This is a genomic window from Lysinibacillus zambalensis (assembly GCF_040183165.1).
Lineage (GTDB): Bacteria > Bacillota > Bacilli > Bacillales_A > Planococcaceae > Lysinibacillus > Lysinibacillus zambalensis.
Map to the genome: position 1 here is coordinate 167,025 of NZ_JBEGDG010000007.1, position 43,607 is coordinate 210,631.

A 43,607-nucleotide genomic window follows, 5' to 3' on the forward strand; every position below is an offset into this window, starting at 1 on the left:
TCAACCTATTCACTATCCCCATCCTCGTGGATTCAGTAATAAATACATATTGGCAGGTATCCTGGCTTAGGTTCATCATCTATACGCCTTCCCATAGCGTGGCTACAGTGGCATCTTGTATAGACTCCCCATTTACAGTTGCGGGACAGCATCGGATTTGCACCGATTTCCCTTTTAAGCAAATAACAAAGGTCATTTACACCAATACGTCATTTTTATTTTGTTATATATAGATTGACTAGTAGATTCGCAATCATACATATATTAACACTATTGCGACATAAACACTATATGAAATATTTTTTATACCAATTCTGTTACAATGTTGTTAAATGAATGAATAGAAACGAGGATCTTTTTATGCATGTAACAATTGGAGTACTTGCTCACGTGGATGCCGGTAAAACAACATTTTCTGAGCAGTTACTATTTCATACAAACAGTATTCAAGCTCGTGGACGAGTGGATCACCAGGACACATTTTTAGATAGTCATGAGCTGGAGCGTCAGCGAGGCATTACGATTTTTGCGGAGCAAGGCCGCATGACGCTTGGGGATGATACATATACATTAATCGATACACCAGGGCACGTCGATTTCTCTCCAGAGATGGAGCGTGCCATTCGGGTTATGGATTATGCCATCATTATTGTTAGTGCTGTCGAAGGAATACAGGGTCATACTGAAACAGTGTGGCAACTTTTACGCCAATATCATGTTCCAACCTTCTTTTTTATTAACAAAATTGATCGTGAAGGAGCAGATGTTGAAGCTGTAATGGCTGCGCTTCAAAAGGATTGCTCTGCAGATGTTTTATTCGTAGACGAACCGCTCCGTTCCGACTATGTTTCAAACGACATAATGGAGTGGCTTGCTGAACGTGATGAACACCTTCTCGATGCTTTTCTCAATGAAACATTGGATAGCTCTAGCTGCCTTACTCATTTATCTAGGATGATTAAACAGGAAAAGGCCTTTCTATGTTTTACTGGGTCTGCCTTAAAAGATAGTGGAATAAAGGAATTCCTAACACAGCTCCCCCTCCTTACAGAGACACAATTTAATAACAACGCTCCGTTTCAAGGTGAGGTGTTTAAAATTCGTCATGATGGACATCAACGCTTAACTTTTATCAAATCTTTGCAAGGAACGTTACATGTCCGTGATGAACTTTCATTTGGAGACGTGACTGAAAAAGTGACGGAGATTCGACTATACAATGGCAACCGGTATGAAACTTCTCAAAAGATAGAGGCCGGGGAGATTTTCGCAGTAAAAGGGATTAGTCTAGCAAACATCGGCGATATTATTGGTTCTTCGAATAATTCTCAGCCCTTTGAGTTAGTACCGACTTTACAGGCAAAAGTACATTATGAAGGCACTCAGCATATAAAGGACGTGTTAAAAACTTTCCGTATTCTTGAAGCAGAAGAACCTTCATTACGTGTGCTATGGCATGAAAAATTTCAAGAAATTCATGTTCATATTATGGGTGTCATCCAACTCGAGGTTCTTATCGAAGTGCTTCATGAACGGTTCTCGTTAGACATTTCATTTAGCGAACCACAGATTTTGTATATGGAAACGATCACCACAACGGTGACAGGTTACGGTCATTTCGAGCCATTAAAGCATTACGCAGAGGTCCATTTATTGATGGAGCCAAATACACGCGGCACCGGCAATACATTTGTCAATGCATGCCACGCAGATGATTTATCAGTTGGACATCAACGACTCATTGAAAAACATTTATTCGAGCGCGATCATCATGGGCTGTTAACCGGTTTTCCGGTTACAGATATTCGCTTCACACTCTTAACAGGACGCGCACATAATAAACATACTGAAGGTGGCGATTTCCGTGAAGCAACATTCCGTGCATTACGGCAAGGGCTCGAACAAGCAGAAAATATATTACTAGAGCCGTACTACCGCTTTAAACTTAAAGCTCCTAGTGATTTCATCGGCCGCATGATGACGGACATTCAGCAAGCTGCTGGTACATTTGACGCACCAATCATAACTGAATATGACGCGATTGTAACCGGCCGGGCCCCCGTCTCAACATTTATGAGCTACAGTACAACCTTTGCCGCCTACACCAATGGGAAAGGCGTACTTTCCCTACAATTTGATGGCTACGATACATGTCACAATACAGAAGAAATTATTGCGCAAATCAGCTACGATAAGAACGCCGATCCCGACTATACATCCTCTAGTATTTTTTGCGCAAAAGGCAAGGGCTACTCTGTTCCATGGCACGAAGCACAAGCAGCAATGCATTGTATTGACTAAATTCATAAAAACAGGACATGATTTGTTAGATCAATGTCCTGTTTTCTTATGTTTCGTGGAGAATTTCTATACTTTTGTGGGTAATCTTGCTTCGCGAGGGTATTTACCTTCTCTCCGCGGGTATTCCCTTTCCTTCCGCGGGTATTCTTGCTTCGCGCGGGTATTTACCTTCTCTCCGCGGGTATTTACCTTCTCTCCGCGGGTATTCCCTTTCCTTCCGCGGGTATTCTTGCTTCGCGCGGGTATCTACCCTATACTGACAACTCCATTCTCTACCTTGTCAGGCATATACCTTCACCTCGGGGAATTGAAATTCATCCCGCACATTTTTAATTTACTAAGCTTGTATCGTTTTCTGTCCCTGTTTATTAATAAGATATGAAGATTCCACCACAACGTAGCTTTGGGATTGTGAGAAATCCATTAAAACTTTGCCAGGTCGACTTTTCAAAAGTTGTAAATTATCAATCAGTTCAAGCAATAGTTCATGACCTTTTCCACGTGGGTGCCAGTTGAAATGATTATCATTTAGTTCCTTCACAGCTTTTAGAAATTGATGATACTCTCGCTCTATAAAATTGATTAGTTGATTATTTTTATAAACTACTCGTGATAAATCCTCTACATATACTTCATAAAAGCGCATCACTATCGAGCACAATAAATCATTGACCCGAGCAGCACTTAGTATTGGCTTAGGGGCTTGGGAAAGTCGCTCTAGATTTGGTTTTGCACGCGTCGAATCGATACGTGTAATTAAATGAAAATGTTCACCATTAACATCGTACACAATTGGATTTGTCGGCATATACATCATAAAATCATTTGTTTTTGTTTTAAGTTGATCTGTAATAATTGCTTTTGCAAAAAGGTGGCCATTAAAACTTTCATTTTGAATCCAAATAATATCTTTGTTATATAAAATTTGATCAAACAATCGTTCATTACTAATAAGATTGCTAGCTATTAATTGATCGACAAGGGATTCTACAACCATTCTTGTTGTAGCTTTCTTGGCAACTTCAGTGCGTGGCTGCTTACAAATTTTCATTTCTGCATATTGCGATTCCTGTGCTGTACTTACATGAATATTCGTCATCATTGCATCCTCTTTTCGTACATATTATTCAAAACGGAAGTCTTCTTTTACATAAAAAAAGGATTTCCTACAACTAGAGGAAATCCTTCATTCTATCTTTTTCATTCATCACAAAAAGTCAAATTATACCCAAGCATAAAAGAATTGCCTTGAAAGCGATTACCGTCTTTTATTTTGGGCGTTTGACGTACGGCGACGAACAGAGCATTCTGTTTTGTCAACATGCCACCTCCTATTCCTCGTAGGGTTATGGTGTGTACTCATAATAGGCAGGTATCCTGACTCATGGTCATCACTACTTTTCGCCTTCCCGTCGTTAAACAGTGGTATATGAAAAGTCGCTCACATTTACAGTTGCGGGACAGTGTCGGAGTTGCACCGACTTCCCTTTTAAGTAAATTGCACGCAATTTACACCTATTAATTATTAATATTAAATTGTAATTTAACACACTAATTCATGTAGAGTAGATATTCCTTTTATATTTCTGGTTTAAATTGTAATATGTATTCTAGTATTTGTCAAAAGACAAAAAAAGTTTATCCCAAATTTAAAATGTACCCTATAAGATAGACACTTTCAAAAAGGTCATCTTATAGGGTATTTTTGTTTATAATGAAGAAAAAAACGAGCGGTGGTAAATAGGATGACTAAAAATTTATTTTCGAAACAACAACAGGCACAATTAAAATTAAATCCATACGTCAAAACGGTAAGTGCGAAAGCCATTACTTATACGGAAGAACTTAGCACCTTTCGGAACATCAGTATAAAAGAGTTAGAAAGCAATCTATATAATAAATTCAGTCGTATCAAGGGTTTGGAGTATATTTGTGAAAATACATAATTAATAATGCTAGATATATTAGTTCTAAGCAAATTATAGTGAGTGAAGTCTATTTAGATTTTTTATGTTCATTGTTCGAGATATGAGTTATTATATAAACAATGTTTTCTATTAATTAGGAGTTGTTTTGTGTGAAAGATAATCTTAAGAAATATGTTATTTTAACCCTAATCATAGTATTTTCGGTATTTACGGCACTGTATTTATATGATAAATATCAAGAATATCAATTTGATAAGGGCATTGCAGATGAAAATGAAAAAAAATTAGAGCAAGAAAGGGAAAGATTTCTGAATAAAGTGAAGGTTGAATTTAAAAGGGATACTTCTTTTGATACATTTGCTGTTGAAATTACAAATTTTAATGACAGAACTATTCATGGATATATAGAAGTCACAATTCTCGATAAAAATGAAGAAGTATTATGGGAAGAATCAGTTTTCATTCCAGAAGATGGAATAAAAAGTGGGGATACGTATAGATACGTAAAGGATTATGATTCAGTTGAAAATGCTGATTCAGTTAAATTTGAAAAATCGGTTTATTAGTTAATTGCACTTCATACATATCAAACACGCTACCTATTAGGGTTTGCGTGTTTTTTGTTTTGTATAGACAATACTAATTTAAATGTTAACGTTTATTAATAATATTTATTATATAAAGGTTAACTTCAACATATACTTTCTTAGACATAGAGACTGTCTCCTGTTTACGATTTTTACCAAACACTGTGAGGTAAGTATCGTTTATATCAGACCATCGAAGCCCCTACATTTCTCCCAAGCGTATACCTGTTCCAAGCAAGATTTTAATTACTGTAGTGTTCCTGTATGCGGTGAACTCATGGTCTTTACGTTTTATACGTCTCAAGTATCGGAGCATCATACGAATGTAGAAATCATTAAAAACTTCTATTCGTTCATCTGTCTGTTGTCTCTATAGTTTTGAACATGGATTATTTTCAATAAATTCATTTTCAATAAGATGATTGAAGAATGCCCTTGAGATTTTTGACTTTCGTATTAGTTGTATTTGAGCCGTTTCCTAGTTCATTTTTACAATATGATAAATATAATCGTAGTGTATTCGTAGAGACCTCTTCTATATCTTGAATGTTATTCTCCCTCAACCATTCTAACCATCCCTTAAAGAAACTTCTGTAATTTACGAGAGTGTGTTTACTAACATTCATCAATTCTCTTTAATCCATAAAATCATTGTACAGCAAATTTAACCAATGTCATAGCGATTCCTCCTAATGTGGAATCTACTACTACATATTCCTATAAGTGATTCAAACCGTTGGTATATCTGAGGTACTTAGTAAGCACTTTAGGTGATTCCTCGTAGGGTTATGGTGTGTACTCATAATAGGCAGGTATCCTGACTTATGGTCATCGCTACTTTTCGCCTTCCCATCGTTAAACAGTGGTCTATGAAAAGTCGCTCACATTTACAGTTGCGGGACAGTGTCGGATTTGCACCGACTTCCCTTTTAAGTAAATTGCACGCAATTTACACCTATTACTCCACGCTATTCAGTAGTAAAAGGAATCTAGTAAATTCTACATTCCTTATTGATTATTAAAATTAATTGTAAATGAGCGCATTTCAAAAGTAAATATATTCCAGTTTCTTGTTCTTTTCTTCTAGTCTTTTCCATAATACATTTTTTGAACTTAGTTCCTGAGCTCCCTTTCACCTTCCCGTATTTAATCAGTGGTATGGACAGTTTCATATGTGCCCAGAGAATCTTAATACAACTCCGGCGCTTTTCGTAATTTACTTGCTTGTTCATATGAAAATGCAAGTTTTATTAATACATCCTCACTAAATGCAGTGCCTGCCAAAGTTACGCCAAACGGTCTGCCATTTTTCATATAGCCTGCTGGGACAGCAATAGACGGATATCCGGCTTTCGCGCTAATTGTCGAGCCTATATATGATGGAAACATTATCGCATCTAAGTTATATTTTTTTAATGTATAATCGATTCCTTGTTCTTGAGAAAAATACAAGTCCTCTAGTTTTGCATTTAGATAGTCAGGATCTCTTAACGTGTTCGGTAATTTATCTCTCAATTCCAATTTGTCCTGCCCATATTTCAACGTTTTTTCTTGTGAACATTTATTAAATTGGATTAAATCAGCTAGAGAATGTACAGGCATGTGAGAAGGTAGATTTACAAGGAAATTATTTAAACTATGCTTTAATTCATATTGCGGTACTCCCCATTTCCAGTCTCTATGAAAAGAAGGAATTTCGATGTCTTCTATTATAACGGCTCCTTGCTCTCTTAAAACTTGAATTACGTTATTAAAAAGGGTTTCGTCATATTCCTCTGACTCATAAAAAGTTTTAGAGGCATTCGTATAAACACCGATTCTAGCACCCTTTAATCCTGTAGCATCTAAAAAGATTGAGTAGTCTTGGTGGATCCTTCTTTCACTTTTATATGTAGCTATGTCATCTTTATCTACTCCTGTTAATGCGCCCAATAAGATAGCTGCATCTGTAACCGTTCTTGCCATTGGCCCTGCTGTGTCTTGACTGTATGTAAAAGGGATGAGACCTCTACGGCTAATTAACCCTACAGTCGGTTTAATGCCGACTACTGAATTTTGAATAGCTGGACTTAAAATCGAAGCGTCTGTTTCAGTTCCAATTGATAAAACAGCAAAATTCGATGCCACTGCTACTGCCGACCCCGAACTGGATCCCCCTACATAAAGTTCTGGATCTCCATAAGGATTAAGTGTTTGTCCACCTCGAGAACTATAACCTGCCCACATTGTACTCGACATACCGTTCGCTAATTCAGTCATATTTGCTTTCCCTAAAATAACAGCCCCCGCTTCACGGAGTTTTTTTACTAAAAATGCATCCTGCTCAGCTACATAGTTTTCTAATGCTATTACGCCTGCACTAGTATGCATAAAATCTTTCGTTTCGATATTGTCTTTTAAAACAACTGGAATTCCGTGTAGAGGCCCTCTAGCCCCTTTTACTTGTCTTTCTTCATCTAATGCTTCAGCAATAAATATCGCTTCAGGATTAATTTCAAGCATGGAATTAATCCTCTGTCCATCTTGATCATACTTAGCAATTCTGTGTAAATAATACATAGTTAATTCTTTTGATGTGATTTCACCATGTTCCATAGCTATCTGAATATCAATTACTGACAATTCTTCTCTAAGAAAACTATTAAACTTCATCCCCATTTAAATTCCCCACCCTTTCTTTCAAAATTATACCAATAAAATCAAATTATCCTCAAAATATTTTTCCTACTTTAGTATTTTCAACAATATCCTCTCATCTGTTCGCATTTAACTAATAATAAGTAGGTCCATTTGTTCCCTATTATCCAATTAACTACCAAATAATTATTTACTGTGCTACACTCTGTATACAGATACAATTTTCAGTTATTTTACAATAGGACAGGATGGGGATCATAGAATATGCTTAGATGCATTTGGGGTGTCTTAATGTGTATATTTGGTATGTCTTTATATATCAAATATTTCCACAAACTTAGTGAGGGCTGGAATATTATCCTTCATTTTTTAACAGGCAGTCTATGTATTATAGGAATTTCATTAATTATCCAGGCAAGAAGAATGCATAAATACTCCTGCGCTACTATAGCCTAGCAATAACACATTAGTCTAAGGGCATGTACCTCTTATACAAGGCCATCACATAAGTTCTTTTTAGTTTCATACATGCCTTTGTAACATGACATCGCTCACATACTTATGTAGAAATAATTTCATTTAGTTAAGAAAAATATTATAGATGAATTTTAAAACGCAGAGAAATGTAGATTTTCAATCGGAGCTTCATGGAGAATTTTATACTATTATGAAATGAAACCATCAATTTAATATACTTGGATATAGTAAATACATGAATCAAAATGAATTACGAGTACTAATTGAACGTTCTCTTCAAGCTTAAATGAATTGATTTAGAGTATGATAGACAGTTTGAGAGAATACAAACTATTGAATCCATTACAACTTATAAACAAAACTAAGTAGCAACACTATTCCCTTACACAACATTATTGAAGACCTAATTCAAAAAATTAGGCTACCTTTCTTTGAGAGAATTCATAAGAAAGATAGTCTAATGATGATGATTTATAGGTGCACCTAAACACTATGGCTATTTTTAGATAAAAAGAATTGTGAACTATTCACTGCTTTCTTTACGTATCGCAGGATTTAAAACCATAAGCAAAACAATAATACCTCCAAATATTGAGATTCCTAAAAATAGATTACTAATTGAAAAATGCGCTAAAAGGGTTCCGGTTAACAATAAAGAAATTGGTTTACTTGATTCTAGTAATACACGCATCGTACTTTGTGATCTACCAAGGACTTCGCTAGGCACTTTAATCATAAATAGTGTTTGTAAGATAATACTTGCAAAAATACTTCCTAGACCTGCAATTGATACCATTATTGCTACTACCACAATATTGTCTACAAAAGCAAGAGTAGCAAATGCACCTAATAATAAAGTTAAACCCAGTATCATTGGTATTATTTTTTTTGTTTTACTAAAGAAGTTTATAGTTAAAGAACCGATTAGAATTCCTATCGCGAAAGCAATTTGTACAATGGCTAACTCAGAGGCGTTTTTTACAAACATAGGGAAAAGTATTGAGACTGGGGCTAACATAAAATTAATTAATACTAAGTAAACGATCATGCCTCTTAATATAGGAACAGCAATAATTGTTTTTAGTCCTGTTTTTAAATCAACAGAAAAGTTCTTGAAATTTAATTTTGTTTCAGATTTTTCTGTTAAGGATTTTTGCTTAATGAAAGCAATACAAATCAAAGAAATAAAAAATGTTGCTGCGTTAAATATAAATGCAGTTGGAAGACTATAAACTATTAGAATTCCTGCTATAGCTGGAGCTAACAATCCAACTATTGTTTGAATTGTTGCAGAAAGGCTTTGAGCACGAGCCATCAAATGCTCTGGAACAATTTTTCTAATTGCAACTGTTTTAGCAGGAGAGAACAAGGCATTAAATGAAGAAGTTATGATTGTTGCAACAATTAACATCCATGGACTTAAATAACCCCCGATTAATAGTAAAGCTATCGATAATATTACAAGTCCACGAAAAATATCTGCTATAAGCATGTATTTTTTTTGATTTCCTCTATCCACCAATACTCCAGCGAATATGCCAAAAATTATAGTAGGTATGATCTCTGCTGCTAATACGATAGACATTAGTACAGCAGAGCCTGTTAAAACTTTCATTGTCCATATTAATGTTAAAGCATATACACCATCTCCAATTGCAGAAACAAGCTGACCAACTATTAACAAACTATAATTTTTAATCGCAAAAAGGGCTTTATAACTGTCTTTTTTATCATCATTTTCAACGATGTCTTTACTTAAATTAGATTCAAGTACTGCTTTAGACATTATTTACCCCCTTATAAAGTTGTAAAAATCATTATCTACCTAAAAGATTCACATAAATAAAAGTCCAGACGTCTTGTTTTAAAATATTTTAATTTCACATCTTATGTTGTCTCTTCTAATTTTTTATTCTTGTCAACAATGATTCGTATCTCGTTAAAAATATGTTCACCAATCGGGCTTAATTTAGCTGATTGAGAAATAACTGCTATCCCTTGTTCTAACTGCTGCAGAACTAGTTCTAGTCTTTCTGAAATACTCGCTACGGGATACACCTTGTATAGTCTCTCTAACCACATAGCTATTCGTGTAAATGCAAAAACACCGTGATATACTCCCTTCATTGGTCGAAGATCTTCACGCCATGGAGAGATGAATTTTTCTGTAGGTTCATTTAATACAATTGGATCAATTACAAAGAGTTGTTCTAATCTAGAATGGGCACATTCATGTATAATATTTTCGGTAACCCATAAAAAATCATTAGGATGATGAGACAGGAAAATAGCATCTGGAAGTAGATTTGCAGTGAAACCACCAAAAGCATCTGTATCCATAATAGCTATTAATTTGATGTAACTAGTTATCTCCTTATAATACTCTGGCCAAATTTCTGCAATTAATTCTAGACATGATTTATAATACAAATGATCATTTATAGTCATTTCAATATTACTTAACAAATTATTTTCATTGCTTTTTCTTACATTTAAATTTCTAAAATTATTTGTTAAGCATTTACTAATTAAAGGATCAGAAAAGGTTAACGAAATGTCGCCTATTGTATTAATACCGTTTTTTTCAATAGAAAATTCTGCATTCTTAAAATAAGGAGAATTATCATTATTGATTGGAATTTCTGCAACGATTTCTGTACCTATGTTCAAAGTAATTTTATTTTCATGGGTTGAAATAAGGTGATAAGTACTTTTTTCTGGTGTATTTATTACGTAGTTTAATCCTGGAATTTCGATTACACCTTCAGAAGAACTTAGAATAACTGTCTTCATTTCTATTCCATTTTTTGCACATGGCAAAATAAAGTAGCTAATAAATTTTTGAATATTTTCAGAAGTCATTAACTTGTTAATTAGTTCTGATTCATTTAATTTATAACTCAAACCATTTGAAACATATGTTGTTAGGTCAATAGCAAAATAGTTTAAACCAGGGCTATAGATAGACTTCAAAAATACTTGATTATTTAAACTTTCTTTTAAAGTTGTTAGAACATCTACTGATACTTCCCCCGTTTTTTCTATTGCATTAATTATTATATTAAGTCTTTTATAAAAAGGTCTTAAACTTAACATATATATTTGATCATTTTCCATTTGAGAAGGTTGTAAAAAAGTTAGCATTTTCCTCACCTCAATTTTTAATTTTGAAACAATGCTACTGTAAAAGTATATGGAGCATCTTCAATTTCTTGATGTGAATCAATTTCAGCTTCAAGTTCACGGAGCTTCAGTATATATTCTTTTACTTTTGATCTAGGAATTCTAGCTTTAACTAATGAAAACTCAGCTGGTGCTTGATCTGTAACTGCATTTACCATTCCGTTTTGTACTTCATCAATCATATAATTAATCATTTTTATTTTTTCCATCTCATCCGAATTCTTACTACTCAATCGGATGCTAAAAGAATTAACATCAGCTTTATAAGCATTTTCTACAAAGTCTTCTTTTGAATTAGTACGATCAACAAAAACCAAATCATTCTTTTCCAACATTTTTATAATATAATTTACTTTCGCCAAAGGTATGCCTGTTTGTTTTGAAACTTCCGTTGCTGTTTTTGAAACGATAGACAGGATGCTTAAAACTTCCATTCCCCCAGCATGTAATATAGTATCAAGAAAATCCGTTTGATCATTCCCGAAATCTGCCGAATTTAACATAGCTTCACCTCTTTCTAAAGTAAGGAAATTAATGACTCAGAATTTGTGCCTACTGCAGATAATGCCATGTTGGATTCGTCACACATTTCATTAGCAATTTCACGCACATCTTCTTCAGTTATACTCATAAGCTCAAAGACTTCATTATCTACAAAAAAATCTTTATTATATAATGCATATCTTCCTGTAGTATTAAGATGTCTAACGGAATCATTCGGAATTTGTAACGTTGATGTAATACGTGAAGCTCGTGCCCGCTCTAGCTCCTCACTAGTTACTCCTTTTCCTTGAATATCTTTAACTATCTCCATTACTACATTGAAACATTCATCTAATTTTTCCTTCTGACAATTAAGATCAATTGCCAAATAACCACCCAGACCGTAACTCAGTGAGTAAGAGTATATTGAATAAACAAGCTCTCTTTTTTCTCTTAGTTCTAAAAACAATCGCGATTTTAATCCATCGCCTAAAATGTCGGATAAAATTGCCATTGCATATTTTTTACGTGATCGAAAGGATGGGCCAACAAATGAAATTGTTAAATTAACTCTATTAGAATTCCCAATTCCTGTAACACTAGGTGATACTTCAAGCATCGGTAGTGGGTTACTAACTTTATTATTTCTCCAAAAATCAAATTCTGTAGCGATATTATTTATTATTTCATCTGGATCCACATTGCCTTGAATCACCATAAGGGTGTTACTCGGAGTATAGTATTTTTGAAATCTACTCTCGATGTCCTCTTTAGTAAATCGAGATATATTTTCTTGATTTCCGATAACGAATAAACCTAATGAGCGCTCTCCCCATAATGTACGCTCTGAAAGCTCTGTTTTAACTTTAGATGAAGCAAAATATGTATCGGCTTCTTGTAAAATAATAGCTCTTTCATGTTTTATTCGTTCTTCTGGAATATCTCTAAATTTCACAATATTTGATAATGCTTTAATTATATCTTTACTATAGCTAGTTTGAGATGTAATACAACATCTTGTCATCTCTTTTCCCGTATAAGCTTCATATCTTGCACCATTATCCAATAAATCTCCAACCATCTGTTTAGCAGCAACATTCATATTTTCATGACTAAAAGCCATGTGCTCAATAAAATGAGATATCCCATTATTATGAATAGTCTCGTCTTTAGAGCCGTGATTTACAAACATGCCAATTGACAAATTTCGTGATTGGTTAGTTTTTCTAACAACTACCTTCATACAATTTTCAAGCATGGCTTTAGAAATGGACTCGTAATACAAGATACCCCTCCTATTTAATTAATGTTATTTAAATTCAAGAAAGGAAACTAGCTCCCTTTCTTGAATCTAAATATGTAGTGCTTAGACGCTTACTGAGATAGAAATTACAACACCCTGTTCTCCTGCTGCAATTTCATCAGTAGCTCTTTCAATTTCCTCAACTAATTGAGAATTGTTAATAATCACTTCACCATCATTATTAACTTTAAAAACATCTGGTGTTAACATAATTTGTTTTTTTTCTGTCATGATAAACTCACCTCCTTTCAATTAAATACAACTTCTTTAGAAGCGTCTTTACGCTTATTTTCATTCCATTCTTTAATTCTAATAAGAGAAGCTTTTTTAGGACTGTAAATATTTGTATTCAAAACAATGTTAATCAGTTTTCCATCTTCCTCTAAAACAATCCCTTTATTTGTAAAATCAAGAAGTATACTATTTAAATCCTCAATTGTAACTGAATAGCCAGCACTGACCACTTCTTTATGAACACGATTTAGAGTAGATATTCCATCTAATGCTATTAACATTTGACGCTGTTCATCTTTAAGTACATAAGTTTGAATATTGTTTTTATCTCTAAGGTCCATGATTATTAAATGGTTACCATTATCAACATAAAACAAATCACTATATGGATGGGCTTCTCTCCAATTTAATACCGCTTTTCTCATACCGATTGTATACTCTTCTGGATTACAAGGTTCTGAATAGTCAAAATCAAAATGGTAAGCTAAATTGTCAAGTCCAGATTGATCTATTTGACTATAAATATATTTATATGGCCACATTGCCCTGACATTTGTTATTCCATTTTCTTTTGAGTTGTTAAAATATGGACTAAATCGATCCAATCTAATTTTCGCTACACCACCAGGAGGAGTTAAATGCTGGATTTTCTCGATAACTTTATGAATACGCTTATATTCCTCCGGGTTCTCCCCAGGAAAACCATACAATATATTCCATATCGGAAAAATACCAAATTCTTTAGACCATTTTAAAAGTTGAATATTCTGTAACATCGAAATGCCTTTGTTCATAAGCTTTAATACTGATGTTTGCAGACTTTCAATTCCAGGTTGAATAGTTTTAAAATTTGCATCTCTAAAAAGTTCGATTTGACTTTTCTTTAGATTAGCCTTAGTCTCATAAAACATATCTAAATTGATATCCTCTTCTTTTAATGACGGTAATAAACTTTTGAAATAGTTCATATCGATTATATTATCTACTGCCGTTGCTTTAGATGTATATTTCTTATACTTATTACTTTGTAGCATTATTTCTTCTAAGACTCTCTCTGCAGATTTACTTCTAAAATTTAAATTCGTTCCATTTAGACCACAAAAAACACAGTGGTGTTTTTGCCCCCACCAACACCCTCTTGATGATTCAAATAGAAAACGAGAATGGTGTACTTGATCTTTATAACTACACGAGACAAATTGTTCGAAATAATCAGAATATTCAGGTATCGGTAATTGGTCTAAATTCATTACAGATGGTGAACTTGGGCGTTTTTTATTTTTCATAATATATTCTTTATCTTTTTGCAAATAAATACCATCAATATCATTTGAGATTACTCCATTTTCATTCCATTCTGAGATAAAGTTCACAAATGAATAATCTCCTTCGCCTGAGCAAATTGCATCGATAAAAGAAAATTGTTTAAGAAGCTCCATACCCATTGTTTCTTCACAATTTGCCCCACCAAACATAATAAATTTATCAGGATATTTTACCTTTAATCTCTTAGCAAAGCTCAGTGAAGCTACATTCTGTTCAAACACACTAGTAAAACCTATGATATTGTATTCATCCCAATCTAGTTCTTCTAAACAAGAAAGAAGAAAACCTTCTACATAGGATCTAACAGTTCTAATTAATTCAAAATCTTCATTTTTATTTTGCTTAAATTTAACTTTTGCTTCTTCAATATATAAGTCTAAAGTATCCTCACCAAATAATGACTCTGAAAAAACAATTTCTCCTGCTAATGCATTGCTAGAAAATACATTTCCTTCAGAAATAGAATTATATAATTCGGTAGAAATTAAATCTGCAAACTTCAAATTTAAGTAGTGTATATCACAATTAATGTTTTTTCTCTCTAATCCTGCTTTAAGCAAACTTAAACCGATTGATGGTCTATATAACGAAGCGAATGGCATGTTAATAAGCGCTACTTTCATAATATTCCTCCTTATATACATTGAATTTTACGGAATTTATACTATAAATTTTAATTTTCTTAATCCTGTGGGAAATAGTTCTACAAAGAAAAACTTTAATGAACTATATTAAATCCACAATAAAACCGCACTTAATTACCACTATAAATACATTTTATTCCACTATTGGTAAAAATATTATATATTCTGACTTTTTCTTTTGCAATACTTATTTTAAGAAAAAAGTATTTTAAATATTTTCTAAAGCCTGTATATCTAGTTCCTTTTAAATAAGCTTTTTATTTCTCTAACAGTAAAAATAATAAACTATGTAAATCAAAACCTACTATATACCATAATATGTAATTCAATTGGTAAATATTCACGACTGATTACTCTCTAGTAATTATTTTTTTATCACTGCAATCAAATCAACACGTCATGCTGTACACTTAATTCCTTCTTTATTCTTTTTTTCAAGAAAACCAATTGATAACAAACGGTATCTATTGTTCTGATAGCTGATTATCGAATGTTGATTGAATACTTGAAGACTCTATCAGAACCAATATGATAATGTTTTATAGATCAGCAATAGAACTAGCATCCGAAATATTACATTATGGAATGGTAATTCGCGAAAAATATAAGAGATGATGTTTATGATTTACATAATTATTTTGACGATAAAAACTGAGTTTTCCGGCTCCTTTAGTATTTAATTCCGATGCTATCAAGCGGAGAAAGCTGTTCGTACACAGGATAGACAGTAGATCGTAAAATTTAGAAAAAAATCAAAAGGCTATTTCGCAGTAAATTCCCTCTGCAAAATAGCCTTTTTAAAATTTCTTTCAATACATACTATTATCCACTAAATCTCTGTGTAAGCTTTTGTAAATCTTCTGCTTGTACACATAGGTCTTGTGACACTACTGTGTTGATTGCTTGCATTGAGGCACTTTGTTCATCAACGGAGTGTAAAATAACTTCTGTGGAATTAGTTAAACTATCCATTCCATTTGCGATTGTCGAAACTAATTTTGTAACTTCATTCGCACTACTTGAAAGCTCTTCAGCTGTTGCGGAAATATCCTCTAGCTGATTCGTCATTTTGCTAACATGCTGAGAGATCGTACCAAATGACTTTGTAGCCTCATCAATGACGTGAACGCCCTGCTGAACGTTTTTCAAGTCTTCTTCTACAGAGGTTGCTACTTGTTTTGTATCGCTTTCAATGCCAACTACTAGATCGACAATTTGAATAGCCGAATGCTTAGATTGCTCCGCTAATTTTCGAACTTCTTCCGCTACTACTGCAAAGCCTTTACCATGCTCTCCCGCACGCGCCGCTTCTATCGCTGCATTTAATGCAAGTAAATTCGTTTGATCTGTAATGGCCGTAATCATGTCTGTCATAGATTTTATATCTGTCATTTTTCCTGATAATTGTTGCATTAAGTTACTTGTTTTTTCAGTAGAATCTGAAATGAATTCCATTTGATTTTTAGCTACATGTAAAATTTCCGCACCATTGCCTGCAATGTCATTTGCTTCTTTCGCATGATCAAATACATCTTGTGTAGCCACGGTAATACGTTCAATGCCATCAGCAGTTTCTTGCATTGCTATAGCGCTTTCATTTGCAGACTGTGCTGCTTTTTTAAGACCCTCAGTCGTATTCTCCATTTGTGAATCTACTTCGTTTACTGCATCTGCAATTTCATTTGTACTTGCTGATAGCTCCTCTATACTCGCAGATAAATCGGTAGAACTACTAGCAATTTTTTGTGTCATCATATGTAATTGTTCTTTCATCTCAATAAACGCTTTACCTAACGCCGCAACCTCATCATTGGATTTTATCTCGATAGGAGAAGTGTTCAAATTTCCTTCAGCTATAGCTTGAGCGGATACTGCTAATTGTTTAATTGGATTAATAATTTTGAATTTCACATAGAAAATACACGATATAGTCGTAGTAAATCCTAATATCGTTAATAAAGTGGACATCCCCTCTAATGACTTTAAATTTGCTAAGTCAATAATCAAAATAAGACCCATGATTACATTTAAAAAAGAAAAGCCAATAATACTTTTTTGTCGTAAGCTCATACAAATTTCCCCTAACTATAATATTATTCCCATAAATAATTATAGTTTAAAATCCCTAAAATTGATAGAAAAAAACACCAACTTTTGTAAGAAAATAGAATTATAAAACAGGAAATTTTTTCGTATTGTTCGAAACTTTTGTGTCGAAGTTGTGATATAAAAGTTCGACTCTTCGTTTAGGGTGATTCCGTAAAGATCGGCGTTTTCTAGAGGGGGTGTCGGGCGAAAAATATATTTTGCGCGAAAGTGAAGCGCCAACAAACACTCGCAAACAGGCATGTAAACGAAACGGTAATCATCACTATTAACCCGCACAACATTCATAAAGATTTCTCTTGACCATTAGTTTTTAAAAAAGCACTTTGCCCTAGGCAAAGTGCTTTCAAACATAAATTATTTTAATTTCATAATACTTGATCCGGCAATACCTGGATGAGTCATCTCATATGGATCTAGAATTAAATCTAATTGTTCTTTCGTTAGTACACCCTCTTCAAGGCAAAGCTCACGAATTGAACGACCAGATAGAATTGCTTCGCGTGCAAGACGTGCAGCTACTTCATAGCCAATATGAGGGTTCACTGCTGTTAATACGCCAACACTTTTCTCCACATATTCTTTCATGCGGTCTTCGTTTGCTTCAATATCCTTCAAGCAATTTTGTGTAAATGCTCGGAACACGTTATTCATAATACTAATAGATTGAATTAAGTTAAAGACAAGTACAGGCTCCATTACGTTTAATTCTAATTGTCCTGCTTCAGATGCTAAAGAAATCGTATGGTCATTACCAATTACTTGGAATGCTACTTGGTTAAGTACCTCTGGCATAACAGGATTTACTTTACCTGGCATAATAGACGATCCAGGTTGACGCGCTGGTAAAATGATTTCCCCTAATCCAGCACGTGGACCAGAAGCCATTAAACGAAGGTCATTAGCAATTTTCGACATATTAATCATACAGATTTTTAATGCGCCTGATACTTCTGTATAAGCATCAGTATTTTGTGTTGCATCTACCAAATGTGTAGCGCCTTTAAGCGGTAATCCTGAAATTTCAGCAAGGTGAAGATCAACTGCTTGAATATAGTCAGGGAATGCATTTAAGCCTGTTCCAACAGCTGTTGCTCCCATATTTACATCATATAAATTTGGGCGAGTTTGGCGAATGCGCGCAATATCACGAGTGATTACACGGCAATATGCTTCAAATTCTTGCCCTAATCGAATCGGTACAGCGTCTTGTAAATGCGTACGACCCATTTTAATTACATGTGCAAATTGCTCCGCTTTTTGGTGGAACACTGCTTGCATGTTTTCCATTGTAAGAAGTAGTTCATCTATCAAATTCAACACAGCAATATGAATAGCTGTAGGGAAAGCATCATTTGTTGATTGAGACATATTTACATGGCTGTTAGGGCTAATTGTATGATAATCCCCTTTTTCTTTGCCTAAAATCTCTAAAGCACGGTTAGCAATAACTTCGTTGGCATTCATATTAATCGATGTGCCAGCACCACCTTGGATTGGGTCTACGATAAACTCAGCATCCCACTCACCATCAATAACTTCTTGTGAAGCTTCGACAATTGCATCTCCGATTTCTTTTGAAAGTAGGTGTACCTCCATATTACTCAAAGCAGCTGCTTTTTTAACAATACCCATTGCTTTAATAAGTGCAGAATGAATTGTATACCCTGTAATCGGGAAATTTTCAGTTGCACGAAGCGTTTGGATTCCGTAATAAGCATTGCTTGGTAAGGCGCGTTCACCTAAAAAGTCTTTTTCTATACGTTGTGTGGACATAATTGTCGTCTCCTTTTATGTAATCCTCACACTTGATAGTAGCTAATAACTGTCGTATTGTAAACAGCCAATTGTCTGTAAAGTGAAAAATAATCATTTTTAGCTTTACGTTATTGTTTCCAGAGGCTTTATTTTCATTCATTCCATCACCTTTAGCTGCTTCGCTTTCGCACAAAGATAAAAACCGAGCGCATTTTTTACGCTCGGTTTATCATTATTTATTTGAAGTCACTGTAAAACGACTGTTTACATGCTTTGGATTTTCAATTTCATCCAACACCGCAACGGCAAAATCTGCATAGCTAACATAACTTTCGCCAGAAGCATTCACTAATAAATGATCTTCCCCAGCAGTATAGCTACCTGTACGTGGCCCTTCTGGATCAAAGAAAGCAGATGGACTTAAAAATGTCCAAGTAATAGTAGATTGTTGTAAGTCGTGTAAATTTTCACCTTGATTTTTAGCTGTTGCATAAAACATTTCTGGAAAATCAGGTGTATCCATTACGCGTACGTTTTTCTCTGGGTCTACAAACAGACTACCTGCTCCACCGACAACAAATAATTTTGTATCAATACCCTTGAATATATCTATTAAATGACGACCAGCTTTCACATGCAATTCTTCCTGACCAGCAGGAGCACCAAACGCATTTACGACTACGTCAAACCCTTTCACATCTTCTTGAGATAATGCAAAAACATCCTTTTCAATTACCGAAATATTTCCTGTTACTTTGGAAGCTGAACGTACAATCGCAGTTACATCATGACCACGTTGCAGTCCCTCCTCTACTATCTTTTGTCCTGCTTTCCCTGTTGCACCAATTACTGCGATTTTCATCATTATAATTCCTCCTATGTTTTGATTGTAACCTTTTTAGTTACAGGTTAGATACAAAAGATCGACTTCGTTTATTTACGAAGTTGATCTAGCACATCCTGTAAAGTTTGTGCTTGTAGTTGTTCTTCCATTGCATGCCAAACAGATGTATAAACACCTTCCAATGTCCGTTGAATTTTTTGACCAACTGAACATGCTGGATTTGGCTCATCATGAATCGCAAATAGCTGCTCTGGCCCATCAATCGCATGGTAAATAGCTAAAAGCGTTAAATCTTTTGGCTCTACTAAAAGGTCATAGCCTGCAATACCTGATTGCGAGGTAAGCAAACCCGCTTTCTTTAGCACACCAATCATACGTCGCACAACAACTGGATTTGTATTCACACTTCCAGCAATGTACTCAGACGTCAACTGACTTTTATCAGATGTTGTAGCAATAAGCGAAAGAATATGGATCGCTACCGAAAACCGACTGTTCACCATATGTATCACCACCTGTTGTAACTATTATAGTTACAGGATTGAATAAAAGCAAATAAATTGCTTTAATTGTACCTGCATTTATTTTTTTCATATTACGGAGTATTATACTTTCTTAACGTAAATGACTAATTCTTGTCGTATTTCTCCATCTTCCTCATAAAAATCTAAGTTATGAAATTCATACTTAAAATGGCCAACTGGAAACGTCACACTTTCCCCCTGTGCCGCAGCTAATGTCCCCGCCACATCATGTGACACCATATGCAAAAGCTCTGTACCTAAAACTGAATCTACAAATACCACGTTCATAATAAAACACCTCCTCAGCTATTATAGCTTAGAAGGCGCTTACAATTACAGTCTTTCTTTATATCGTTTCAAGCGAATTTCCTCAACGACTTCCATCATTATTTGTATTTGCTCCAATGTTAATTTTGTAGAGATGTGTGGTAGCTCAGATTCCACTGTTCCATGAGGAGTATTCGTCAGCAATTTTGTCCTTAAACGCTGCTCACGCTCTCTTCCATCTATTTGAAAAACCAATGATCTCCTCACACCACTCACCTCTAAATTGTTATTTTAACTTCCATATTAAAACTTATATCGGAAAAAATTTCAAAAAATTAAATGTCCTTTATATTTTTTAGAAAGTTTTGGTTCTTTTATATGTACTAAAGGGTTTCTCTCTTATGGTGTTTTATTCGTCGGTTGGGTGGTTCTTGCTGTCTATTCGGAAGTTATTTCCATTATTTTGGTGGTTCTATCCATCATTTTGACCACTCTATCCACGCTTTGGCGGTTCTATCCATCATTTTGACCATTCTATCCACGATTTTGATGGTTCTATCCATTATTTTGACTTCTTTCCGTCACTTTGGCTGTTTCATCCGTCGCTCTGCCTGTTCTTTCCGTCGCTTTGACACTACCATCCGTCACTTTGCCTTCTTTCCGTCGCTTTGGCTCTTTCTTCCGTCGCTTTGGCGGTTCTATCCATCATTTTGACCACTTCTTCCACGATTTTGATGGTTCTATCCATTATTTTGACTTCTTTCCGTCACTTTGGCTGTTTCATCCGTCGCTCTGCCGGTTCTTTCCGTCACTTCGGCTCTTTCTTCCGTCTCGCTCTGCCTCTTCTTCCGTCGCTTTGGCGGTCCTATCCGTCGCTCTGCCTTCTTTCCGTCGCTTTGGCACTACCATCCGTCGCTCTGCCTCTTCTTTCCGTCGCTTTGGCACTACCATCCGTCGCTCTGCCTCTTCTTTCCGTCGCTCTGCCTGTTCTTTCCGCCGCTTTGGCACTACCATCCGTCGCTCTGCCGGTTCTTTCCGTCACTTCGGCTCTTCTATCCGTCGCTCCGATCTATATATCACCCGCTTCAATGTTTGTTTCCATAAAAAAACAGCAGCCAATACGGCTGCTGCTTTAGGTTAAACGGCAATTGGTGCTTTAATTGTTGGGTGTGGATCGTAGCCTTCAATTGAAAGATCTTCGAGCTCGATGTCGAAAATTGACGTTTTATTTGGATTGATTTTTAAGGATGGTAGGTCCTTAGGCTCGCGTGAAAGTTGTTCTTTTACTTGTTCCACGTGATTTGAATATATATGAGCATCCCCAATGCTGTGAATAAATTCGCCTACTTCTAAACCGCATTCGTGTGCAATTAAATGTGTCAGTAATGCATATGAGGCAATGTTAAATGGACAGCCGAGTAATGTATCGAGGCTTCTTTGCATTAGCTGGCAGCTCAATTTTCCATTTGCAACATAAAATTGGAACATTACGTGACATGGAGGTAGTGCAGCTTTACTGCCCTTTGCTCCTGCATTGATAACGTCTTCAGGATTCCAAGCATTGACAATAATGCGTCGTGAATCTGGATTGTGCTTGATTTGATGAATGACATCTTGTAATTGATCAATACTTTCCCCTGTTGATGTTGTCCAATTACGCCATTGCTTACCGTAAACATTTCCAAGCTCGCCGTATTTATTTGCAAATTCATCATCTGTTAATATGCGCTCACAAAATGAGGCTAACTCTTTTTGATAGTCAGCGTTGAATGATTCGTCCACTAAGCAGCGACGACCAAAATCTGTCATATCGGGACCTGAATATTCATCAGACTCAACCCATTTTTTAAAAGCCCATTCATCCCAAATATGATTGTTGTTTTGCAGTAGATAGCGAATATTTGTATCCCCTTTAATAAACCAAAGTAGCTCACTTGCTACAAGTTTGAATGGTACACGCTTCGTCGTTAATAGAGGAAAACCTTTGCTTAAATCAAATCGCATTTGATAGCCAAACACACTATATGTACCAGTCCCTGTACGATCTTCCTTTTTAACACCATTCTCTAATATATGTTGTAGTAAATTTAAGTACGCGATTTCTGGATGCGCCATGTTCATCAACAGCTCCTTCAAGTATGCTGTTGACCATTATATCATCTAATAACTACATGTGAATGCCCAAAAATAAAAACAATATTTACCTGTCTGAGCCAAAGGAATCGTATTCTAGCTCCCTTGCTATTTCACTCTCCATCGTGACAAAAAACATTGGCATCAAAATAATATTAAATAAAACTGGGACGATAACAAACAAAAGGTCAACCCCTGGGTCAAAATAAATACCAAACGCGGTCAATAAGCCTGAACTGATTAGAAAAACAATTTGCATACCAATAATTATTATCGGTATGATTTGATACAAGTAATTTAGCTTTCGGAACTGATGCATATTTTCAGGATCTTTAATAATTCTCTTTTTTAAGCGCCTCGATAAAATGAAACAGGCAATAAGCTGCGCCAAAATAAAACTAAAATATATAACAATATGTAGTAGCATTTGCCCTTTCATAACAGAGCCATTAAAATGTCCTACCCGCTGATGTAGTAGCTCGTTAACCTCTCCCTCAAAAACATATTCCTGTTCACTAAAATAAGTAAGCGGTTCTACAAAGCCGAGGGTTGCCAAATCGTTTGAGTTCGTTTGCCAGTCGATTAGTTTGCTAGCCAAAATTTTTAATTGAATGGGATCATTTTCACCAAGCATTCCTATTAAATAAGAATATGGAATCGCTATCTTTATTTTCCCATCTTGTTTTTCATGAATTAAATCTTTAATCGAAAAAGTATACGCTACATCTGTCTGGAGGATTTCATAACGAGGATCCTCGACCTTCCAATGACTTGCTAAGGAGGATTCTATGTTATTCTTCATTTCAACATACGGCGTATCATTATGTAAACTCTTTGGAATCTTATAGACAAAACGATTATCACTCCCAATAATGCAAATATCTACTTTCACCGCATCATTTTCAACGTTTTTAGCGATTGTTGTCATCGGGTACGACATTATGACGACTAGAAAAAGGACTATTAACAATCCTTTCTTTGTCATGCAACGCTCCCCCTTTTCGTCACACATGATAGTTTTACACTATCATAGGCTACACCGAAAAAACTACTTCGTTATTCCGAAAAAGCAATGGTGGTTTTCCGAAACAACTTTTTCGGTATTCCAAAATTACCAAAAATTATGGATAATATAATGGTACTTAAGATTGAAATGGGGCATTATTATCATGGAAATAAATGAGAGAAAACAATGAGTAAATGGACATATAGTATTTTCATAACCTACTTACTCCTCGGTATTTATGTACTTGTAGTTGCATCACAAACTCCTTTTATTGGTATTTTACTAGACACAACTAGCAAACAACCAGTCATGACCGAGTTCTATTATCCAAATTGGGCACAGCAAAATAATATAGAAAAAGGCGATCTACTTCTGACAATTGATGACAAACCCGTTCGTTCTAATCAACTCGATGCTTTTGTACGTTGTGCAAAAAAACTCACAATTATGAAGCCTAATGGGGATGTTCATGCTGTTTCAATTAAGCATAAAGATATCCCGGAAGAATTTTATTTGCAAATAATTTTCCCACTTTTTTATTTCGTTCTATCATTTGGTGTTGCTATCTATTTATGGCGAAGAAATACTGATAATCTACTAACTATTCTACTAACTTTATTTTTATTAACCTGTTCTTTAGCTTATATAAGTACAGGAGCCTCAGCTAGAGGAAATCTAATTGGCGGATTTGTAATAAGTATTGGTATAATTTTATGCATAGTGCTTTTTATTCACTTCTTACAATTTTATTACCGTTACCTATGTATAGAATGGCCATACCTCAATACAAAATGGCTTTATCTAACACTACTATTTATACCTTGCTTGGATTTCATAACAATAGTTAATTCTGACTTTAAGACGATCACAACCTTAATTAAATTAGGAATGTTTGCTGTACTTGTTCTCTATGCGATTTATATTTTACTAACGAGTTATTTACGGACGAAACTGGAAAAAATCCGTTTAATCACTATTGCATTTATTACGCCTTTCTTGCCGTTTTTACTGTTTTTTGTCATTCCTGAATTGTTAGGGCGGAACCCTATTTTACATAGTGAGGTAGCTGCATTATTTTTATTGTTTATTCCTTTTTCTTTTATTTTCATTCAAGTGAATGAACGATTATTCGATATTGAATATCAATTATCTCGTTTACGTTATTATTCAACACTTGCTTTTTTATGTGCATTACTATTATCTACGGGTATTACCCTCCTATTTATTGACAAATTATCGATTGTTAAAATTATAGGTGTTTTTACACTAGTATTCTTTGTCATCATTGCTAGTTTCTATATAAAAGAGCAGCTTGATTTTAAATATCGAAAGATTATATTTTCATCCACCGGCGATTATGTCCATAATTTATATGCTGCGGTTAATCGAATGGGGAAAGCAAAAAACCAGCAAGAATTACTGGATCAATTCAAGTATGAAATAACAGAAAGGCTTGGTACTACAGCCTTTACAATTACAACAATAACGGAAAGCACTCGTGATGAAGTTAATATGGGGAATCACCTACTATTACATGATACAGGTGAAGAAAAAATCGTGTTACACATTAGACATGTATTACAAAAAGAAGAGCTTCTTTGGCTAGAGTTACTAGCCCTCTATGTCTCTATGTTTATTGATAATTTAAAGCTCATTAAAGATTTAGTGTATGAAATAAAGCTTATGAAGGATCACAATGATACACAGCTTCCTTGGTTCGACAAATTATTATGGAATATCATTGAGAAGGAGAAAAGTATTTTAGCACAGGAATTACATGACACTATTTTGCAAGAGCAACTTCATTTAGCGAGAGAGTTAGATGTACTTACAAGCTCTCCTATTATTAATAAAGAAAAGGTATTAGATATCCGTGAGCAGTTGCTGAATGCATCGAAGGACTTACGCGAGTATTGTGAGAATTTAAGCCCTCCTTTACTGGACACATTTGGGCTACAAATCGCCTTAAAAAAATTAATTCAAAAGGTGAAAATTCGAGCAGACTTTTTGTTTAAAGCACAAATAGAACGTGTACAATTTCAAGATGCCACTTTACATTTAGTCGTCTATCGCCTTGTGCAAGAGCTCTTAAATAATGCCATTAAGCATGCTGAGGCAACCGAAGTTTCACTAAGACTACAAGCGATAAATAGCGGTTTCATTCTCCAATACGATGATAATGGTATTGGCTGTAATATTGAAAGTTTAATGCAATCTTCAAATTCTATGGGCATTAATGGTATTCGAGAACGAGTCCGTGCTTTTAATGGGGACATCACGATAACCTCCAATTTAAATGAAGGAATGCATATAGTTATTCAAATACAAGAGGACGTGGATTCAGATGATTAATATTCTTATTATAGATGACCATCCTGTCGTTTTAGATGGTACGAAAACATTATTACAGGATTTAGCAAATGCTCATATAGATACGGAACAAGATAGCTCCGTTGTTCTGTCGAGAATGGATGCTCAATCTTTTCAATTATTTTTGATTGATATTAATATGAAGCCAATCAATGGCATCCAGCTTTCAGAAATGATTAAGAAAAAGCAACCAGAAGCACTTATTTTACTCTATACAGGATATGAACTTTCCGATTATTACGAACTACTTATTGAGAAGAAGGTCGATGGACTATTATCAAAGCTCGCTACGAAACAGCAAGTGATTCAAACCATTGAAGCCGCACTTAGGGGCGAAATCTTACTAGCAGCTGATTTTTTAGATTTTGTACAGCAACGTACCAATCTTCCAAACGCACAGCAAGATGTTTTATTAAGTCAAAAGGAGCAAGAAATTTTACAGCTTGTCTCACAAGGATGTACAAATAAAGCAATTGCTTCAGCCATCGGGGTCACCCAACGCACTGTTGAAAATTATTTATCCAAGCTTTTTGTCAAACTAAACGTAGAATCTCGTGCAGAGGCCGTAATTGTCGCTAAAGAGAAAGAATGGTTAAAATAATGGAAATGTAAATTTTACATGACAAAATCGGAATATACTGGATAAATATTCGGAATTGTTATATAATCAGAACAATAATTACATTACTTCATCTTATCCGCTAAAATCACGTATTCAAAAGTAATACGAGCTTTTGAAAATGTGATATTTTCGCAAGCGATCGAAGCAATATGATTGTTTAATTTTTTTGGGAGGTTGTTCACATGACACAAGGTACAGTAAAATGGTTTAACGCAGAAAAAGGTTTTGGATTTATCGAGGTAGAAGGTGGAAATGATGTATTTGTACATTTCTCTGCTATTCAATCAGATGGCTTTAAAACTTTAGAAGAAGGCCAAAAAGTAGAGTTCGGCGTTGAAGAAGGTAACCGCGGACCTCAGGCTACTAATGTTGTAAAGCTTTAATTTATAGCTTTAACATGTAGATGCAAAATACAAGAGACATCCAAATTAATGGATGTCTCTTTTTTACGGTTATTTAATTTGTACAGCTTCAGATTTTGAATGATAGCATATAATATTCAAAGTTCCTATATAAAACGGATAGAACAAGAGCATCGCAAAAAGAATGAACCCTTGAGCTGACCTGGTATATCCCCCCGATAAGTGATTGGATACACATTTACACATATAAAAATAAAGAACGCTGTATAAGGCATCCAAAAAATTGTTGTCCAATATACTAATCGACGATGCGCTATCCATTTATATGTAAGCATGTATAGCGCAATAGTTGCTACAACAAAACCAACCGCATGCATAACTGATACTAAGGTATCGAAATATTGTCCTTCCCACCCAGTGAGTCTCACAATGCGATAATAATTTACTTGCATTTCAAGAGAAATAAAGAATATTAACCCATATAACATACTCACTACATTCAGTTTAAAAAAATAATTCATTCACAACATCCTTATGCGTATGAATGTAAACCTGCAATAACTAAATTTACAAATACTTGATTAAACACAATAATTCCAAATCCAATAATCGCTAACCAAGCTGTCTTTTCCCCTTCCCAGCCTTTTGAAAGGCGGAAATGAAGGAAAGCGGCATAAAATAAAAATGTGATTAGTGCCCACACTTCCTTAGGGTCCCAACCCCAATACCTACTCCAAGCAATCTGTGCCCAAATCATGGCAAACAACAGACCTCCTAGGGCAAACAATGGGAAACCTATGACAACTGCTCGATATGTAATTTCATCTATTAATACTGGCTGTACACGGTTTGTTAATGGCTTTAATAACACAATTAATCGTCTTCTCGTAATGAGTACAATCACCCCATATAAAATCGTTCCAACGATAAATGACCATACAATCGTATTCAATTTCTTCGCATCTAGCTTATTCGTAATCTGTAAAACACCAACCCGATCCCCACTAGCTGTTACTGCACCTTTATTAACAATCAATGGCGTCATCGTATATTCGGCTGTTTCTTTTTTCTCTAGCTTATTTTCAAATTGAACCTCGATTTTATCTCCTGCTAAGTTAAAGTAAGTTGCCACTCCAATAAAGCCAATCACGACAATTAAGCAATACATAACAAATTCCAAAGCAACTGTACTCATCGAAAATTTAGAAACATCTAATGTTCGTAACAAATAAATAATACCCGTTGCAAATGAAACCGATAAAACAGCACTTGAAAAGGCAACAGTCATAACATGAATCGTTAACCAATTACTTTGTAGTGATGGAACAAGTGGTGACACTGTTTTTGTAAAAACGCTTCCATAACCGAGAATAATTAATGACACAGGGATAGTAAACAAACCTACAACGATTTGCTTATATAAAAAATGAATGATCAAATAACTACCAGTAAGCATAATGCCAAAGAACGTCATAAACTCATACATATTACTTACAGGTGCATGATCAACAGCTATCCACCTTAAAATGAAATAAACTAACTGTAAAGCAAATGCAATATATGTAAGTAGAAGCCCGATTTTTCCAAATATCTTTCCTTTTGATTTCACGGCAAGTCCAATCGGTATAATGGCGATCAGAAGTAAAATAAATGACACGAAAAATGAATTACTACTTAAACTTAATAATGTTTCGTTACTCAATATAACATCCTCCAAAATATTTTTTTGCTCATCTCCATATGGTGAGGTTGATTTTCGTTCCTACTGGGCACTTTGTTATTGCTGTCGCTATGCTTTCGCACAGTTAAAACATTTGTTGTTGCTGTCGCTATGCTTTCGCACAGTTAAAACATTTGTTGCTGTCGCTTCTCCTTTCGCACAGATAAAAAATTTGCTGTCGCTTCGCTTTCTCACAGAGCAACGCTTCCTGAGAATTTCCAGCCTCCACTCCAACTTATATCAATGGTATTACCCTACCCTCCCTGTTGTGATGAACCATTTTTTGTGGAAACTTTATAGCAGCTTCCATTAAAATCAACGTCATTCATCAAAGTAAGTGCCATCATTTCCCTTTAAATAGTTTTGTTTTTTCAGAATTGTTACAATTCTGTGGCGTAAAGTATAGAACAAGTCTCTAAAAATGCCCTCATATCAAAAAAATAAACCATCTATAAAGGCAAATAGATGGCATGACCCCAACTACATCCTACTAAAATATGAAATAAAAGTCTATTTTTAAAATTATTTCTATACTAAATCTTGAGGGACAAATTAAAAGACCTAAACCCGGTGAGTTCCGGAATCAGGTCTTAAAAGTGACTTTATTATATATGTCTAACTTTTTTGGGCCAGGTTATAAGTTGAAGCATTCCAAAAGACGCCCTCTTATTCAAGAAAAGCGCCCGTTTATTGAAGGTCAGTATTTGCAAAGATGGCTCGCACTTATTAACTCTAGCACCTGTTTGTCGAATAAGTAAAAGTTATTAATAAACCTTTTGATTATTTTCCGATTTCCACAGCAAAATTTCATTAGCAACAGTTTCAGGATAGTCCCAATGAATGTTATGCATGGTATTATCAATACCTACTACCTTTATATTCTTAATATCTTTTTTAATTTTTTGTATTCCTTTATTTCGGGATGCATCAGCCGCTGGAATTGTTGCATGAAACAGTAGGACAGGGCATTCAAGACTATCATAAGTAGTTGAACAAGGTTCTTTATAAAACGTTTTAATGGTTGATAAAATGCTAAACCTGTCAGCCTTTAATACATAGTTATCGTTAACCTTTTTAAAGTTAGAAATTATTGTCAAATCAAGCTGTGTGTCCCATTGCTTCGTTGTGTAATTTTGGTACTCTTTAACGACTTCATCCCATGAACTATATTTACTTGAATCCATATATTCCCTCCATCCTACTAATGCTTTTACTTCCGTCATCCCATCAACTTGTTCAGGAAATACATATCCTCCATCTATTAAAATGACTCCTCTTATTTTGTTTGGACATATTTTTGTGAAATGTAAGGCAAGATCAGCTCCCCAAGAATGTCCCAACAAATAAATAGAATCATTAGTAATCTTCTGTATCACTCTATAAATACGCCTTGCTAAAGAGGAAAACATATAATCCTGCTCTACATCTAATAATTGAGAATCTCCATGACCTGGACTATCTAAAAGAATAAGGTGAAAGTCATTTATCAAGTATTTATTTAACCCAAGAAAACTTTTTGAATCTCCTGTCAATCCGTGAAAGCAAACCAGTGAAGGAAGACTGGTATCACCAAATTCATATCCGTGAAAAGTATAGTTATCTACTGTTTTTTTAAATTCCTTCATTACTATCCCCCTATAAAGGGAATGAGGTTATTCCTAAAATAAAAACTATTTCAGTTCTTAGACTAAACTTCCCCATTAGTTTGAGTACAACCTCTCACAAACACCATACATTACCATTAGTATTCTATTTTTTTGATATCTTTTAGCCCGTTTGTTGAATAAAGAATCCTATTTATAGTTAAGATTTCATTTACAATTCTTTTAAATAAGCTCTTCATTTCGATAAGCTAAAGTAACCTTTCTGCTAATTCCACATCAAATGAGATAACAGCGATTTTCTTTTAAGGAGCTAGGACGAAAATTTGCAACTCTCGCAGCAGAAATCTTATCACGAGATATGCCTTTCCCCTATTTATATTTCACATAAATAATTTCCGGATCTCCTTCATCTAAGTTTTCTATACACCCGCTTTTTATAAAGCCTGCCGTTTCAAATACCTTATGCATACTAGTATTGGATTGGTTAGTAGAAGAAAAGATTTTTGGAGTTGCTGCCATTTCTACATAAAAAGCTAGTAACGCTGTGGCAATGCCCATTCTTCTCTCAGAGGGCTTCACAATAACTAATGAGATGAAGCAGTTCTCAAAGAAATCATTCGTAAAAATAAGAAAACCGCCAATCCCTTTTTCTGTTTGTTGAATGATACAACGTTTTTCGTTAATGGCTGTACGCAAATTTCCGCTTCTTGAATAATCTCCAATTACTTCTTGATCAATCGCACATATTTCATCGAGATGCTCCATACGTGCTTCCACCAATTGCGTCATTTTGTTCACCTCATTCTTTAGATGCGAGAAGACTTTTGTTCAAAATTAATTAGGTTCATCAATGTTTTTCTATCAAGCATTTAGCTGTTAATTTTTCTTATGTAATAACTCATCACTTTAATCTCAACCCTAAACCCTTTTGCTATCTTTCCTTCATCGACAAATCCGCATTTTTTATAAAGTGGCTGTGCGGCAGTATTCGGTAGATTAACCCCTAACACAAGCTCATTAATAGTTGGAAAATGCTCTAAAACAAAGTTCGGCAAAAGCTGTAATGCTGCTTTCGCATAGCCTTTCCCCTGTTCATAAAAGTCTGTTGAAAAGGCACGGATTAAAATAGCCTGTTCATTTGAGGAATATGGCGTAACGCCCTCTTTTTCATGTAACACAAAGAATGTCACGAGCTTATCTTCATCAAAAACAAGAACGGCATGGCGATTTTTGTCCTTCTTTACTAGTTCAATACTCTCTTTCGGAGACATCGTATAGCGAAGTTGCTCCTCTGTGATCGTATATCGTTCAATTAAGAAATCATCCTTTTTTCATAAAATTTCAATCTCATCAAAGCTCCCCTTCCATCTTAAGTCGTCGTTCTACCTTGGCGTAATTGTAACTGTCCCATTACTTTTGCCACACAAAATAATCGCCACAGACGAATCAAAAGTACACATTTCATATCTTATATTTCTATTATAATATATTGAAAAAAACAGAAAATATAATGTATTCTAACATAATTTAGAAAATTATTTTAGAGAAGGTGTTCAAATTGAAACTATTAGAGAGAGCTCAAAAACGAAAAGAAACTGCCATGCTCATTTTAGAAGAATTGAAGCTGCTAGAAAAATGGAATACCATTGGACAAGCTTATGTGGTCGGCGCTACAGCATATGATTTACTAGTGGATCACGATATCGATATCGAAACATTTTGTACTCACCCTAATGCAGCAGAAGCTATGGCGATATTAGCTGATTTAACTAGCAATCCGAAAGTTTTGGAATTAAAGTATCGTAATTATTTGAAAACACCATTTAATGGTATCTATTTTAAAATACAATATGAGCAAATGCCATCAGAAATTTGGAATATTGATATGTGGCTGTTTTCTGAAACACGAGAGGGCCCTCTATCAAGAGATTTAGTATCGTTAATGAGCGATTCCTTAACAAATGAAAGTCGAAAGTATATTTTAACGAATAAAGAAGAACTTCTTAAGAAATCCATAGTACTTCCTTCAATTTATGTGTATGAAGCAGTGTTAGACTACGATATTCAATGTACAGAGGAATTTCTTAACTGGATGGAGCAACAAGATGTAGACATTCAGACAAATTGGCGCCCTTCAAAATAATAAATAAAATCAAGTGTTTCCTTAAACATTATTAAAACGATCACCATATCGTCTAGCTGATAATATCAACAAATATCATTCTTCCAGTCACAGATAACCTTTTATTTCCCTATTCAACAGACTTGAACAAAAATATCATTTCCACTAATAACCAAAAATGCTACTATAAAGTTATCTATACATAAGGAGTTGAGTGAATGAGTGCGAAAAGTGCAGTAGATGTTTTGTTTAAACAACAAATAATCCAAGGGTTGTAAACTCTAACTGCAGCTCTTGAACAAGGGAGAAAACAAATGGAAAACTATTTTAAAGAATTTCTTACAGGTCAAGCTATTACATTACAGCAAATGACTTCCTCTGACCAAGAAGCATTTGTAAAAATTGAAAGTGAACTGAAGACGTTGTTACTGGCTAATGACGACATTCCCTTTCCAAATACCTTTGAGGATCATTCCTCATTCTTTCAAAGTATTAGTGGAAAAAAAGAGGAGTTTTTCTTCGGCATATTCGAAAAGTCGTCAAATGAGCTTATCGGTTCCTGTGCTGTCTATGGAATCAACTGGAAGAACAGTACTTGCTCTGTAGGCATTTCAATTGGAGAACAATGGCATGGTAAAGGGCTTGGAACGGATGCAATGAAAACTCTTATTCACTTTATTTTTAATTATATTTCCATTAATAAAATCAAGCTTCAGGTTTTCAGCTTTAATAAAGGAGCTATTCGTTCTTATGAAAAATGTGGCTTTACAAAAGAAGGTATTTTACGAAATGAACTTTTCCGTTTCGGTCAATTTCATGATGTAGTTTTATTTGGCCTTTTACGAGAAGAATGGAATCAAATAAAATAAACTTTTTCCTCCGTGTAGAAATATTTCAGCATTCTCGATAAACCCTCGAGCTACAATTTTTTGTCGATAAATTGTAGCTCGTGGGTAAAACAAATGATCATCAGCAGTTGAGTGATGATAATTCGTTTTATTCACTATGATTGTTCGTGGCATGTAAAGCTCCTCAACATCAAAGAAAAAATATTCTTCCATCTCATTCTTAAAAAAGTGTTGTTTATACGTTCTATTCCCCTACAAAAGACATTTAGCCTCCCATCGCCTTCCTGAGTGCCATCTGGTCTAATTATGCCAATACGAAAAGGATGGCCCAATAGTAATTATTTCCATTTCATAACTTAGAATATGATGTAACCACCAAGGTAAAATGAACACTTTCTTACCTGAAAACGCTGAATAAGACTGAACATTATTTTTTTGTAAAGTGTTCAAAGTTATCTGATGGTTATATTTGTTTTTAAAAAAATAAAAGGAAGTGACTTTGATGACTTGGCAATATGGTTCTTTTCCTGATGATATAGGCCCATGTCAACAAGAAGGGTCCAGAACTTGTGTTGGTGATATGTATTTTGTATGTAGAGATGGTCGTTGGAGACCTACCTACGAATATTGTCAGAGTGATAATACACCAACATGGCCACAATATCGTTATGGTCCACAGCTTTCGCCACAATATCGTTCTATTGAAGATATGGGACCATGTCAACAAGAAGGGTCCACAGCTTGTATTGGTGATATAAGGTATTATTGTAGAAATGGTCGTTGGAAACCTACCTACGAATATTGTCAGAGTGATAATACACCAACATGGCCACAATATCGTTATGGTCCACAGCCTTCGCCACAATATCGTTCTATTGAAGATATGGGTCCATGTCAACAAGAGGGGTCCGCAGCTTGTATTGGAGATATGAGGTATTATTGTAGAAATGGTCGTTGGAGACCTACCTATCAATATTGTCAGAGTGATATGTATCCCTATGACTAAATGTTTATACTATAAGTTAACAACAGACATTGCATTCATAGCCTCAATGATTTCCTAGGTGTCGTCAGGCAGATATTTCTTCTCGATAAAATGAACTAAGGGGCTGCCAGTAGACAGTCCCTTCTCTTATTCTTCCCAAACTCTTCGAACATCACTTAACACGAAATGCTGAAATGTAAGTTGATAAACATCAGGCATTGAAAGTCCGTTCCAAAATGAGTAATCATATTGCGCATCAAAATATTGTATCATTAAGACCATTATATTGCCGTGTGTACCAATCACTATATTGTCATTTGGATGTGCAAGGATAATTTTTTTCAACGTAGTAATAGCTCTTTCCTTGGCGGCTTCATTTGATTCTCCACCTTCGAATGCGAAATTTGGATGACTCCATACGTGTTGCATAGCAGAGTCAAAATCAATACTATTTCCATTAGATAGTGTTCTTTCTTTTAAAGAATCTACCTTACTTATTTCTAACTTATGCCCTTGTGCTATGCCTTCTACCGTCTGTACGGCTCTTTTATATGGACTTGAATATATAGCATGGATTATTTTATTAGTAAATAATCTAGTAACACGATCCCGATCCTTCAATCCTTTATCAGAAAGCGGACGATTGTACTCATCAGCTGTATAGTGAGAATGCGCGTGTCTTACAAAGTATAGTACGGTCATAATCGTTTCCTCTACTTTTCTTCAGATTTTGCCTTTTTTTCTTTCACATAATTATATATATCTACCTTCCACATATCATCCTCTTTTAGTAAAGAAAATACCTTAAGGTAGTGAGAGCTTCCGAAAATTATATCCAATTGTACAACTGCTATACTTTCTGTGCTTGTTTCTTTATCCAATGAAATACTATCGTAGTATCTGTACATTAAATAATTTTGTTTATCCTCATCTAATAAATAATCTATATACTCTGCTATAAAGGTTTCTTTATCTGGAAGTTCCTTGTTGTTGTAGGTAATTGCATATAATTTATCGAACTTATTTTCAAATATTAAATTCATCATAATTAACACCATTTCCTCTGGTGTAAAAGTCTTTATACTATTCATATTCCCATTGCTTAAAAATTCATCATATAAAACTCTTTTTTCCTCTGGCAATTCCTCTAAATATGTAAAATCATAGTCCCTATCAATAATAGGAGGTTTCTGTTTAGATTCTTCTTCATGTTGAATGGAATGGTTAGGTACTACCGTTGATTTTGGAGACTCTTCTGTTTTTGTTTTCACTTCTGAACATGCGATTAACATTAAACAAGAAACGATCATAACACTTAATAATAGTGACCCTAACTTCAACAATGTATCCCCCCTATTATTCAATAGATTCAAAGCCCACATTTCCACCATTCAATATATTTCGAAAATTCTCAACATTTTCAACCAAAGTAAAATCCCCTCAATTACAAACAACAAAGAAGTTTATTTGATAAATTGTGACAAGATATGAAGCCTATGAAATTTTCAGTCTATGACACCAAATATTTTTATAGTAAAAAAGATGCAAATCTATTAAACATTACCCTGCCCCTTTTCTAAAATATAGCCAAAAAAAAACACTAATATTTTAGTATAAAGGGTAATAAATTATATAAATAATACAATAAAAGTAATTTTAGTAGTCAAAAATATTCATCATCACTATTTTTCATTTACTTCCCAATATAAGAATAAAAAAATTTTTCTATGACTAAATTACGAATTTCTCAACCTATACACAATGTGACATATTTTTCATTTTAGGTGAGATACAATGAAAAAGTTGAATCGAGGTCAATGTATTTCAAGAATATATGGAGAAAAAATAATAGGGGGAAAAGATTTTGGTTAATTATTTAACGCATAAACAATTCTTGAAGATAAAGATTGAAATTAAAAGAAAAATTATGTATAGAAAGGCAATGGATTTAGGTTTCACCCATCCAAGTGTGGTAGATTGTAGCCAAGAATTAGATGTCCTACTAAATAAATATTCAAAAACGATCAATAAAGCTAGCTAAAACTATTTTCGATGAGTCGTCTAGTTTTACCCTGTATTAGTTTTTGGTTATAAAACCTATTGTTGTTGTTAAAATACGTATAAATAACATAGAAATGGGCTATCTTCTTTATGACAGGAAAAGGAGGCCAAATAATGCAGGTATTTATTTTATCACTGGTCGCTTCAAGCTTTTTACTACAGCAACCTCAAGATTCAGTAGAAAACACAACACCGGTTCTTTGCATACCTTCTAGAACTACATCTTATAAATACCCAAATAATCAATATCAAGCATTTCGTACTGAGAATGATTTTTATCATATATTAAATAGGACAATCTATGAGGAATATAACAATGCTACCTTGAACATTCGTCAAAGAATAGCCTTTAAGGACGTATCGAAGGCTGAGGAAACATTTAATCTAAAAACAAATTTTATACGTAAAAAGACAGACCTCTCTCAACATACTTTTATTCATCCCAATCGACAAGTTTATTTTTTAGCATCCTTTAAGCAATTGGATCAGGAGACTTATCATAAATACCTGGTCATTGACGCTGAGACACAAACTATCCTTTTAGGAAATAGTAATTACCAAAGTAATACCATTAAATAATTGTATTTCGTTTGTTGTTTAATTTATTGTATGCTTGAAAATTGATTAATAGTAGCAAATTCAAAGAAAAAATTAACATTTTTAAGCAAATTCTGAAATCACCATTTATTTCATCGCTGTTATAGCTCGACTCTTGGGAGTAACCTCCCCTAGAGTCGAGCTAAATTAATTTATAGGATTCATTTAATAGTTAGAGCTTTTTGCTGTATTTCTTGCTTTATTTCCTCAATAAACTGCTGTAATGTTTTTTCTATTAATGCTTGCTCGCCATATTTACGAACAGTAACATGTTGAGTATCCATTTCCTGATCACCAAGCACTACAATATAAGGTATTTTTTTCATTTGTGCTTCTCGAATTTTTTTACCTAGCTTTTCTTGTCGATCGTCAATGCTTACACGGATTTGTTCGTTTTTTAAAGCATCAACAACTTGCTGTACATATGCTCGATGCTTATTTGCCACCCCAATAACTTTTACTTGTTGAGGTGCAAGCCACGTTGGGAATGCCCCTCCAAAATGCTCAATCAATATGCCTAAGAAGCGATCAATTGAACCGAATACCGCTCGATGAATAACGACAGGTCTTATTTTTTCATTCTGTTCATTGACATATGTTAAGTCGAATTTCTCAGGTAGTTGGAAATCAAGCTGCACTGTTGCGCATTGATGACTGCGATGAATAGCATCTTTAATATGAATATCAATTTTTGGACCATAAAACGCTCCGTCACCTTCATTTATTGTATAAGGGAATCCTAGATTCGTTAGTACGTTTTCTAACGCTGCTTCGGCTTGGTTCCAAAGTTCAAGTTCACCCATATAATCAGCAGGACGTGTTGATAATTCAATATCGTATTGGAAGCCAAAAACCTGGTAAACCTCATCAATAATCTTTAGTGCAAGCGCAATCTCATCTTCAATTTGCTGTGGCGTAACAAAAATATGTGCATCATCCTGGCAAAAAGTACGAACTCGTAAAAGACCATTTAATGCGCCACTAAATTCATGTCGATGAACTTGCCCAAATTCAGCCATACGAATCGGTAAATCTCTATATGAATGTAAATCATTTTTAAAAATCAGCATATGTCCAGGGCAATTCATAGGTTTTAATGCAAAGCTTTGGTCGTCTACATGAGTAAAGTACATGTTTTCTTTATAGTGGTCCCAATGTCCTGACTGCTCCCATAAATGCTGGTTCATCATCGATGGTGTCCGTACTTCTTGGTAATCAAATTTTGCTTGTAATTGACGTAAATAAGACTCTAATTCGTTGCGAATAATTTGACCATTTGCTAAATAAAACGGCATCCCCGGTGCTTCCTCTGAAAACATAAATAACTCTAGTTCTTTTCCTAGCTTCCGGTGATTGCGTTTCTCCGCCTCTTCTAGGAAAACAAAATGTTCCTCAAGCTCTTTTTTTGAGGTAAACGCTACACCGTATATACGCTGAAGCATTTGATTATTGCTATCTCCTCGCCAGTAAGCACCTGACATATTCATTAATTTAAAGTGTTGTAATTTTCCTGTGGAAGGTACATGAGGTCCACGACAAAGATCATAAAAATCTCCTTGCTCATAAACCGTCACCACTTCATGCTCATATATATCCTGTAATAACTCTAGCTTTAGCGCATCATGAGCAAATAACTGTTGTGCCTCTGCCCTCGTTACTTCTTTGCGCTGTATTAGTATATTTTCTTGAACAATTTGCTTCATCATTTTTTCAATTTGTTGTAAATCACTAGGCGCTAAGGAATGCGCAATGTCGATATCATAATAAAACCCATTTTCTATAACTGGCCCGACCCCAAATTGAGCATCAGGATATAAACGCTTAATAGATTGCGCTAATAAATGGGCTGTTGAATGACGAATCACCTGAATTCCTTCTTTTGTGCAAGCATCGTACAGGGAAATTTGTGAATCCTCCACTATCGGGCGCGTCAAATCAATGATGGTTCCGTTCACACTCCCTACAATTGCCTTTTTACGTAAAGCGGGACTAATCGCTTGTGCAATGTCGGTTAATGTAACACCTTTTGAAAATACTTGTTGTTTACCATCTGGAAATTGAATGTTAATAACTTGATTTGACATGTTCTCTACTCCTTTATTATAAATTCTGCCTCTGCATAATTACGTCCGGAATCGGCTTTGTGCTAGCACAAAGAACTCCTTACCGATTCCGTGACATCCGCCGGAGGCTGTAACTTCTATCAGTTGATGTTTGGACAGACGCTGAAAAGTGACTTAAAACCGCACTCATCTCTAACCTATAAAGGCGGGTGTCCTCTACTGAAAGAAGTGACAAATAAAAAAACACATGCTCGCGCCCCATAAAGGGACGAGCATGTGTTGATTACCCGTGGTTCCACCCAAATTCCCACTAGATGCTCTAGTGGCTCATTGTTATGCAGTAACGTTGCAAGTACGGTGCAAGTTTCCAAGCACTGCTCAAAGGTAGTAAGTTTCGCTAGCTGCATTAAGAAGCTTTCAGCGCATGCCTCCCTCTCTGTAAATCGCTTTTCAAAACTCGTGTCCTTCTCATCGCCATTCATTGCTTTGTGAAATTGTTATTTACTGTAACAAATGCTCCAATACTTGTCAATGTTCGAATATTAGTTTTTATGAAACAATTTTGATTCCTCATCGAAATATGTCCTTACCTACACATTCCACTTTTTGCAGGAAAGTTGCGATATAATCGTAATCCCTAAGCTAAGTTTTCCTCCACTTCGTACTTCTAAAGTCTCATTGTCAGAATGCCACTGTATATGAATAATTGGGTCACGATCCGTGTAAACCCTCCTTATGTCATATATTGTGTAAACCAGGCAATATATTTTGCCCCTGGAATAAATAAAAGCTGTGCTAAACATGTACCTAGTAGCCTTGAACCCATCATCATCACAGATGCTTGTTTCAGACTTAAATAACTACCTCTTTGATTAATAACATCGTCTGCAAGAACGGAAATTTTAGGGTCAATAAATATAATTAGTAACATCGTTGCTACCCCATTAATAAGTCCTGATGCCATCACAGCAGTTGTCCCTCTTTCTGGAACTAATAAAGATGCGTAAAGTGCAGACAGGACACCAATTGTATAGATGGCCGTTATCAAGATATTCACGATAAATAATTTAACGGGGATATCACGCCAGTTAATTCCTTTTAAGTATGAAAAGCTTGGCAAATGGATATGTTTTATTCCACGTTTAACATACTCTAAACTAAAACCTTTTTTGAATAATGCTGGAATAGAACCTTTTTCCTCAGATAAATGGATAATGGCTCTTGAAAATATCGCTATAAAAGTCGGCAATAGTAGAATGCCGACTAAAGTACCTATGGAAGCGGCCCCAATAAGCACTCGGAATTGCTGCTCCACAAACGCTAATGTGTTTTCTTTCGGTGCTGTGTCAGCTAAACTCCCAGTAAAAGGCTGCTGCATCATATTTGCCAACCTTGAAACCATAACCATCACATTGAACAAGGATAGTGCAGAGGCTAGTAATTTCACTCGTGCGCCTGATAATCGAACTGCATACGCAAGTGTTTCTATCGAATGAATGATGAGAATAAATAAAGCAATCATGATCAATTTATTTGTTAAAATATCCAACGTCTTGTACCTTCTTTTCGCTTATTGATTTAACATCGTTTGATCCAAGGTTGATCTCCTATCGTAATGAATACGACCGAGACACCTCTTCCCTTTAATATTTTACGAAATTCCCTTTAATAGGTTCCGTTATTTCCTACCAAATAGAAAAGCTATTCATCAGGCTTTTCCTCCTAACGAATAGCTTGCTCTGTATTTATTGATTTACTGCAAAGTCATTATTCCAGCTTGTTGAATCCGATAGCTGATAGGTCACCATATTAGCAGTAACAGCGAGAATCACACCTGCTCTAGACTTATCAGTAGCAATTGGGTCCTCTAGCACTAACACAACATATCCCTCACCCCGTCCCAGATGATCAATATCATTTGTAGCGTTTATTTCGAAGGTTGTATAGGTTGTCTCATTTACAGCACGGAGTAATCTTTGCTCCTGATAGACCCCATTTTCCTTTAAATTATAGCAAACAGGCATCCATCCTTCTGACCAATCAATACTGCCTGTTATTTCTTTTTTACGATGTGCTAGTTTGCCAATTGAAAATGTAAAATATATTTTCATAATAGCTTGACCTAATTCATTTACCCCTTCACATACAGCTGTTACTTCTAACTTAATATCCTCCTTCGAATGCTTCTGAATAACCACTAAAGTCACAGTGAAAAAACAGATAACAAGTACTATACTAACGATTATAACTCCCATTTAGTCCCTCCCGACATCGCAATAGTTATTACTATTAGATTACCATGTTTTAGGAGTCTCAGTATTTTTTCACCAAACAATCTTATGAAATGACATAGGCATAAAGGATAAGACAAATAACGAGTATATCCAGACTTAGCCATTGATGAGACAAAAAAATCAGTGGGTAAGAAAACCCCACTGATGATAATTTCATTTCACTTTTTCTCTTGTAACTCGGCTGTTAAAGTAAATGGTATTTTTAAATATTTGTACTTTATCGTTATTTTTTTAATAGAAGGCGCTTCAACCTTTACTGCATAATGCTGAGGCTGCTTTCCAACGGCCTCGCGATCTATGTATTGACTAGGAAAAATGGTGATTTGCCTTAATTTATGATAAGTAATATTCGGATTACCAACCAGCTTCGTCTCCGCTTCGAACGGTTCAGACTTACTCACGACAAGCTCGGCACTTTCAGGCACTTTATCATTGACAAGTATTTGTTGAAGCTCTATCTCATGCAGTCCTTTATTTTCTATTTCTACGATTCTATTAGTAGAATCATCTGTAGGATTCGTATAGCTGTTCATGACGAGTGGTGGATTGCTTTTCAAATAAATGATAAAGGCAGCTACCACTACTAGAACACTAAACAATAAAACAAATAGTAATTTTTTCATGTCATTCCTCACTTTCTTGCTACCTATCAAGTATAGCGAGAAATCGTAGGTGATGAAACCTCGAAAAATAGAATCAGGATTTTTCTTCATCTCCTCCTAACTTCTTTAAATCAACTAAAAACAACCTGACTCATTATAAGCCAGATTGCTTTGCTAATCGTATTTCATCACGTATTGGAATTCCATCATTGCCGATTAAAGGGATTTCAGGTTTATATGCTCTCGCTTGTTCGACCGCGTTTTGTATAATTTCAACTAAGTGATAACCTCTTTTTTGATAAAATTTTAATGCGTATAAATTATCATTTGTCGTTAGAAGAGTAATTATCGTACACCCTTGTTCGAAAGCAATTTCTTCAACTGCTTGTACTAGCAATGAACCTATCCCTCTTCCTTCTTCAATACTATCAAGGGATATAATTTCACATTCTTCCTCACGCATAATATACGTTACAAGACCTAAAATCGTGCTGTGTTCATCTACATAGACGAACCCCTCTAATTTACTACAGTCATAAATCCCACTGGAAATGACCATTTCTGTACTTCCCCAATGCTCCTTAAAAAACTGCAACACATCATTTTGGGCTAATTGTTGAATAGGAATTATTGTCATCTTTTATTCTCCTAAATTGATAGATTAAACATACTAGTAATAGCTTTTTGAACACCTAGAAATACTGCCCACGAAACAACGCCTAGTCCAATGGCAAAAACGATATGGATCGATGATTTCATCGCCATATAAATAACAAATAGCATCACCATAGTTGCTGGTAGTCCAACAATTACACCAATCGTAAATCGCTGAATATGCTCACTCGGTTCACTTTGCACAGTAAGCCAAATGATGCTTAAAATACTGACAAGTGGCAGCGCTGCGATAATGCCACCATAGCTAGGAAATCTTCTAGCAATCTCCGTCACAATACCAATTACGGCAGCCGAGCATAAAATCTTTAAAAAGGTGTACATTATTTAGCCACCTCGCTTAATAAACGAAATGCCTGTAAAATCATTTGTTGATCTTCTTCTGAAAGCTGATTTAGTGCATGTTTCAGTTTCTGATCATCTAATTCTGTGTTTTTTTTTAAAACATGAAGCCCTTCAGTTGTTAAATGAATATGTACTTTACGTTGATCATCGATGTCCCGCTCCTTTTTCACCCAACCATTACGCTCCAGCTTTTTGATATGCTCAGACGCTGTATTATGGGAAATATTCAGTAACTCTGCAATATCACGCACTGCTACTTCATCTTCCTTTTGAATCATCTGTAAAATACGCACGCTCTGATGTGAAATTGAATCTTCATGCGTTGAATGTAGATGGTAATAAATCGATGTAAAATAGTTATTTATATCTTTAATCATAAAATTTGCTCCTTTATTATATCGTCGAAACCGATTATATCGTAACTGTCGATATAATTAAAGAGGTATTTAAATAAAGGGGCTGGGACAAAACCCACCTCTAAACTAAAAAGCCGGTGAAATTTTACGATCAGTAAAATTTCACCGGCTTTAAATTTTTTCATAAAAAATAAGGACCACTTCTGATAAAATTAAGTCACCACAACCAAATTATACAGAAAG

43 protein-coding genes and 3 riboswitches are annotated in these 43,607 nt (G+C 34.9%); of the genes, 12 read left to right on the forward strand and 31 right to left on the reverse strand.

Translation table 11 applies throughout. The annotated features are described in order from the left end of the window. Nucleotides 1-34 precede the first annotated feature (34 nt). Nucleotides 35-221, reverse strand: a riboswitch (cobalamin riboswitch). A 139-nt stretch (nucleotides 222-360) separates the two neighbouring features. Next, nucleotides 361-2,301, forward strand: a complete 1,941-nt coding sequence (locus ABNX05_RS11850) for a GTP-binding protein (protein WP_349659942.1) — start codon at nucleotides 361-363, stop codon at nucleotides 2,299-2,301. 337 nt (nucleotides 2,302-2,638) lie between these two features. Here ABNX05_RS11850 and ABNX05_RS11855 read toward each other — a convergent pair whose 3' ends face one another. Further along, complete coding sequence (locus ABNX05_RS11855) at nucleotides 2,639-3,403, reverse strand: hypothetical protein (RefSeq protein WP_349659943.1); 765 nt, start codon at nucleotides 3,401-3,403, stop codon at nucleotides 2,639-2,641. Between the two features lie 248 nt (nucleotides 3,404-3,651). Then, nucleotides 3,652-3,835, reverse strand: a riboswitch (cobalamin riboswitch). 211 nt (nucleotides 3,836-4,046) lie between these two features. Between ABNX05_RS11855 and ABNX05_RS11860 the strand changes: the two genes are divergently transcribed. Both ABNX05_RS11860 and ABNX05_RS11865 read left to right on the forward strand, forming a co-directional pair. Continuing rightward, nucleotides 4,047-4,247: a hypothetical protein gene (locus tag ABNX05_RS11860; RefSeq protein ID WP_349659944.1), complete on the forward strand. Its 201-nt coding sequence runs from the start codon at nucleotides 4,047-4,049 to the stop codon at nucleotides 4,245-4,247. A 131-nt stretch (nucleotides 4,248-4,378) separates the two neighbouring features. Further along, entirely contained in the window at nucleotides 4,379-4,795 is a 417-nt protein-coding gene (locus ABNX05_RS11865; protein WP_349659945.1) for a hypothetical protein, read from the forward strand. Nucleotides 4,796-5,226: 431 nt separating this feature from the next. On the opposite strand, the gene ABNX05_RS26380 is transcribed toward ABNX05_RS11865, so the two are convergent. From ABNX05_RS26380 to ABNX05_RS11930, 14 genes are all read right to left on the reverse strand, one after another. Then, complete coding sequence (locus tag ABNX05_RS26380; protein WP_432760141.1) at nucleotides 5,227-5,442, reverse strand: site-specific integrase; 216 nt, start codon at nucleotides 5,440-5,442, stop codon at nucleotides 5,227-5,229. Between the two features lie 164 nt (nucleotides 5,443-5,606). Next, a riboswitch (cobalamin riboswitch) is annotated at nucleotides 5,607-5,790 on the reverse strand. A gap of 214 nt (nucleotides 5,791-6,004) precedes the next feature. After that, a complete protein-coding gene (locus tag ABNX05_RS11870; RefSeq protein ID WP_349659946.1) occupies nucleotides 6,005-7,474 on the reverse strand; it encodes an amidase family protein in 1,470 nt (489 codons plus the stop codon). A 979-nt stretch (nucleotides 7,475-8,453) separates the two neighbouring features. After that, nucleotides 8,454-9,716 carry an MFS transporter gene (locus ABNX05_RS11875; RefSeq protein WP_349659947.1) on the reverse strand — a complete coding sequence of 421 codons (1,263 nt, stop codon included), beginning with the start codon at nucleotides 9,714-9,716 and terminating at the stop codon, nucleotides 8,454-8,456. A gap of 101 nt (nucleotides 9,717-9,817) precedes the next feature. Further along, nucleotides 9,818-11,047, reverse strand: coding sequence for an aKG-HExxH-type peptide beta-hydroxylase (locus ABNX05_RS11880; RefSeq protein ID WP_349659948.1), 1,230 nt, complete (start codon nucleotides 11,045-11,047; stop codon nucleotides 9,818-9,820). Between the two features lie 44 nt (nucleotides 11,048-11,091). After that, complete coding sequence (locus ABNX05_RS11885; protein ID WP_349659949.1) at nucleotides 11,092-11,616, reverse strand: winged helix-turn-helix domain-containing protein; 525 nt, start codon at nucleotides 11,614-11,616, stop codon at nucleotides 11,092-11,094. Between the two features lie 14 nt (nucleotides 11,617-11,630). Further along, nucleotides 11,631-12,881 carry a M16 family metallopeptidase gene (locus ABNX05_RS11890; protein ID WP_349659950.1) on the reverse strand — a complete coding sequence of 417 codons (1,251 nt, stop codon included), beginning with the start codon at nucleotides 12,879-12,881 and terminating at the stop codon, nucleotides 11,631-11,633. Between the two features lie 81 nt (nucleotides 12,882-12,962). Beyond that, nucleotides 12,963-13,130 carry a hypothetical protein gene (locus tag ABNX05_RS11895; protein WP_349659951.1) on the reverse strand — a complete coding sequence of 56 codons (168 nt, stop codon included), beginning with the start codon at nucleotides 13,128-13,130 and terminating at the stop codon, nucleotides 12,963-12,965. A 17-nt stretch (nucleotides 13,131-13,147) separates the two neighbouring features. Then, nucleotides 13,148-15,082, reverse strand: coding sequence for a RiPP maturation radical SAM C-methyltransferase (locus ABNX05_RS11900; RefSeq protein WP_349659952.1), 1,935 nt, complete (start codon nucleotides 15,080-15,082; stop codon nucleotides 13,148-13,150). Nucleotides 15,083-15,925: 843 nt separating this feature from the next. Further along, a complete protein-coding gene (locus ABNX05_RS11905; RefSeq protein WP_349659953.1) occupies nucleotides 15,926-17,173 on the reverse strand; it encodes a methyl-accepting chemotaxis protein in 1,248 nt (415 codons plus the stop codon). A 393-nt stretch (nucleotides 17,174-17,566) separates the two neighbouring features. After that, entirely contained in the window at nucleotides 17,567-18,985 is a 1,419-nt protein-coding gene (aspA, locus tag ABNX05_RS11910; protein ID WP_079561085.1) for an aspartate ammonia-lyase, read from the reverse strand. A gap of 214 nt (nucleotides 18,986-19,199) precedes the next feature. Continuing rightward, a complete protein-coding gene (locus ABNX05_RS11915; protein WP_349659980.1) occupies nucleotides 19,200-19,829 on the reverse strand; it encodes an NAD(P)-dependent oxidoreductase in 630 nt (209 codons plus the stop codon). A 71-nt stretch (nucleotides 19,830-19,900) separates the two neighbouring features. Then, nucleotides 19,901-20,314 carry an Rrf2 family transcriptional regulator gene (locus ABNX05_RS11920; protein WP_349659954.1) on the reverse strand — a complete coding sequence of 138 codons (414 nt, stop codon included), beginning with the start codon at nucleotides 20,312-20,314 and terminating at the stop codon, nucleotides 19,901-19,903. A gap of 102 nt (nucleotides 20,315-20,416) precedes the next feature. Further along, the gene (locus tag ABNX05_RS11925) at nucleotides 20,417-20,623 is read right to left on the reverse strand and encodes a thymidylate synthase (protein ID WP_197143701.1); all 207 of its coding nucleotides are present in this window, start codon (nucleotides 20,621-20,623) and stop codon (nucleotides 20,417-20,419) included. A 45-nt stretch (nucleotides 20,624-20,668) separates the two neighbouring features. Then, nucleotides 20,669-20,857 (reverse strand): hypothetical protein, encoded by a 189-nt coding sequence (locus tag ABNX05_RS11930; RefSeq protein ID WP_349659955.1) that lies wholly within the window; start codon nucleotides 20,855-20,857, stop codon nucleotides 20,669-20,671. A gap of 601 nt (nucleotides 20,858-21,458) precedes the next feature. Between ABNX05_RS11930 and ABNX05_RS11935 the strand changes: the two genes are divergently transcribed. Continuing rightward, nucleotides 21,459-21,743 carry a hypothetical protein gene (locus tag ABNX05_RS11935; RefSeq protein ID WP_349659956.1) on the forward strand — a complete coding sequence of 95 codons (285 nt, stop codon included), beginning with the start codon at nucleotides 21,459-21,461 and terminating at the stop codon, nucleotides 21,741-21,743. On the opposite strand, the gene ABNX05_RS11940 is transcribed toward ABNX05_RS11935, so the two are convergent. Together ABNX05_RS11940 and ABNX05_RS11945 are read right to left on the reverse strand one after the other, a co-directional pair. Further along, the gene (locus ABNX05_RS11940) at nucleotides 21,740-22,717 is read right to left on the reverse strand and encodes a thymidylate synthase (protein ID WP_349659981.1); all 978 of its coding nucleotides are present in this window, start codon (nucleotides 22,715-22,717) and stop codon (nucleotides 21,740-21,742) included. The two genes, ABNX05_RS11935 and ABNX05_RS11940, sit on opposite strands and share 4 nt — an antisense overlap. Nucleotides 22,718-22,802: 85 nt before the next feature. Beyond that, complete coding sequence (locus ABNX05_RS11945; RefSeq protein ID WP_349659957.1) at nucleotides 22,803-23,720, reverse strand: hypothetical protein; 918 nt, start codon at nucleotides 23,718-23,720, stop codon at nucleotides 22,803-22,805. Nucleotides 23,721-23,927: 207 nt separating this feature from the next. On the opposite strand from ABNX05_RS11945, the gene ABNX05_RS11950 reads away from it, so the two are divergent. The 3 genes from ABNX05_RS11950 to ABNX05_RS11960 all read left to right on the forward strand — a co-directional run bounded on the left by ABNX05_RS11950 (nucleotide 23,928) and on the right by ABNX05_RS11960 (nucleotide 27,116). Beyond that, on the forward strand, nucleotides 23,928-26,093 hold the full coding sequence (locus ABNX05_RS11950; RefSeq protein ID WP_349659958.1) for a sensor histidine kinase: 2,166 nt from the start codon (nucleotides 23,928-23,930) through the stop codon (nucleotides 26,091-26,093). Next, complete coding sequence (locus tag ABNX05_RS11955; protein ID WP_349659959.1) at nucleotides 26,086-26,712, forward strand: response regulator transcription factor; 627 nt, start codon at nucleotides 26,086-26,088, stop codon at nucleotides 26,710-26,712. Before ABNX05_RS11950 ends, ABNX05_RS11955 begins: the two co-directional genes overlap by 8 nt. A 203-nt stretch (nucleotides 26,713-26,915) precedes the next feature. Further along, the gene (locus ABNX05_RS11960) at nucleotides 26,916-27,116 is read left to right on the forward strand and encodes a cold-shock protein (RefSeq protein ID WP_053592785.1); all 201 of its coding nucleotides are present in this window, start codon (nucleotides 26,916-26,918) and stop codon (nucleotides 27,114-27,116) included. A gap of 511 nt (nucleotides 27,117-27,627) precedes the next feature. Here ABNX05_RS11960 and ccsB read toward each other — a convergent pair. The 4 genes from ccsB to ABNX05_RS11980 form a co-directional block, all read right to left on the reverse strand. Further along, complete coding sequence (gene ccsB, locus ABNX05_RS11965; RefSeq protein WP_349659960.1) at nucleotides 27,628-28,797, reverse strand: c-type cytochrome biogenesis protein CcsB; 1,170 nt, start codon at nucleotides 28,795-28,797, stop codon at nucleotides 27,628-27,630. Between the two features lie 782 nt (nucleotides 28,798-29,579). Further along, nucleotides 29,580-30,440, reverse strand: a complete 861-nt coding sequence (locus tag ABNX05_RS11970) for an alpha/beta hydrolase (protein WP_349659961.1) — start codon at nucleotides 30,438-30,440, stop codon at nucleotides 29,580-29,582. Nucleotides 30,441-30,788: 348 nt separating this feature from the next. Then, the gene (locus ABNX05_RS11975) at nucleotides 30,789-31,208 is read right to left on the reverse strand and encodes a GNAT family N-acetyltransferase (protein WP_349659962.1); all 420 of its coding nucleotides are present in this window, start codon (nucleotides 31,206-31,208) and stop codon (nucleotides 30,789-30,791) included. Between the two features lie 80 nt (nucleotides 31,209-31,288). Further along, complete coding sequence (locus ABNX05_RS11980) at nucleotides 31,289-31,690, reverse strand: GNAT family N-acetyltransferase (protein ID WP_349659963.1); 402 nt, start codon at nucleotides 31,688-31,690, stop codon at nucleotides 31,289-31,291. 287 nt (nucleotides 31,691-31,977) lie between these two features. Between ABNX05_RS11980 and ABNX05_RS11985 the strand changes: the two genes are divergently transcribed. Both ABNX05_RS11985 and ABNX05_RS11990 read left to right on the forward strand, forming a co-directional pair. Continuing rightward, nucleotides 31,978-32,562, forward strand: a complete 585-nt coding sequence (locus ABNX05_RS11985; RefSeq protein WP_349659964.1) for a hypothetical protein — start codon at nucleotides 31,978-31,980, stop codon at nucleotides 32,560-32,562. A gap of 293 nt (nucleotides 32,563-32,855) precedes the next feature. Continuing rightward, complete coding sequence (locus ABNX05_RS11990; protein WP_349659965.1) at nucleotides 32,856-33,410, forward strand: GNAT family N-acetyltransferase; 555 nt, start codon at nucleotides 32,856-32,858, stop codon at nucleotides 33,408-33,410. Here the strand turns inward: ABNX05_RS11990 and ABNX05_RS11995 are convergent. After that, on the reverse strand, nucleotides 33,381-33,602 hold the full coding sequence (locus ABNX05_RS11995) for a hypothetical protein (RefSeq protein WP_349659966.1): 222 nt from the start codon (nucleotides 33,600-33,602) through the stop codon (nucleotides 33,381-33,383). The genes ABNX05_RS11990 and ABNX05_RS11995 overlap by 30 nt on opposite strands. Before the next feature lie 289 nt (nucleotides 33,603-33,891). On the opposite strand from ABNX05_RS11995, the gene ABNX05_RS12000 reads away from it, so the two are divergent. Continuing rightward, nucleotides 33,892-34,395 carry a hypothetical protein gene (locus ABNX05_RS12000; protein WP_349659967.1) on the forward strand — a complete coding sequence of 168 codons (504 nt, stop codon included), beginning with the start codon at nucleotides 33,892-33,894 and terminating at the stop codon, nucleotides 34,393-34,395. A 126-nt stretch (nucleotides 34,396-34,521) separates the two neighbouring features. Here the strand turns inward: ABNX05_RS12000 and ABNX05_RS12005 are convergent, their stop codons facing one another. Both ABNX05_RS12005 and ABNX05_RS12010 read right to left on the reverse strand, forming a co-directional pair. Beyond that, nucleotides 34,522-35,076: a histidine phosphatase family protein gene (locus tag ABNX05_RS12005; RefSeq protein WP_349659968.1), complete on the reverse strand. Its 555-nt coding sequence runs from the start codon at nucleotides 35,074-35,076 to the stop codon at nucleotides 34,522-34,524. A gap of 11 nt (nucleotides 35,077-35,087) precedes the next feature. Continuing rightward, nucleotides 35,088-35,714 carry a hypothetical protein gene (locus tag ABNX05_RS12010; RefSeq protein WP_349659969.1) on the reverse strand — a complete coding sequence of 209 codons (627 nt, stop codon included), beginning with the start codon at nucleotides 35,712-35,714 and terminating at the stop codon, nucleotides 35,088-35,090. A gap of 524 nt (nucleotides 35,715-36,238) precedes the next feature. Between ABNX05_RS12010 and ABNX05_RS12015 the strand changes: the two genes are divergently transcribed. Both ABNX05_RS12015 and ABNX05_RS12020 read left to right on the forward strand, forming a co-directional pair. Then, nucleotides 36,239-36,415: a Spo0E family sporulation regulatory protein-aspartic acid phosphatase gene (locus tag ABNX05_RS12015; RefSeq protein WP_349659970.1), complete on the forward strand. Its 177-nt coding sequence runs from the start codon at nucleotides 36,239-36,241 to the stop codon at nucleotides 36,413-36,415. 134 nt (nucleotides 36,416-36,549) lie between these two features. Next, entirely contained in the window at nucleotides 36,550-37,014 is a 465-nt protein-coding gene (locus ABNX05_RS12020; protein ID WP_349659971.1) for a hypothetical protein, read from the forward strand. A 179-nt stretch (nucleotides 37,015-37,193) separates the two neighbouring features. On the opposite strand, the gene thrS is transcribed toward ABNX05_RS12020, so the two are convergent. The 7 genes from thrS to ABNX05_RS12055 all read right to left on the reverse strand — a co-directional run bounded on the left by thrS (nucleotide 37,194) and on the right by ABNX05_RS12055 (nucleotide 43,385). Continuing rightward, a complete protein-coding gene (gene thrS / locus ABNX05_RS12025) occupies nucleotides 37,194-39,116 on the reverse strand; it encodes a threonine--tRNA ligase (protein WP_349659972.1) in 1,923 nt (640 codons plus the stop codon). Between the two features lie 712 nt (nucleotides 39,117-39,828). Further along, nucleotides 39,829-40,617, reverse strand: a complete 789-nt coding sequence (locus tag ABNX05_RS12030) for a lipid II flippase Amj family protein (RefSeq protein ID WP_349659982.1) — start codon at nucleotides 40,615-40,617, stop codon at nucleotides 39,829-39,831. A gap of 223 nt (nucleotides 40,618-40,840) precedes the next feature. Next, nucleotides 40,841-41,350, reverse strand: coding sequence for a hypothetical protein (locus tag ABNX05_RS12035; RefSeq protein ID WP_349659973.1), 510 nt, complete (start codon nucleotides 41,348-41,350; stop codon nucleotides 40,841-40,843). Nucleotides 41,351-41,547: 197 nt separating this feature from the next. Next, the gene (locus ABNX05_RS12040; protein ID WP_349659974.1) at nucleotides 41,548-42,012 is read right to left on the reverse strand and encodes a hypothetical protein; all 465 of its coding nucleotides are present in this window, start codon (nucleotides 42,010-42,012) and stop codon (nucleotides 41,548-41,550) included. A gap of 133 nt (nucleotides 42,013-42,145) precedes the next feature. Beyond that, on the reverse strand, nucleotides 42,146-42,628 hold the full coding sequence (locus ABNX05_RS12045) for a GNAT family N-acetyltransferase (RefSeq protein WP_349659975.1): 483 nt from the start codon (nucleotides 42,626-42,628) through the stop codon (nucleotides 42,146-42,148). Between the two features lie 11 nt (nucleotides 42,629-42,639). Further along, on the reverse strand, nucleotides 42,640-42,987 hold the full coding sequence (locus tag ABNX05_RS12050) for a DUF3147 family protein (RefSeq protein ID WP_349659976.1): 348 nt from the start codon (nucleotides 42,985-42,987) through the stop codon (nucleotides 42,640-42,642). Continuing rightward, nucleotides 42,987-43,385: a MarR family winged helix-turn-helix transcriptional regulator gene (locus ABNX05_RS12055; RefSeq protein WP_349659977.1), complete on the reverse strand. Its 399-nt coding sequence runs from the start codon at nucleotides 43,383-43,385 to the stop codon at nucleotides 42,987-42,989. The genes ABNX05_RS12050 and ABNX05_RS12055 overlap by 1 nt, the downstream gene beginning before the upstream one ends. Nucleotides 43,386-43,607 lie beyond the last annotated feature (222 nt).

Bases quoted from the DNA above. Each gene is read 5' to 3' on its own strand.
- ABNX05_RS11850 (WP_349659942.1), top strand. From the start codon at position 361: ATGCATGTAACAATTGGAGTACTTGCTCACGTGGATGCCGGTAAAACA.
- ABNX05_RS11855 (WP_349659943.1), bottom strand. From the start codon at position 3,403: ATGATGACGAATATTCATGTAAGTACAGCACAGGAATCGCAATATGCA.
- ABNX05_RS11860 (WP_349659944.1), top strand. From the start codon at position 4,047: ATGACTAAAAATTTATTTTCGAAACAACAACAGGCACAATTAAAATTA.
- ABNX05_RS26380 (WP_432760141.1), bottom strand. From the start codon at position 5,442: ATGAATGTTAGTAAACACACTCTCGTAAATTACAGAAGTTTCTTTAAG.
- ABNX05_RS11870 (WP_349659946.1), bottom strand. From the start codon at position 7,474: ATGGGGATGAAGTTTAATAGTTTTCTTAGAGAAGAATTGTCAGTAATT.
- ABNX05_RS11875 (WP_349659947.1), bottom strand. From the start codon at position 9,716: ATGTCTAAAGCAGTACTTGAATCTAATTTAAGTAAAGACATCGTTGAA.
- ABNX05_RS11880 (WP_349659948.1), bottom strand. From the start codon at position 11,047: ATGGAAAATGATCAAATATATATGTTAAGTTTAAGACCTTTTTATAAA.
- ABNX05_RS11885 (WP_349659949.1), bottom strand. From the start codon at position 11,616: ATGTTAAATTCGGCAGATTTCGGGAATGATCAAACGGATTTTCTTGAT.
- ABNX05_RS11895 (WP_349659951.1), bottom strand. From the start codon at position 13,130: ATGACAGAAAAAAAACAAATTATGTTAACACCAGATGTTTTTAAAGTT.
- ABNX05_RS11900 (WP_349659952.1), bottom strand. From the start codon at position 15,082: ATGAAAGTAGCGCTTATTAACATGCCATTCGCTTCGTTATATAGACCA.
- ABNX05_RS11905 (WP_349659953.1), bottom strand. From the start codon at position 17,173: ATGAGCTTACGACAAAAAAGTATTATTGGCTTTTCTTTTTTAAATGTA.
- aspA (WP_079561085.1), bottom strand. From the start codon at position 18,985: ATGTCCACACAACGTATAGAAAAAGACTTTTTAGGTGAACGCGCCTTA.
- ABNX05_RS11915 (WP_349659980.1), bottom strand. From the start codon at position 19,829: ATGAAAATCGCAGTAATTGGTGCAACAGGGAAAGCAGGACAAAAGATA.
- ABNX05_RS11920 (WP_349659954.1), bottom strand. From the start codon at position 20,314: ATGGTGAACAGTCGGTTTTCGGTAGCGATCCATATTCTTTCGCTTATT.
- ABNX05_RS11925 (WP_197143701.1), bottom strand. From the start codon at position 20,623: ATGAACGTGGTATTTGTAGATTCAGTTTTAGGTACAGAGCTTTTGCAT.
- ABNX05_RS11940 (WP_349659981.1), bottom strand. From the start codon at position 22,717: ATGGCGCATCCAGAAATCGCGTACTTAAATTTACTACAACATATATTA.
- ABNX05_RS11945 (WP_349659957.1), bottom strand. From the start codon at position 23,720: ATGACAAAGAAAGGATTGTTAATAGTCCTTTTTCTAGTCGTCATAATG.
- ABNX05_RS11950 (WP_349659958.1), top strand. From the start codon at position 23,928: ATGAGTAAATGGACATATAGTATTTTCATAACCTACTTACTCCTCGGT.
- ABNX05_RS11955 (WP_349659959.1), top strand. From the start codon at position 26,086: ATGATTAATATTCTTATTATAGATGACCATCCTGTCGTTTTAGATGGT.
- ABNX05_RS11960 (WP_053592785.1), top strand. From the start codon at position 26,916: ATGACACAAGGTACAGTAAAATGGTTTAACGCAGAAAAAGGTTTTGGA.
- ABNX05_RS11970 (WP_349659961.1), bottom strand. From the start codon at position 30,440: ATGAAGGAATTTAAAAAAACAGTAGATAACTATACTTTTCACGGATAT.
- ABNX05_RS11975 (WP_349659962.1), bottom strand. From the start codon at position 31,208: ATGACGCAATTGGTGGAAGCACGTATGGAGCATCTCGATGAAATATGT.
- ABNX05_RS11980 (WP_349659963.1), bottom strand. From the start codon at position 31,690: ATGTCTCCGAAAGAGAGTATTGAACTAGTAAAGAAGGACAAAAATCGC.
- ABNX05_RS11990 (WP_349659965.1), top strand. From the start codon at position 32,856: ATGGAAAACTATTTTAAAGAATTTCTTACAGGTCAAGCTATTACATTA.
- ABNX05_RS11995 (WP_349659966.1), bottom strand. From the start codon at position 33,602: ATGGAAGAATATTTTTTCTTTGATGTTGAGGAGCTTTACATGCCACGA.
- ABNX05_RS12000 (WP_349659967.1), top strand. From the start codon at position 33,892: ATGACTTGGCAATATGGTTCTTTTCCTGATGATATAGGCCCATGTCAA.
- ABNX05_RS12005 (WP_349659968.1), bottom strand. From the start codon at position 35,076: ATGACCGTACTATACTTTGTAAGACACGCGCATTCTCACTATACAGCT.
- ABNX05_RS12020 (WP_349659971.1), top strand. From the start codon at position 36,550: ATGCAGGTATTTATTTTATCACTGGTCGCTTCAAGCTTTTTACTACAG.
- thrS (WP_349659972.1), bottom strand. From the start codon at position 39,116: ATGTCAAATCAAGTTATTAACATTCAATTTCCAGATGGTAAACAACAA.
- ABNX05_RS12030 (WP_349659982.1), bottom strand. From the start codon at position 40,617: ATGATTGCTTTATTTATTCTCATCATTCATTCGATAGAAACACTTGCG.
- ABNX05_RS12035 (WP_349659973.1), bottom strand. From the start codon at position 41,350: ATGGGAGTTATAATCGTTAGTATAGTACTTGTTATCTGTTTTTTCACT.
- ABNX05_RS12040 (WP_349659974.1), bottom strand. From the start codon at position 42,012: ATGAAAAAATTACTATTTGTTTTATTGTTTAGTGTTCTAGTAGTGGTA.
- ABNX05_RS12045 (WP_349659975.1), bottom strand. From the start codon at position 42,628: ATGACAATAATTCCTATTCAACAATTAGCCCAAAATGATGTGTTGCAG.
- ABNX05_RS12050 (WP_349659976.1), bottom strand. From the start codon at position 42,987: ATGTACACCTTTTTAAAGATTTTATGCTCGGCTGCCGTAATTGGTATT.
- ABNX05_RS12055 (WP_349659977.1), bottom strand. From the start codon at position 43,385: ATGATTAAAGATATAAATAACTATTTTACATCGATTTATTACCATCTA.